This is a genomic window from Metabacillus litoralis (genome assembly GCF_020524045.1).
Lineage (GTDB): Bacteria > Bacillota > Bacilli > Bacillales > Bacillaceae > Metabacillus > Metabacillus litoralis_C.
The window spans coordinates 1-57,671 of record NZ_JAIVKL010000022.1 but is presented as its reverse complement, the minus strand read 5'-3'; the positions used below and the strand labels follow the sequence as shown (position 1 = coordinate 57,671).

The 57,671-nt window shown below is 35.2% G+C and carries 49 protein-coding genes and 1 riboswitch (1 of these 50 running past the window's edge); of the genes, 9 read left to right on the top strand and 40 right to left on the bottom strand.

All coding sequences use genetic code 11. The annotated features are described in order from the left end of the window. On the top strand, nt 1-358 hold the 3' portion of the coding sequence (gene tatC / locus LC076_RS21475) for a twin-arginine translocase subunit TatC (RefSeq protein ID WP_226671200.1). The gene continues 374 nt to the left of window position 1, outside the view; 358 of the gene's 732 nt are visible here — the last part of the coding sequence; its start codon lies off the left edge, out of view; it ends in the stop codon at nt 356-358. Between the two features lie 392 nt (nt 359-750). Here the strand turns inward: tatC and LC076_RS21470 are convergent, their stop codons facing one another. From LC076_RS21470 to LC076_RS21450, 5 genes are all read right to left on the bottom strand, one after another. Next, nucleotides 751-1,308: a general stress protein gene (locus tag LC076_RS21470; protein WP_226671199.1), complete on the bottom strand. Its 558-nt coding sequence runs from the start codon at nt 1,306-1,308 to the stop codon at nt 751-753. A gap of 69 nt (nt 1,309-1,377) precedes the next feature. Next, complete coding sequence (locus LC076_RS21465; RefSeq protein ID WP_226671198.1) at nt 1,378-1,680, bottom strand: hypothetical protein; 303 nt, start codon at nt 1,678-1,680, stop codon at nt 1,378-1,380. A 270-nt stretch (nt 1,681-1,950) separates the two neighbouring features. Continuing rightward, nucleotides 1,951-3,975 (bottom strand): EAL domain-containing protein, encoded by a 2,025-nt coding sequence (locus tag LC076_RS21460; protein ID WP_226671197.1) that lies wholly within the window; start codon nt 3,973-3,975, stop codon nt 1,951-1,953. A gap of 139 nt (nt 3,976-4,114) precedes the next feature. Further along, nucleotides 4,115-6,508: a GH36-type glycosyl hydrolase domain-containing protein gene (locus tag LC076_RS21455; protein ID WP_226671196.1), complete on the bottom strand. Its 2,394-nt coding sequence runs from the start codon at nt 6,506-6,508 to the stop codon at nt 4,115-4,117. Nucleotides 6,509-6,833: 325 nt separating this feature from the next. Beyond that, a complete protein-coding gene (locus tag LC076_RS21450; protein ID WP_226671202.1) occupies nt 6,834-7,712 on the bottom strand; it encodes a radical SAM/SPASM domain-containing protein in 879 nt (292 codons plus the stop codon). A gap of 238 nt (nt 7,713-7,950) precedes the next feature. On the opposite strand from LC076_RS21450, the gene LC076_RS21445 reads away from it, so the two are divergent. Together LC076_RS21445 and LC076_RS21440 are read left to right on the top strand one after the other, a co-directional pair. Next, nucleotides 7,951-8,835, top strand: coding sequence for a helix-turn-helix domain-containing protein (locus LC076_RS21445; protein WP_226671195.1), 885 nt, complete (start codon nt 7,951-7,953; stop codon nt 8,833-8,835). 148 nt (nt 8,836-8,983) lie between these two features. Continuing rightward, nucleotides 8,984-9,898: a nuclease-related domain-containing protein gene (locus LC076_RS21440; RefSeq protein WP_226671194.1), complete on the top strand. Its 915-nt coding sequence runs from the start codon at nt 8,984-8,986 to the stop codon at nt 9,896-9,898. Nucleotides 9,899-10,525: 627 nt separating this feature from the next. On the opposite strand, the gene LC076_RS21435 is transcribed toward LC076_RS21440, so the two are convergent. Next, nucleotides 10,526-11,689 carry an iron-containing alcohol dehydrogenase gene (locus LC076_RS21435; RefSeq protein ID WP_226671193.1) on the bottom strand — a complete coding sequence of 388 codons (1,164 nt, stop codon included), beginning with the start codon at nt 11,687-11,689 and terminating at the stop codon, nt 10,526-10,528. Between the two features lie 144 nt (nt 11,690-11,833). Continuing rightward, the gene (gene megL, locus LC076_RS21430; RefSeq protein ID WP_226671192.1) at nt 11,834-13,021 is read right to left on the bottom strand and encodes a methionine gamma-lyase; all 1,188 of its coding nucleotides are present in this window, start codon (nt 13,019-13,021) and stop codon (nt 11,834-11,836) included. A 200-nt stretch (nt 13,022-13,221) separates the two neighbouring features. On the opposite strand from megL, the gene LC076_RS21425 reads away from it, so the two are divergent. After that, nucleotides 13,222-13,686 (top strand): DinB family protein, encoded by a 465-nt coding sequence (locus tag LC076_RS21425; RefSeq protein WP_226671191.1) that lies wholly within the window; start codon nt 13,222-13,224, stop codon nt 13,684-13,686. Between the two features lie 163 nt (nt 13,687-13,849). On the opposite strand, the gene LC076_RS21420 is transcribed toward LC076_RS21425, so the two are convergent. Continuing rightward, nucleotides 13,850-15,919: a glycosyl hydrolase 115 family protein gene (locus LC076_RS21420; RefSeq protein ID WP_226671190.1), complete on the bottom strand. Its 2,070-nt coding sequence runs from the start codon at nt 15,917-15,919 to the stop codon at nt 13,850-13,852. 568 nt (nt 15,920-16,487) lie between these two features. Next, nucleotides 16,488-17,348, bottom strand: coding sequence for an SDR family oxidoreductase (locus tag LC076_RS21415; RefSeq protein ID WP_226671189.1), 861 nt, complete (start codon nt 17,346-17,348; stop codon nt 16,488-16,490). A gap of 213 nt (nt 17,349-17,561) precedes the next feature. On the opposite strand from LC076_RS21415, the gene LC076_RS21410 reads away from it, so the two are divergent. Together LC076_RS21410 and LC076_RS21405 are read left to right on the top strand one after the other, a co-directional pair. Further along, entirely contained in the window at nt 17,562-17,978 is a 417-nt protein-coding gene (locus LC076_RS21410) for an Rrf2 family transcriptional regulator (protein WP_226671188.1), read from the top strand. Between the two features lie 187 nt (nt 17,979-18,165). Then, entirely contained in the window at nt 18,166-19,065 is a 900-nt protein-coding gene (locus LC076_RS21405) for a 3-hydroxyacyl-CoA dehydrogenase (RefSeq protein ID WP_226671187.1), read from the top strand. A gap of 317 nt (nt 19,066-19,382) precedes the next feature. On the opposite strand, the gene LC076_RS21400 is transcribed toward LC076_RS21405, so the two are convergent. The 9 genes from LC076_RS21400 to LC076_RS21355 form a co-directional block, all read right to left on the bottom strand. Further along, entirely contained in the window at nt 19,383-20,411 is a 1,029-nt protein-coding gene (locus LC076_RS21400) for a threonine aldolase family protein (RefSeq protein WP_226671186.1), read from the bottom strand. 233 nt (nt 20,412-20,644) lie between these two features. After that, entirely contained in the window at nt 20,645-21,904 is a 1,260-nt protein-coding gene (gene ltrA, locus LC076_RS21395) for a group II intron reverse transcriptase/maturase (protein WP_226671185.1), read from the bottom strand. A gap of 693 nt (nt 21,905-22,597) precedes the next feature. Next, nucleotides 22,598-23,653, bottom strand: a complete 1,056-nt coding sequence (locus LC076_RS21390; protein WP_226671184.1) for a sugar ABC transporter substrate-binding protein — start codon at nt 23,651-23,653, stop codon at nt 22,598-22,600. 15 nt (nt 23,654-23,668) lie between these two features. Further along, nucleotides 23,669-25,375, bottom strand: a complete 1,707-nt coding sequence (locus LC076_RS21385) for a methyl-accepting chemotaxis protein (protein WP_226671183.1) — start codon at nt 25,373-25,375, stop codon at nt 23,669-23,671. A 397-nt stretch (nt 25,376-25,772) separates the two neighbouring features. After that, complete coding sequence (locus LC076_RS24550) at nt 25,773-26,597, bottom strand: methyl-accepting chemotaxis protein (RefSeq protein WP_413466018.1); 825 nt, start codon at nt 26,595-26,597, stop codon at nt 25,773-25,775. 99 nt (nt 26,598-26,696) lie between these two features. After that, nucleotides 26,697-27,401: a M48 family metallopeptidase gene (locus tag LC076_RS21370; RefSeq protein ID WP_226671182.1), complete on the bottom strand. Its 705-nt coding sequence runs from the start codon at nt 27,399-27,401 to the stop codon at nt 26,697-26,699. Between the two features lie 70 nt (nt 27,402-27,471). Next, nucleotides 27,472-28,563, bottom strand: coding sequence for an ABC transporter permease (locus tag LC076_RS21365; RefSeq protein ID WP_226671181.1), 1,092 nt, complete (start codon nt 28,561-28,563; stop codon nt 27,472-27,474). Next, the gene (locus tag LC076_RS21360; RefSeq protein WP_226671180.1) at nt 28,560-29,492 is read right to left on the bottom strand and encodes an ABC transporter ATP-binding protein; all 933 of its coding nucleotides are present in this window, start codon (nt 29,490-29,492) and stop codon (nt 28,560-28,562) included. Before LC076_RS21360 ends, LC076_RS21365 begins: the two co-directional genes overlap by 4 nt. Before the next feature lie 84 nt (nt 29,493-29,576). Continuing rightward, nucleotides 29,577-30,008 carry a DUF6526 family protein gene (locus LC076_RS21355; protein WP_226671179.1) on the bottom strand — a complete coding sequence of 144 codons (432 nt, stop codon included), beginning with the start codon at nt 30,006-30,008 and terminating at the stop codon, nt 29,577-29,579. A gap of 773 nt (nt 30,009-30,781) precedes the next feature. Here LC076_RS21355 and katG point away from each other — a divergent pair. Further along, a complete protein-coding gene (katG, locus tag LC076_RS21350) occupies nt 30,782-32,968 on the top strand; it encodes a catalase/peroxidase HPI (protein ID WP_226671178.1) in 2,187 nt (728 codons plus the stop codon). 155 nt (nt 32,969-33,123) lie between these two features. Here the strand turns inward: katG and LC076_RS21345 are convergent, their stop codons facing one another. The 16 genes from LC076_RS21345 to LC076_RS21270 form a co-directional block, all read right to left on the bottom strand. Continuing rightward, nucleotides 33,124-35,142, bottom strand: a complete 2,019-nt coding sequence (locus LC076_RS21345) for an alpha/beta fold hydrolase (protein ID WP_226671177.1) — start codon at nt 35,140-35,142, stop codon at nt 33,124-33,126. 520 nt (nt 35,143-35,662) lie between these two features. Then, nucleotides 35,663-35,827: a hypothetical protein gene (locus tag LC076_RS21340; RefSeq protein ID WP_226671176.1), complete on the bottom strand. Its 165-nt coding sequence runs from the start codon at nt 35,825-35,827 to the stop codon at nt 35,663-35,665. Nucleotides 35,828-35,845: 18 nt separating this feature from the next. Continuing rightward, nucleotides 35,846-36,424 (bottom strand): D-alanyl-D-alanine carboxypeptidase family protein, encoded by a 579-nt coding sequence (locus tag LC076_RS21335; protein WP_226671175.1) that lies wholly within the window; start codon nt 36,422-36,424, stop codon nt 35,846-35,848. A gap of 69 nt (nt 36,425-36,493) precedes the next feature. Beyond that, nucleotides 36,494-37,375, bottom strand: coding sequence for a sulfite exporter TauE/SafE family protein (locus LC076_RS21330; RefSeq protein WP_226671174.1), 882 nt, complete (start codon nt 37,373-37,375; stop codon nt 36,494-36,496). Between the two features lie 204 nt (nt 37,376-37,579). Further along, nucleotides 37,580-39,550 carry a methyl-accepting chemotaxis protein gene (locus tag LC076_RS21325; protein WP_226671173.1) on the bottom strand — a complete coding sequence of 657 codons (1,971 nt, stop codon included), beginning with the start codon at nt 39,548-39,550 and terminating at the stop codon, nt 37,580-37,582. A 113-nt stretch (nt 39,551-39,663) separates the two neighbouring features. Then, nucleotides 39,664-39,748, bottom strand: a riboswitch (cyclic di-GMP riboswitch). A gap of 206 nt (nt 39,749-39,954) precedes the next feature. After that, nucleotides 39,955-40,533, bottom strand: a complete 579-nt coding sequence (gene sipW / locus LC076_RS21320; RefSeq protein WP_226671172.1) for a signal peptidase I SipW — start codon at nt 40,531-40,533, stop codon at nt 39,955-39,957. An 8-nt stretch (nt 40,534-40,541) separates the two neighbouring features. After that, nucleotides 40,542-40,925: a hypothetical protein gene (locus LC076_RS21315; protein ID WP_226671171.1), complete on the bottom strand. Its 384-nt coding sequence runs from the start codon at nt 40,923-40,925 to the stop codon at nt 40,542-40,544. Nucleotides 40,926-41,066: 141 nt separating this feature from the next. Beyond that, nucleotides 41,067-41,633: a TasA family protein gene (locus LC076_RS21310; RefSeq protein ID WP_226671170.1), complete on the bottom strand. Its 567-nt coding sequence runs from the start codon at nt 41,631-41,633 to the stop codon at nt 41,067-41,069. Nucleotides 41,634-41,760: 127 nt separating this feature from the next. Next, entirely contained in the window at nt 41,761-42,339 is a 579-nt protein-coding gene (locus tag LC076_RS21305; RefSeq protein ID WP_226671169.1) for a TasA family protein, read from the bottom strand. Between the two features lie 1,051 nt (nt 42,340-43,390). Continuing rightward, nucleotides 43,391-44,152 carry an RQC-minor-1 family DNA-binding protein gene (locus LC076_RS21300; RefSeq protein WP_226671168.1) on the bottom strand — a complete coding sequence of 254 codons (762 nt, stop codon included), beginning with the start codon at nt 44,150-44,152 and terminating at the stop codon, nt 43,391-43,393. 52 nt (nt 44,153-44,204) lie between these two features. Then, nucleotides 44,205-44,414 carry a hypothetical protein gene (locus tag LC076_RS21295; RefSeq protein WP_226671167.1) on the bottom strand — a complete coding sequence of 70 codons (210 nt, stop codon included), beginning with the start codon at nt 44,412-44,414 and terminating at the stop codon, nt 44,205-44,207. A gap of 120 nt (nt 44,415-44,534) precedes the next feature. Further along, nucleotides 44,535-45,605, bottom strand: a complete 1,071-nt coding sequence (locus LC076_RS21290) for a DUF4179 domain-containing protein (RefSeq protein WP_226671166.1) — start codon at nt 45,603-45,605, stop codon at nt 44,535-44,537. Next, nucleotides 45,602-46,171 carry a sigma-70 family RNA polymerase sigma factor gene (locus tag LC076_RS21285; RefSeq protein WP_226671165.1) on the bottom strand — a complete coding sequence of 190 codons (570 nt, stop codon included), beginning with the start codon at nt 46,169-46,171 and terminating at the stop codon, nt 45,602-45,604. Before LC076_RS21285 ends, LC076_RS21290 begins: the two co-directional genes overlap by 4 nt. 337 nt (nt 46,172-46,508) lie before the next feature. Further along, entirely contained in the window at nt 46,509-46,976 is a 468-nt protein-coding gene (locus tag LC076_RS21280; protein ID WP_226671164.1) for a DUF4064 domain-containing protein, read from the bottom strand. Between the two features lie 429 nt (nt 46,977-47,405). Continuing rightward, nucleotides 47,406-48,557, bottom strand: a complete 1,152-nt coding sequence (locus tag LC076_RS21275) for a DUF2264 domain-containing protein (RefSeq protein ID WP_226671163.1) — start codon at nt 48,555-48,557, stop codon at nt 47,406-47,408. A 261-nt stretch (nt 48,558-48,818) separates the two neighbouring features. Next, nucleotides 48,819-49,925, bottom strand: coding sequence for a glycoside hydrolase family 88 protein (locus LC076_RS21270; RefSeq protein WP_226671162.1), 1,107 nt, complete (start codon nt 49,923-49,925; stop codon nt 48,819-48,821). 111 nt (nt 49,926-50,036) lie between these two features. Between LC076_RS21270 and LC076_RS21265 the strand changes: the two genes are divergently transcribed. Continuing rightward, a complete protein-coding gene (locus LC076_RS21265) occupies nt 50,037-50,906 on the top strand; it encodes a helix-turn-helix transcriptional regulator (RefSeq protein ID WP_226671161.1) in 870 nt (289 codons plus the stop codon). 196 nt (nt 50,907-51,102) lie between these two features. Here the strand turns inward: LC076_RS21265 and LC076_RS21260 are convergent, their stop codons facing one another. The 6 genes from LC076_RS21260 to LC076_RS21235 form a co-directional block, all read right to left on the bottom strand. Next, nucleotides 51,103-52,119 carry a hypothetical protein gene (locus LC076_RS21260; protein ID WP_226671160.1) on the bottom strand — a complete coding sequence of 339 codons (1,017 nt, stop codon included), beginning with the start codon at nt 52,117-52,119 and terminating at the stop codon, nt 51,103-51,105. 324 nt (nt 52,120-52,443) lie between these two features. Continuing rightward, nucleotides 52,444-53,598, bottom strand: coding sequence for a conjugal transfer protein TraF (locus LC076_RS21255; RefSeq protein ID WP_226671159.1), 1,155 nt, complete (start codon nt 53,596-53,598; stop codon nt 52,444-52,446). Nucleotides 53,599-53,604: 6 nt separating this feature from the next. Further along, the gene (locus tag LC076_RS21250) at nt 53,605-53,859 is read right to left on the bottom strand and encodes a DUF4179 domain-containing protein (RefSeq protein ID WP_226671158.1); all 255 of its coding nucleotides are present in this window, start codon (nt 53,857-53,859) and stop codon (nt 53,605-53,607) included. Beyond that, a complete protein-coding gene (locus LC076_RS21245; protein ID WP_226671157.1) occupies nt 53,852-54,391 on the bottom strand; it encodes a sigma-70 family RNA polymerase sigma factor in 540 nt (179 codons plus the stop codon). Before LC076_RS21245 ends, LC076_RS21250 begins: the two co-directional genes overlap by 8 nt. 501 nt (nt 54,392-54,892) lie before the next feature. Continuing rightward, nucleotides 54,893-55,426: a hypothetical protein gene (locus tag LC076_RS21240; protein WP_226671156.1), complete on the bottom strand. Its 534-nt coding sequence runs from the start codon at nt 55,424-55,426 to the stop codon at nt 54,893-54,895. Next, nucleotides 55,426-55,947 carry a hypothetical protein gene (locus LC076_RS21235; RefSeq protein WP_226671155.1) on the bottom strand — a complete coding sequence of 174 codons (522 nt, stop codon included), beginning with the start codon at nt 55,945-55,947 and terminating at the stop codon, nt 55,426-55,428. The genes LC076_RS21240 and LC076_RS21235 overlap by 1 nt, the downstream gene beginning before the upstream one ends. Before the next feature lie 516 nt (nt 55,948-56,463). On the opposite strand from LC076_RS21235, the gene LC076_RS21230 reads away from it, so the two are divergent. Continuing rightward, entirely contained in the window at nt 56,464-57,321 is an 858-nt protein-coding gene (locus LC076_RS21230; RefSeq protein WP_226671154.1) for a formate/nitrite transporter family protein, read from the top strand. Nucleotides 57,322-57,671: the final 350 nt, after the last annotated feature.

Genomic DNA, 57,671 nt, shown 5'->3' with positions numbered 1-57,671 from the left:
CGTTTTATCCTTTCTCCAAACACTTGCAGGTGATCAATTCGAAACATTTTTCACCGTGGATAAATACTTTAGATTCATGATTAATCTTACATTGCCCTTTGGCTTTTTATTTGAGATGCCTGCGATCATCATGTTTTTAACAAGGCTCGGGATCATTAATCCACAGAGGCTTGCAAAATCAAGAAAAATCTCTTATTTTTTCTTAATCGTGATATCTGTACTAATTACTCCTCCAGATTTTATATCTGATATTCTGGTTATCGTACCGTTAGTTTTGCTATATGAAATTAGTATTACATTATCAAAAGTAGTTTATCGGAAAAAACTCACTCTTGAATCCCGTCATGCCGTTCAGTAAGAATAGAGATACATATAAAAAAGTGCAAGCACTTGGTCACCACCACACAAATTGGTGTAGCATCGACTAAAGAAAACGATACAAGGTATAAGCTAACAAACCGATTTTTCTTAATCGTATGGAGATGATCTGAGGTTTGATAAGCTATAAGCATAAGACTTCTTTGTAAAAAGTCATACTGTTGGAGCTAGACACTAAAACTAAGTAAAACTTTTATGCTTTCTTACCTCATAAAAAAACAACCGAGAGATGTTATTCCTCTGTTCATAACATTTTAACAACTTTATTTTGTTTATCCTTTATATTATATAAAGTAAATTTAATAAAAAAATCACCCTTGGCAGCAACGTATCTGCCAAAGGTGATTTTATATTAACTATTTCAACTGCTTATTATTTATTTCTACGAACATTTTCAGGATACGTATGTGTATTTAATGAATTGTTATACGTAAATTTATCATATACAGTATCTTCACGCTCTTCTTCTGCTTCCACTAATACAACAATATGACCTTTGTTTAGATGATCTTCATATTCTTGTGCATGTTTTTCAGGAATACCTGCACCAGTTAGGGCACCAACTAAACCACCACCACCAGCACCAATGGCCATACCGCTTAATGTTGTTGCTAATGGTCCTGCAGCTGCAAGAACACCAATACCAGGAATAGCTAACAAGCCAATCTCAGCAATTAGACCTGCAATACCGCCAAGAACACCACCTGTTCCTGCACCAATACCGAAGCCTTTTCCTGCATTCTTGCCTCGTCCACTGCTTGTCTCTGAAACATCATTGTTTGTTTCATGTTGAATACTTTTCACATCATCTCGATCTTTAGCAAAAATCGAAATATCATTCTTTTCGTATCCCAAATCATGAAGGGCTTCAATTGCACGAACCGCTTCATCTTGGTTTCTAAATACTCCACCAATAATTGTCGTTTTCATCAAGATCCCTCCTATTATTTGTGTACACTTGGTTATTTCCCTATGTGAGTTTAGCTAAACATTTTTTTATTACTGTTCAGAAGGTTCTTCATCTAGATCTGGTTCTTCTTCATCCATTCCAGCATTTCCTTCCTCTTCAGGTGCTTCCTCATCTAAACTAGGTCCTTCTTCATCCATTCCAGCATTTCCTTCCTCTTCAGATGGCTCCTCATCTAAATCAGGTTCTTCCTCATCCATTCCAGCATTTCCTTCCTCATCCATCATCTCTTCATCCTCTAAGATTGTTTCATCCTCAGAAGTATCCTCAGCACAACCTGTTAATAGAATTCCTGCTGCTAATGGTAATACGGCAAATAGATTTTGTTTTTTCATTCTTACCACTCCTTCTTTTGTTTGATATTCTGCTTGTTCCCCACATGTATTTGTTATTAAACATTTTTTAGATGAATCAACATTGTGATTTCAGCTTTTCTACATGACGAAATTCAAAAAGACTTGGATAGCAATATCCAAGTCTAGTACTATAAAACTATTCTGTAAAATTTTTTCCTAAATCATAATTAAAGCATCCTGTGTTCCGTTTTCTTAACTCCATGATTAAGGTGATAAAGGATGAAAAATAACAAATTTTTCGAAAAAAAGTTACCTTTCGCGATACCAAGTGATCAGCTCTTTCTCTATTAGGGGTCGCGAGAAATAGTATCCTTGTATATGAAGTGCTTCAGAAACGGATGTGATGAAATTCATTTGTTCTTTTGTTTCTACTCCTTCTATGACAACTTTAAGATGTAGAGAGTGGCAAAGGGTGATGATCGCTCTTAACACATCTGAATCTTTTTCAGATAAAGGAACATCATCGACAAAAGATTTATCAATTTTAATCGTTGAAATTGGAATTCTTTTAAGATAAGACAAAGAAGATAAACCTGTACCAAAGTCATCCAAAGCAACAGATAACCCCATACCTCTTAACTTTTCAACTGCTGAAATGGCATTTTCAATATCATGAATCACACTTGTCTCTGTTATTTCTAACTCGATCATATGACTATTAACACTGTATTCAGATAACTTTTCGGAAATAACATGTAATAATCTAGGAGATGTAACATAAGCACCAGGGATATTAATGGAAACTTGATACATAGGTATTGATTGCTTATTCCATATGGATATCTGTTTAAATACTTCTTGAATAACCCAGTCTGTAACATCAAAGATTTTTCCATTATCCTCAAGCACTGGTATAAAAATTCCCGGTGAAATCATTCCTTGTTCTGGATGTTTCCAACGTAATAATGCCTCTAAGCCAGTAACATTCATTGACTTTGAACATACCTTCGGCTGATAAGCAATAAATAGTTCATGATTAGTCATCGCTCGATTAATATCTTGAAGTATTTGTCTTTCAAAACTATAAGTATGAATCGAAGGATCATATTCTATCACTTTATGCTGTCGTGCGATTGATGGATGTTGAAGAACGGCCATCGTATTAGTAAATAACTCTTTTACATCTTTTTCTCCACTTAAATAGTCAACTGAACAAACCACATGGACCGGGATTGAATTTTCTTCAACAATAATTGGCTTCTTTAGCAATGATAGTATATTTTCCAGTGCTTCTTTCACTTTTTCATTAGTAGATTCCTCAAGGGTAAGTAATGCAAAACGATTGGCTTCTATACGATATAAAGTTGCAGATGATGGTTTTTGACTATGAATAATATCTCTTATTGCCCTTATAATCTCATCTCCCACTGTATAGCCGTGAGCACTAATTAAATTTTCCAGATTATGAAGTTGAAAAATCGCTAAGCTACCACTTCTATTGGTGTTATTATTAATACTAGCCTCAAATTGCCTTTGATTAGGTAACAAAGTTAAAGCATCGAAGTGATGTAAGCGATAATCTACATATCGATCTAATAAGCTAGTTAAAGCAGAAATGAGCAATAAGATAAAAATTCCGATACTTACAACAGTGATGAGTAACGTCATGTCCATTTGGTGAAAGGTATGAGTATGGATATCAACAGATTTTTCTACATAAAAGTCAACAGCCATCATACCTGTATAGTGCATACTTGAAATTCCGAGTCCCATGATGATTGACGTAATAACCTTTATATATTGATTTCCCATGAATTTTTTTGAATTCGAAAAAATAAACAACGCTACATATGACACCACGATAGCGATGAAAATCGATAATAAAAACACCCATGGATTGTAGATGTATTCAGATTCCATCTTCATCGCAGCCATGCCAATATAGTGCATAGATGAAATACCAATCCCCATCGTTATTCCAGCTAGGAGATATGGCAAATGATTGCGATTTGCACGGTTGGCAATATAAAAAGCTAAAAACGAAGCAAGTATTGCAGGTAAAGCTGATATTGCTGTTAATATTGGGTCATATTCCATTGAAATTGGTAGAGCAAGCGCACTCATACCAACAAAATGCATCGACCATATGCCTAATCCCATCGCTATCGAGGAAAGGGCTAACCAAAAATAATTATGAAAAAAACTATTTTGTTGAATTCGTTGATTGAGAGAAAGTGCCGTATAAGAAGCACAGCAAGCAATGATAACCGAAAGCACGACAATGGAAGAGGAATATTCCCCACTTAGTAGGATTAAATCTTGTGTGTTTGACATAGTAGTAACAACCTCATAACGTAATAATATTTATAATACTTATATCGGCACAAATTCTCTTATCTCTAGTACACCATTTACTTTACACTAAAAAATACCTACCAAATCCGTTTTAAATCGGATTTGGTAGGTACTTTGCTCAACCTTTTAATGGAATTTTAACACGTACATGGTATTCTTCTTCAGAAGGTTTCAAATCTTTGAGTATACCATCTTCCACAAATTCATTATTCACATACACTTCTATTTTCCTAACATTTTCATCCCGTTTCATATCAATTTGTAGCTCTGCTCCTCTAAATGTTCGTTTTACAGAAGCTTCTTGCCAGTCAGAAGGTAGTTGTGGATTAATCTTAAGTCCTTCTTTTTGCCCCTTTATACCAAATAACCCATCTACCAAACAGCGATAAACCCATGAAACGGTGCCAGTATTAAACAAGTGACTTGAACGTCCAGCTGTGCGTGGGATTTGTTTATACGCACCTCGGTAATAATTTGGAATAAACACAGGCAATTGACCTCTTTGAAGAATGTCATCCAAATCTGGACCCGGAATCATTTTACGCAGCAAACGGTAGGCGTTTTCTGTTTCTCCTACTGAGTAAAGGGAGTAGATATAAAAAACTGCCGCATGATTATAAACTGAGCCATTTTCTGCAGATCCTGGATGTTTTTGTGTAACCCGTCCAACATCCTCTCTCATAGCTGTATAAGATGGCCCCAGCATTTCAACTCCATATGGTGACTCTAATTGTTCAGCAACGCTATCTAATAGTCTTTGTTTTTTTGTTTCATCTGCAGCTCCACTTAAAAGTGCCCACCCTTGAGAGTTAAGGAAAATGCGTCCTTCTTTATCTTTACTAATACCAAATACTACATTGTCATCTGTAATACCTCGTGCGTACCACTCGCCATCCCACAGATACTTATTAATCACTTCATTTGTTATATCTGCTTGCTGTCTAAATTCATCACTCATTGAGATCTGGCCATTTTTTTCACAAATATCAGCCCAAATTAGAAAAGCATATGCTGAAGCTGTTGTTAGCCAGCCGGATACACCCTTCCCTTTGTAGCCAACCATATTCATAGGATCACACCAATCTCCTTGATTGATATAATTTAGACCTCGTTCATCTCTATCATTAATCAACCAATACATCGCTCGGTTAATATGTTCAGAAACGGTTGCCGCTTCTTCTGCTTCATCAGCAAATGGAACAATTTCTTCAAGGATGGCATAATCACTTGTTTCATCTAAATATGTACTCAAGCAAATAGGCAACCAAACACAATGATCTGTATGTGGTACTTGATTGATATACTTTAACTCTGCATCTTTGTGTAAAATGATCCCATCCGGCATTTCTCCACTTGCTTTTTGCTGACTTAATGCCAAAAGAAAAGCATCTCTAGCAATCTGTGGTTTAATATAGCTCATGCCCATATTATCTTGAAGGTAGTTCCGCGTTTGTGGATCAGTTGATAAACGATTTGTACTACCATGATAATACATTTGACGAGGTAGCCAAGTATTTACAAAATTATCGAAATCAGCATCTGGAGTTTTAATTTGAATACAGCCTTTACCTTCTTCTATATACTTTGCATATTCTGATAGGGCTAAATCAAATCCAGTAAGGAAACCGGTTTCCGTTTTAATTAAAAAATAACGTTCTCGTATGTTCGCAATCTCTTCCTCTGTTTTAGCTGCTCCAAATAAAAATCTGTATTCCTTCTCTTCATCTTGATTCATTTCCAATTTGTATTGGAATACAGCAACAGGCATTTCATAACGAGAATCCCCTTTTTCTAATTCAGCCAGTTGTATTGCTGATGGTAAGGTAATTCCACCTTCACCTTCAAAAGCTTCTTGATTAACTTCCCATGAAAATGGTTCATGATCGCCTAATAAAAATGTTTTATCTTTTAAGTTTTTAATTTTTTCATAATCTTGATATTTTTGATAAGGTGTTATGGCAGAACAAACAATCCCTTGTAAATCCTTCTTATATTCACCTGATTGATTCATCCATGACATGTATCCAACTGTAAAATATGGGTATATACTCAGTTTTCTCTTTCTTTTCGAAGTATTCTTTACCTTCACTTTCCAAAGCTCAATTGCTTCATCTTTAGGTAAACTCAATGTCATTTCAATGACTATTCCTTGATGCTCAACCTTCCAGACAATATCATGTTTCCCTACAGAAAAAGTATAGTTATCAGGAAGAACACGAACAGGTTCATATGGCGCTGAAAACACTTCACCTGTTTCTTCATCCTTTACAAAAACAAAACGCCCTGGATGATGAGCATAATATGGCTGTTCAGGCTGCATAAATGTTTTCGCTTCCAAATTAGGTGCATACGAATATTTCGCAGGCTCTGGCTGCATAAACTGTGCAACTGCATAACCACGACAATTCACATGAATCATCATTTTGTCATTCCATAAAAACCCTGAAGCCTTTGGCATACTAGTAGGACTAGTTAGCTCATAATACTCGTTATTTTCTGACGCTCTTATCATCTTAATCCCCTCTTTCTTTAGCAATCTACGATAAAGATATACTTATGATTATATGCTTGAACAAGTTTAGTATATCAAAAACCAATCCATTAATTGATATATTTTAGAAATTTATAGAAAAAAATAAACCGGTTTCAATAGATAGAACTTCAACCATTGTTTTGTATAAATTGTCTAGAAATATTTATTACTTTGAGCTCTTCCTTAATTTTTCTAAAACAACGATCTCAGAGAAACCAGCTCTTTCCACAAAAAAATAGGACCTCACGAAGTTAGTAGAAGAACATTTATCTTCTTACATCATGCAGGTCCTATTCATTTCGTTTTATTTTCCAAACCTTTTTCGATATCCACATTTACGACAAAGCTCTTCTACTGCTACCCTTTGAGAAAATCCATCGACAAGGTTCTTCGCACGCTCTCCCTCAATTATATCTGAAAAAGAAGCATCATTAATATTTCCAAGGTTGATGACTCCTTCTCCATCTAAACAACAAGGAATAACCGTTCCATTTGCCAAAATACCCGCTTGATTTCGAAGACCATAACAAAATCCTTTTCCGTCATCTTCTTCTTCATGTAATGCAGGCCACTGAAACTCAATATCTTGGTTAATAAAGATACGTTCTGCAACCTTCACTCCACTACCAGGAACAACTTTTTCTTCAATTTTATAATCCAAATCAAATTCTTTCTCAATAATCTCAAGAACCTCACGATTTTGCTCTTTGACAACATTCTCACTATTATCTTCAGTTAGATTCCATAATCTTAGCGATACAATTAAATTTGATTGACTTGTTGCTTCTTTTATAAAAGAAAGCACACTTGTCACATACCCTAGCTTATCCTTCGAACCTGCATGTCCATCAAAACTATGCAATGAAAAATTCATTTGTCTAAGTGCAGGCTTATTTAATAACTTATGCTTATTTTTGTTTATTAACGTTCCATTTGTCGTAATGTTAACTTTGAATCCCTTTTCATGTGCTATATCTAATAACTTATCTATTTTAGGATGAAGCAACGGCTCACCTTTTACATGCAAATAAATAAAATCTGTATGGTGTTTTATTTGATCCAACCTCTTAGTAAAATCCTCAATCGAAATAAATTGTTTTACCCGCTCTGTCGGTGGACAAAAGCTACACGCAAGATTACAAATACTCGTAATCTCAACATAAAATTTCTTAAACTTTTTCAACTGCATTATCCTCACTTCTCTCACAACTTAGAACAAAACATCTAAATGCTCCCTCTCTATTGAAGCATAATTTCCCTAGAATGCAAACATCCTTATTTTAGTATGTCGCTTTATCTCTTTAAAGAACTTGGGAACAGTCCCGAAATTTAAATTTTTTTAAAATCACACGCTACTCTTACTCCTCATTCTCCCTATATAGAAATTAAGAGTTATTCATTTTTTTAATGGGGGAATTAACGTGGAAAAGTTTAATTATGAAAGTATTCGAAGCTATCAATCTTTTAATACAATTGAGGAAATGGATCAAGCTGTTCGTGGGTTTTTATATCAAAATAAAGCAGCACTTTCTGAAGGAACTCTGAGTGTTTTAAAATTCATCTGGAAACATTCTCTGAAAGTAGTTGGTGTTTCATTTGCAAAGCACGACACCATTGCAGAGGCAGTACAGCTTAGTAGAAGAACCGTTATCCGTGCGGTTAAAAAACTAGAGGACCTTGGAATAATAAAGAAAATTCCCACTGCAAGAATGAATGGTAAACAAGGTGTGAATATCCTAGTTCTTCAACCATTTGAAGAAATTGATCATCAATTAAATAAGATGTCACCCCAGGATGTCACTGTATCTGTCACACCTATTAAAGCAAGAAATAAACAAAGCTCACTCTGTGAGAAAAATAATAATAAACCTAATAACGTAAGAAACTCGGAAAATAGTACTTCTTCAACAACAAGAAAATCTGCTTCAACCCAACCACTACAACTTGATATAAGTATCGAAGCTAATACTGCTTGGAAAATGGATACAAGCTTTATCCCTGCTTCTGTGAACAAGGAATTCGTCCAAGCAACACAACCATACTTAAACGCAATCGAGATCTATAAACTATGGAACCGTGTTTTAATTGCCTATAACAAAGTGAACCTAAAATGCGAGCTACATGACGTGATGGAACTTGTTATTAACGCCTTTAAACAAACGATCTTTAGGAAAAAAATGAATATGATTACTTCAACATTTGAAGGCTACTTCTATCGTGTCGTTTATAAAATGCTAACTGAAGAAAAGCAAAAAGAAAGAACAATGCCTAGTTGGCTATATGACTTTATTGGGGATGGGGATTGATGGTTTGTGTGCGTGGAACTTCTTTGTGAAACAAGAAAAACCGGGTGGTGACAGGCACCCAAAATCGATTTTTCTATTATGCTTGTTCTTATTCTTTTTCCTATAATAGAATATAGTGGAAGTTACTAATAAAGAAAAGGTGTGGATTATGTTATATAAAACTCGTTCTGAATCTACTGAATTACTTACCTTACAGGTTTTAAATAACCGAATGAATTTATCTGAAAAAGACAAATCATACTTTCTTAATCTTAAAAAGGGTTATGAAGGAGAAATGACATTTGATTCTTTAACAGATAAACTCGAATTGGATTGTCTTATTCTAAATGATTTATTACTTAAACAAAATAACACATCATTTCAAATTGACTCACTTCTCATAACCCCGGACTCTATCTACTTATTCGAAGTAAAGAATTTTGAAGGTGATTTTTATTATGAACATGACAGATTATATAAGAAGCCTAAAACTGAAATTAATAATCCTTTAACCCAGTTAAGTAGATCTGATTCACTATTACGTCAATTACTCCAAAGTTATGGATATCATATCCCTATTAAAGCACACGTTATTTTTATTAACCCTAAATTCACCTTATATCAAGCACCACTTACTGACTCTTATATCCTCCCAACTCAGATTAATAAATATCTTACTAAATTAAATTCCTTACATTCTATGAAAATAAATCAAAAACAACTGAAGCTAGCCGAGAAAATAGGATCACTTCACATAGTTGATTCTCCTTTTAAAAACATACCTTCTTACGATTTCGCACAGCTTCAAAAAGGAATCACATGTATCAAGTGTCATTTCTTTTTAACCTCTGGCGGTGCCAGAATTCATAAATTTCATTGTTCTGAATGCGGAAGTCATGAAGCTATTAAAGATGCAGTCATTCGAAGTGTACATGAATTCAAACTGCTTTTTCCTAATCATAAAATTACTACAAATTCAATCCACGAGTGGTGTCAAGTTATTGAATCTAAAAAAAGGATTTCGAGAATTTTAAAGAGTTATTTTAAATCTAGAGGAGAAAAACAGTGGACTTTTTATGAATAAATCTTTTTGAGATTTAGAAATTTAGATTGTGGGAGAGTATAGTTTGTTGGTATTCATTCATTGATGATGAATGAATACCTTTTTTCTTGGTTTATGCTTGCTTATAGGCTTTATTCGGTCGATGACGAACTTTTCACTTTGTCTTGCACTTGCTTTTGTCCCTCATTCAGTCGATGACGGACTTTTCATTTAGTCTTGCACTTGCTTTTGTCCCTCATTCGGTCGATGACGGACTTTTCATTTGCACTTGCGCTTGCTTTTGTCCTTCATTCAGTCGATGACGGACTTTTCATTTGCACTTGCGCTTGCTTTTGTCCTTCATTCAGTCGATGACGGTCTTTTCACTTGGTCTTGTTCTTGCTTTTGTCCCTCATTCGGTCGATGACGGACTTTTCATTTGCACTTGCACTTGCTTTTGTCCTTCATTCAGTCGATGACGGACTTTTCATTTGCACTTGCGCTTGCTTTTGTCCTTCATTCAGTCGATGATAGACTTTCAATAACTCACACAGTCTACTTATGGTCTTCCTCGATCTAATATCTTAATATCCCCATACTTTCCTCCCGAAATAACCAAACAAAGAAGACCCATCACTAAGATAAGTCTCCTGCATACAAATTTCCCTATTATCTTGCTAACTGATAAATCCTCTCCACATCATCAGCATGTAGCTTCACAAAGTTACCTAATGGCCATCTTTCTGTTGCTTTTTTCGCCATTTCTGTGAAGTGTTCGTCATTGATGTCTACTTCTTTTAATGATACTGGCATACCAATGGAGCTGAAGAATTGTTCTAGCTTCTTAATTCCAGCTAACGCTGTTTTTTCAGGGTTATTTAGATCAATTTCTACATCCCAAACTCGGTTAGCAAATTGAACGAAACGGTTAATATCATGCTTGTACACATATTTCATCCAAGCTGGGAAAATAATGGCTAATCCTGCTCCATGAGCAATATCATATATGCCACTTATTTCATGCTCAATATCATGACTTGCCCAGTCACCAATTCGACCAGTGTCCAATAAATCATTGTGTGCGATCGTTCCTGCCCACATAATTTCTGCTCTTGCATCATAATTCGTTGGCTCTTCAATCACTGTGTGAGCATTATTGATAATTGTCTTTAACGTTGCTTCACATAAACGATCTGTTAACTCTACATTTTTTTCATTTGTGAAATATCTCTCTAAAATATGAGCCATCATATCTGTTACACCACAAGCAGTTTGATAAGAAGGCAAAGTATATGTAAGGACTGGATTTAGGATCGCAAACTGTGGTCTCATCAGTAAAGAACCAGTTGCTCTCTTATAATCCCCATCTTCATTCGTGATCACTGTTCCAGCACTTGATTCACTTCCAGCAGCAGGAATGGTTAATACAACACCGATTGGTAAGCATTCTGTGACCCCAGCCTTCCCTGTAAAGAAGTCCCATACATCACCATCATATTTCGCTCCAGCAGCAATCGCTTTCGCCGAATCAATCACACTTCCTCCACCTACAGCTAAAATGAAGTCGATGTTATTTTCCTTACAAAGAGTAACACCTTCCCTGACTAAACTAACTCTAGGGTTTGGCTTTACTCCACCTAACTCATATACCTCAACATTTTGCTTTTTTAGCGAATTCAATACCGTATCATACAATCCGCTTTCCTTAATACTTCCTCCACCATAATGTAAAAGAAGCTTTTTCCCATAAACAACAGACTCTTCTCCAACAACTTGCTCTTTATCCTTACCAAAAATAATTTTTGTTTTATTATCAAATGTGAAATTTTGCATAAATTTCTCCTCCTGTCTAAACTCTATATTAATATTTATTAGTGAATGAAAGCAATTACATTGCATTAGCCTTTGTATTTTTGCTGTGAAACATTCGTGAAACAAGAAAAACCGGGCGGTGCCTGTCACCACCCGGTTTTTCTTTCACAATTGATCCAATGCCTGCTCCAGATCTCCCCAAATATCCTCCCATGCTTCTAGACCAACAGATAGTCGAAGTAATTCATTTGTTATTCCCATCTGTTTGCGCGTTTCTTCTGGAACGACAGCATGTGTCATTGAAGCTGGGTGCTGGATAAGAGTTTCTGCATCTCCGAGACTAACGGCGATCTGAATTAACTCCAGGTGATCAGCAAATTTGACGGCATCTTCATATGAGCCAGTCACTTCAAAGGAAATAAGTCCACCACCTTTTTTCATTTGCTTTTTCGCTATTTGATAATCAGGATGTGTTATATCTCCAGGATAGTAAACTGATTTAACCTTTGCATGATTCCTCAGCTTTTCAACGATCTTTTCTGCATTTTCGCAATGTCGATCCATCCTAACTCCCAATGTTTTCAGCCCTCTAAGTAATAACCATGCATCAAACGGAGAAATCACTCCTCCGATATCCTTCTGTGTAGTTTTCTTTAAGTAACGAATCGTGTCTGCTTCACCAGCAACAATTCCTGCGATCACATCTCCATGACCTCCGATGTATTTTGTTGCACTATGGATGACAAGGTCACAGCCTATTATTAGAGGTTTTTGCAAATATGGTGTTAAAAAAGTATTATCAACAACAACCTTGATGCCCTTTTCTTTCGCAATTTTTGTAACTAGTTCTAAATCAATTATTTTCATAGTAGGATTAATGGGTGTTTCGATATAAATACATGACGTATTTTCTCGAATACCTGAAAGAATTTCATCAGATGTTGATAAATTTGAAAGGGAATGCTGTATCGAATATTTTTCTTGAAGCATTTGTAGCAAGCCAAATGTACATCCGTATAGCCCTTTTGAACACAAAATATGATCGTTAGCTTTGGTTAATCCAATTAACACAGCTGATACAGCAGCCATACCAGATCCAAACGCGAGCGCTGCTTCTCCCTCCTCGAGCTGAGCCATTCTTTCTTCTAAAATTGTTACAGTTGGATTTGAAAGTCTTGAATAAATATAGCCATCTTCTACACCTGCAAATCGATTTGCACCTTGTTGAATAGAGGAAAAAGTAAATGTGGAGGTTTGATAAATAGGTGGGGTTAAACTGTCATTATGATTTTTTGCATCATAGCCAGAATGTATTGACTTTGTTTCAAAGCGATAATTACTTTCCTTTTTCATGAAAATCCCCCTTATACAAGCTTGTATAATACTTGTTGTATAATATGATATTTTCTCTATAACTTATTCGTCACTTGGTACATGATATTTTTCTAAGTAACTCATAAATTGAGAGTCTTACTTTCTATAAAATATATTTTCCTATATAATGGTAATTAGTATTCTGAAATTCAGTTTTTCTATTTGAAGGGAGCCCAAACATGAGCCAGGCACTTTTTTCTGAATTAACAATTATTCGTAATGTCACGATTCGAATTGCAAATGAGTTATCACAGAATCAAATTGAAAAAACACCCGAAGGATTTCCACATAATATCCATTGGAATCTGGGTCATATTTATGTAATCAGTGAAAGGTTTTACTCTAGAATCACGAATACTTCTCCTCACTTCCCTGATAATATTGATACCTATTTCATTCCTGGAACCGCTCCAACAACATGGGATGCTGCTGTTCCAAGTGTAGAAGCAATTGTTCAATTATTAGAAAATCAGTTAAAACGTTATGTAGAGATTGACTCAAGTAATCTAGATGAAAAAGTGCAAGAACCTTATACAACTTCCACTGGTTTCACATTAAGTACTCCACACGAATTTATTCGATTTGGTTTCTATCATGAAGGAATGCATATTGGGATGATGAAATCGATTTTGAAGTTGGTTTAGAGGGAATAATTGTAGTTTAAGCATCAGTTTAATTTCTCAAATAAAGAAGCCTGTTCCATCTCATGAATTGTCATCTCGACACTAACATGAGAAGAAACAAGCTTTTTTTAGTTTCTGTGGAACAAGTTGTGAAACAAGAAAAACCGGGCGGTGACAGGCACCCCTACCATTTCTCCGCTAGCATTCTAGCTAATTCATCATCCGAATAAGGATTCCGATGGGTGTTTTCTAGGTAAATGTGTTTTTCTGTTTCTGGCATGAGGTATTCTTTGTACCATAGGAAGAAGTCGGGGCTATCTCCTTGCATCCTTAGGAATTTTCTTAGAGCTTCCAGCGAATAGATGGTGCTTTCAATGTTTGTTAACCAATCTGCTCGGTAGAAGTTTTTCCATTTACCATGCTCAGACTTCTTTAATGCAACCTGGCCTTCCTTGTAAGACCAAATAGATTGTGAAGCCTGAACAAAAGCACGGGGAGAGTCATTTTGGGTGAAGGTTAAATAAGATTCACATAATGAAATAAATCCTTTACAACCTGAAACATGGATTGTCACTTGTAGAATGAATTGATCTAAAAACCTTTGTTGATCTTCTTTTGATAGTTTAGCAGAAAGCTGTTGGCAATCTTCCAATAATTCCTCCCAGCCTGGTAAACTGCTTTCACATACATCCAAAAACCATTTCACTTGATCCATAAAAGGAATTTTACCTGTTGCCCAAAAAAGCTTCTCATTTGGAATATTGCTTTTACCTTGGAGCCAATGTCCAAGAATTTTCCGTGCGTTATGATGATAAAATTCTTCACCTGCTTTATCATCAATATTAGGTCCATACTGAATGGACTTTTCAAAAAAGCTATTGTACAGTTTCGTTATTTCATCATGATGTGTTTTATAAAGACGACTGATGAATTTTTGTTGGTGGTCACGAACATCAATACTGCCATTACGCCATAAGTAACTAATAAGATCTAATGGATATAGATGCGGTCGGATATTTCCACTGTTTAATAAAAGATATGATGCAGCATTAGCATGTAAAGCTTTTTCTACTTCTTCCTTTATCAGATCAGGAGGTGAAGGGAACATTGTCAAATGATTTGATGCTTGAAGATCATGAAAAGTAACATGATAGTAAATTCCGTTTTCACCAGTATCACCCTCTTTAGGTAGTGAAGGAATTCGATAGTTTTCATTTCCTTGTCTTCGCGAAACCATTTTGCCATATCCATTATCCGCCCAAATTTTAAGCACACCATCTGGCACTGTGATATGTCCATCTTCATATAACTCAGCTATTTCACCGTAAAGAGCCATGCAACAAACAGGTTGGTCAACGGAGCGCCAAACCATTTCATATTGCCGTGCAACAACCTTGGAAATCATTTCACCCCTTTTTTCAGCGGTATCGAATTCTGGATCATACTGCCAAAATGGTGCATCTCCTTGTCCTCTAAATGAAAGCACCCAAACAATTTTTTCATCTTTTTGTTTCTGAATCGCTTCTTCCCAAAGAGCTTCAAATAGCTCAGGATTTTCTTTGTAGCTTGGTTTTTTACCAGGATAAGCTCGTAAAAACATTTCCGCACCCAAAGGTTCCGCATGATGATGTGTGACCCACAATCCCATCTCTAATGCTAAATCAGCATGAATTCCGTGCTTAGGAAGATCTGTACCAGGTATGACCATATTTCCACCACATCTTAATAAAGCTTCAAATACTGGATACCACACGTCTTTTGCTGGTGGATATTCTTCTTTCCATCCAATTAAGCACACTTCGTCATTCACAAACCACCCACGGTATTTTACCTTTTGCTCAACAGAATCAAATTTCTCTGTATGGATCTGCATTTTTTTTGCTGTTTGAACAGGTAAATCAGCCCAATACCAGAATGGATCTATACCTAAAAATTGTCGGCTATATTCTAGCAATCCATAAATAATCCCCAAATCATCATATCCAATAATGTGCAGAGACCATTTATCGTTATTTTTCACGAAACGAAAACCATAGGCTTCTGGTCTAGTTGGACATTCATCACGATTGGCTACATTTCTTATTACAATTGTTGCTTCGTTCTCAGAATCTACTTTTATCTCAGGTTGTTTCCCAAATACTTTTTTATGATCTCTAACAACCATATCTAGCGCATGCTGCACAGCTTTTGAGATATTTTTTGGTCTAGAAATTATACAGGTATGATCAATAATTACTTGTGAAATCTCACTCATTTTTTTCCTCCTTGAAAAACCAGTTGATAGCGCTATCATTTTTATCCACAAAAATTTATGTACTTCTCCTTATTGTATTGAACTTTCACACAATAATTAATTCGAAAATCAGATAACTTACATTAAAAATCAGGTCTCTTCTCGCTCATACTAAGGTCTTTTTGTAGAACTCAGGGGGAATTTTACTGTTTAGAGGGCAGTGGCATCCATTTTTCTTGGAACAGTACCCTTTTTATCATCTACCTAGCTTGATTGGGATAATTCTCCATAAAAACCTTTCAAAAACTCATCAAACTCAGGTAAGATGGTGAAAAAGCAATTAAATTAACAAACTCAAAACACTTGTAAGCGTCAACAATTAAATGCAGATGTTAATTTTGTAAATTTGTCTTCGATTCTAGAAAATTATCTTCGATTTTCGGAATTTATCTTCGATTCTACGGATTTATCTTCGATTTTTAGATATTATCATCGATTAGACTATTTTCGACAAAATCTCCTCCAAAAATAGCCAAACAAAAAGACGCAATCTTATGAACGATTACGCCTAGTGTGTTATTTTTCATATTTAAATTCCTTTAACAATTTGAGCAATACCCTCTTCAACTGGTGTTACAGGACGTCCCAGTAATTTCTCAAAATCGTTACTTTCTACTTCAAGTGTGCCTTCTCTGATACCTTCTTGAATGTTGACAAGGAAAGGAATGAGGAATTCAGGTACACCAGCATCCTTCATAATGTTAGCATAAGTCACATCATCCACTTGTTGAAGTGCTACTTCTTTTCCTATTTCCTTCCCCAGAATTGATACGAGCTCCTCTTGAGTAAGGTTCTTTCCAGACAATTCGTAAACTGTATTTTCATGACCTTTACCAGAAAGCACTGCTGCTGCGGCTTCTGCGTAATCCTGCTGCAATGCCCAGCCTACTTTTCCATTACCAGCAGATGTTACCCAAGGAGCTCCTGCTAGTACACCTTGAATGCTTGAGCTTTCATTTTCTAAATACCAATTGTTTCGTAAAAATGAATAAGGAATACCTGTATTTACAATCGCTTCTTCGGTCGCTTTATGTGTTGGTGCTAGAACATTTTTACTTTCCATTGCATTTGCAATACTAGTATAAGCAATGAATTTAACTTCAGCACGCTTTGCAGCAGCTACTGCATTTTCATGCTGCTTGATTCTTGTTTCATTATCACCATCAGCTGAAATAATTAACAAGCGATCGATACCCGTAAACGCGGTATCCAATGTTTCTGGAGAATCAAAATCTCCTTGTCGAACTTCTACTCCGCGGTTATGTAGTTCCTCTGCTTTTTTCGGATCACGAACACTAACAGCAATCTGATTTGCTGGGACAGTTTTCAATAAAGCTTCTACAATTTTCGATCCTAGCTTACCTGTTGCTCCTGTTACTAACATTTTCATTGATTAAACCTCCAATTAATTTGTTTTATCTGAATTTCCAACACTAACTTGTATCTACATCCATCACATGTATTCATAATAGATACATGTTATCAAGAAGTCAACTAATAACCTTTTCATTTTCCACCTAATATAAGGTATAATACGTTGTAATCAATTCAAATACAGGATAAATCTCTTTTTTAGGAATTCAGTATAAGGTAGGAGAATTTTATGTCAATCAGTAGCCGATTTACAGTTGGTATTCATATATTAACCTTAATAGATTCAAATAAAGACGGGATAAACTCTTCCGAATTTTTAGCAGGAAGTGTGAATACTAACCCGACTTTGATTAGAAAAATTATGGGTATGTTAAAAAAAGCTGGATTAATAGAAGTAAAACCAGGTATCGCAGGAGCAAAGTTAGCCAAGAAACCTTCTGATATAACATTACTTGAGATCTATAAAGCAGTAGATGTGGTTCAGGAACAAGAATTATTCAGCATCCATCAAAACCCTCACCCTGAATGTCACGTAGGAAAAAACATCCAAAACACACTCACACCGATCCTCTCAGCTGCACAACTAGCCATGGAAAAAGTACTAGGAGCTGTCACAATTGAAGATATTGTTCGGGATATCAAGTAGTGGTGACTGTCACCACCCGATTTTTCTTGTTTCACAATTGTTCCACAAGATCATCCTCATTTCATTCCTCTCCGAATGAAAATGTAAGCACTTTCTTTCATCTTTTTAGAAAATGAGTCTATACTAAAGGTCGTATTGATAATAAACAATAAGCCGCAAGAAAAATGGTGGAAAAGGAGAATGATCAATGAATTATAAAAATGTGACGGTTGCTGGTGGTGGAGTGTTAGGTAGTCAAATTGCGTTCCAATCAGCTTTTTTTGGATTTAATGTCTCTCTTTATGATATTAATGATGAGGCAATTGAACGTGCGAAAGATAGAATCACGAAGTTAAAACCACGTTATCAAGAAGATCTACGAGCTACTGAAGATCAGCTAAATTCTGCAGTTAGTCGCATTTCCTACTACTCTGATTTAACAAAAGCTGTGGAAAATGCAGATCTTGTTATTGAGGCAGTTCCTGAAGTTGTTTCAATTAAGATTGATTTTTATAAAAAATTAGGGGAAGTTTCTCCTAAAAAAACGATTTTTGCAACAAATTCTTCAACACTATTACCAAGTCAGTTTGCTGAAGCGACTGGTCGACCAGAAAAATTCTTAGCTCTTCATTTTGCTAATGAAATTTGGAACAATAACACTGCAGAGGTTATGAAACATCCTGGAACAGATATGAAGATTTTTGACGAGGTACTTGAATTTGCAAAAGCCATTGGCATGGTTGCATTGCCACTACATAAAGAACAGCCAGGCTATATTTTAAATTCTCTCTTAGTTCCTTTATTAGAAGCTGCTCAGAAGTTATTAGTGAAAGAAATTTCTGATCCAGAAACGATTGATAAAACGTGGATGATTGCTACAGGATCTCCTAAAGGACCATTTGCCATCCTTGATATCGTCGGAATTACAACTGCTTATAATATCTCTAATGCTCGAGCACAAGCAACAGGCAGTGAAGAATATGCAAAATTAGCTTCACTGTTGAAAACGGAATATATTGATAAAGGCAAACTTGGTCGTGAAACAGGAGAAGGTTTCTATACATACCCTAACCCTAATTACGAAAAACCAGATTTCTTAAGAAGTTAACCCCTAAAAAAAGTAGGAGGCATTTCCATAAAAACATTTATGGTGTTGTCTCCTACTTTACTCTCTTAGGTGAATCATCAATTATAGTAAGGTTCGCCATCCCTTGTTGAGTTGATTTAAAGTGCTGCTTCTCATAACAAAAGGCTCTTTTCTGAAAGATTGTTGCTATGTAACCAAAATATGCAGTATAAACAGTGTATTCTCGCATATAAGGCCACTATTTTATGAAGAGAAGATGCCCCACTAGACTTAATACAATGCTGATTTCCTCAGGTAATTATAAGCAACAAAGTTTGCGAAAATAGCCTAACAATCAGTTATGAAGCTCTATTTTTTATTGCTTCAACAAATGCTACTACTTCTGATTCCTTTGTTGCCCATGAGGTAACAAGACGAATTGCAGAATGCTCCTTGTCGACTTTTTCCCAAACATGAAATGCAAATTTCGTTTGCAATTCTTCAATTAATGTATTTGAAAGAATAGGAAAAATTTGATTTGATGGAGAATTTGTTAAAAATGAAAAGCCTTCTTTTTTTAACTCGTTATTTAGCTTTTCAGCCATTTCATTTGCATGAGAAGCTAACTCAAAATAAAGATTATCTTTAAAAAGCTCCTGAAACTGAATGCCTAGTAGTCTACCTTTTGCAAGTAGTGCACCCTTTTGCTTCATATGATAACGAAAATCTTCTTTTAATGATTCAAGACATATTATTAATGCTTCACCAAGAAGTGCTCCGTTTTTTGTTCCTCCAATGTAAAAAGCATCAACCAATGATGAAATATCACTTAGCTCTAGGTTATTTACTGTTGAACATAAAGCAGATCCAAGTCTCGCTCCGTCCATAAACAAAAGAAGGTTGTTTTTCTTACAACATTCACTTAATTGCATCAATTCTTTTTTTAGATAAATTGTCCCAATCTCCGTTGAATTAGATATGTAGACAAGCTTTGGCTTTACCATATGTTCATCAGGATGTTCATTTAGCACCTTCTCTACGTGATCAGGTGTTAATTTTCCATCCGTTGTATCTACCGCAATGATTTTATGTCCTGTTGCTTCAATGGCACCTGTTTCATGAGTAAATATATGTCCAGTGCTTGCTGCAATCGCCGCTTCATGTGGTCTCAAAAATGCAGAAATCGCTATTAAATTTGTTTGTGTACCACCTGATAATAAATGTACATCCACATCACCATTTCCGATATGCTGTTTAATTAACTCAACTGCCCTTTGAGTAAACTGATCTCCACCATATCCCTCTTCTTGGATGAAATTTGTCTCCATAAGCGCCTGAAGAATTCTTGGATGAGCGCCTTCACTATAATCGTTTTTAAAGCTGTACATAATTTGAAGTCTCCTTTTTGGTGCCTGTCACCGCCCGGTTTTTCTTGTTTCACAAATTGTTCCACACGGTACTTTTTATCACTTATTATAACATCAATTAAATCAGCAAAGCATTAATAATGATAGTATTGATAGCCAAGTATACTGGTCTGAACTTAATCGAGTAGGAGGGGGTGATTAACCCCCGACCTCTCACACCACCGTACGTACCGATCGGTATACGGCGGTTCCATTTATGTCTGACGCAGTTGTGAATATCTTTCATATAGACTTTTCAACCCTTTCAAACTCCAGTAAGAGTTCGAAAGGGTTCTTTGTAGTATCGGACTCTTGGCTACTCTCCAATATTTCTTCCTGGAGTTCCCCCATTCATATGCCTTTTCTTTTGGTATACCGAACCCTACAAGTTTTCTCACTTTAGTTTTCGGTTTCTTCCATTCTTTCCACTGGCACATTCGGAGTCTTCTTCTAATCCATTGATCTAAATCTTTGAATATTGTTGGTGTATCTGCTAACGCAAAATATCCACACCATCCAGTCAAATATTGATTCAATCGTTCAATTCTTGTATTCATCGGGATAGGCTTTGACCTTGATGTTAATTCACGTATCCTTTTCTTGATACGTTGAATACTCTCTTTCGCCACTCGCACCTTCGGTTTCTTGTGAGAAGTAACACTAAAACCAAGAAACTTCCTTTTCCATGGTCTACCTAAATCTGTTTTCTCTCTATTTACTTTGAGTTTTAGAGTTGATTCAATGAAACAGGTAATTGACTCCATCACACGTTGTCCAGCTCTCCTAGACTTTACGTAGATATTACAGTCATCTGCATATCTAACAAACTTGTGTCCCCTCTTTTCCAATTCCTTATCTAGTTCATCCAGAACTATGTTTGATAAAAGTGGGCTTAACGGTCCACCTTGTGGTGTTCCTTCTTCAGATTGTGTCACAACACCTTGAATCATAATGCCAGATTGTAGGTATTTACGGATTAATGATAGAAGAGTTCGGTCTTGAATCCTATTTGACAGGATACGTATTAAACGATCATGATTGACTTTATCAAAGAATTTCTCTAAGTCTATATCGACTACCCAACGATAACCATCTTCGATATACCCTTTCGCTTCTTTCACTGCATCGTGACCTCGTTTATTTGGACGAAAGCCATAACTCTGTGTTGAGAAGGTTGGATCGAAGATCGGTGTTAATATTTGAGTAATCGCCTGTTGAATGAAACGATCTGTCACGGTTGGGATACCTAATAACCTTACTCCACCGTTCGGTTTTGGGATTTCAACCCGGCGGACAGGAGAAGGTTGATATGTACCCTCTGTTAGAGAAGCTCTCAGGTTTCCCCATGTTTCGAGTATATGTTTTCGTAGGTCTTTTACGGACATATTGTCTATTCCATGGCTTCCTTTGTTTCTTTCAACTCGCTTTAGCGCGTTCAAAAGATTTCCTCGTGACAACATTCGTTCCATTAACATGAAGATCTTCCTTCCTACGTGAACAATACGTTCTCTTTAAGTAAGTTCTTTACTAAGCCCTCCTGAAGTCCCCCATGGATTCACCATTTCTTCCATTCAGGTAGGTTCTTATAATGAATTTTCTGCTTTCGACATAAAGAACTGTTTATCAAGTAATTGTTCTTCTAAAATGGTTCAGTCCTTCCTTGATTCTCTCGAGTGAATCAAGTACTATGACCTCGGCTGACTTCTGATTATTCAGCTATCTATCGCTAGATAGGTTACCAAGTGTACTTGGCATGTTAATCAGATCTCCCCGGGTAAGAGTGCAGTCTTTCCCTCCACCTATCTGCTTCATTTACTCTGTATCACCTTCGGCAGAAAGGACTTTGTTTTGTATTGCAAACTCATCCAATGATACCTAGCCTCATATGAAGTTCGTGTTCCTCAGACCGGAAGTTTGCCGCTCGCTTCCTTCAGATTCCATGTCACCATGGACACCCTTGCGTTAAGCTAACTGTTACTTCTGCCTTCACAGTTCGGGACTTTCACCCTAGAGACTACACCCATGCCGGGCGCACAATAAAGAGAAGGTGTGCCACAAGTTTCTAGGCACACCTTCTACTATTTTTATAAGTAGTTTTCTCTATTTTGACGGTTCAGAGGAAAATAGAAACTAGAGGATAGCATCCTTATTTTAAGCTCCCACTCACTCTACTTAGTATAAATTTCCTCTTTTGTTAAATACCCTTCTTTAATAATCGTACCTTCAATATTTTCTTTTGTTACAGGGATAGGCTCTAACAAATTAGATGGTACCTTGATTTGATTGTTATCAACAGTTGTTGATGTTTCAATTTCTTCACCTTTTGCAACTTTAACGGCCATTTCTGCAGCTTGTTTTGCAATAAGGTTAATTGATTTGTAAACAGTCATCGTTTGTGTGCCTGCTACAATTCTTTTTACTCCGTTTAGTTCTGCATCTTGTCCTGATACAGGTACTTTACCAGCTAAACCAGCAGAAGTAAGCGCAGATATCACACCACCAGCAGTTCCATCATTTGCTGCAACAATGGCATTTATATTGTCACTAGAAGTTTTCAGTGCATCCTGCATATTACTTTGAGCAATATCAGGATTCCAATCATCAGTATATTTATCGTAAACCAATTTAATGTCACCTTTATCGATTAAAGGCTGAAGCACAGACATAGCTCCTTTTCGAAATAGTATTGCATTATTGTCTGTTTCAGCACCACCAATGTATGCAAAGTTTCCTTTAGAAACATTTTTGACTATTTCCTGTGCTTGTAGCTCCCCGACTTTCTCATTGTCAAAAGAAATATAATAATCTACATCTGCTTTTGTAATAAGACGGTCATAGGATATCACTTTTACATTGTGTTCGTGTGCTAGTTCTACTATTTTACTAGCTTCTTCTGCGTTTTGAGGCACAACTACTAGTACATCTACTCCTTCATCAATTAAAAGCTGAGCTTGCTTATACTGCACATCACTTAATCCATTTGCAGCAAGTGTCTTTACTTTGCCACCTAGTGATTTCACTTGTTCTTCAAATAAAGCTTTATCTTTATACCAACGCTCGTCTGCTAAAGTATCTAAAACAAACCCGATATACGGTATTTTTTCATCTTCGGTTAATTTGATTTTATCTTGTTTTGCAACTATTTCTGTAGAGGTGTTGCTGCATGCTGATGCAAATACTGTTACGACCAATAAAAGTAAAGCAACGATTGTATTTCTAGCCATATGATTCACTCTCCTTTATACCTTAAATCTACTAATCAATTGATTCATACGCTCAACCATTTCTGACAAGGTATTTGCGCTAGTGTTGATGTTATCGATCGATTGGCTTTGCTCATGGACTGCAGCAGATATTTCCTGTGATCCAGCAGCAGATTGCTCTGAAATTGATGCGATATTTTCTACAGAATTATTAATATCTTGACTTGATTTTTCGAACTGTGTAAATATGGTAGAAATATTTTTCACTCTGTGTGTCATGTCTGTGACTTTCTCTTTAATTTCTGAAAAATATTGGCCTGTTAATTGAATTTGTTCTGTCCCTTCATATACCTGTTTAAAGCCCGTATCTAAATCTTGTGAAATGATTGCTGTTTCTTGTTTGATGCTTGTTACAATAGTTGATATGTTTTCTACTGAAAATGAAACTTCATCTGCTAATTTTTTAACCTCTGAAGCGACTACCGCAAATCCTTTACCACTTTCTCCAGCTCTTGCTGCTTCGATTGAGGCATTTAAAGCTAATAGATTGGTTTGATCTGCTATAGATTTAATAACAGTAACAACCTCTGTAATCGACTGTGATTTTAATTCTAGATTCTTAATTTTTTCAACAGAGTTCTCAACAACAGATTGAATAACATTCATTTGCTGTAAAGACTGCTTCATTTGTGCATCACCATTTACCGACACTTGTAAAACATCCTCAGAGAATGTCACAAGTGTTTGTCCATCCTGATTTACCTCTACTAAACGCTCACTAAACCCTCGCATATTTTCCGAAATATCCGAAATATCATTTGCCTGTGATCCTACTCCTGTTGCAAGTTCTTCTATTGTGATGGCAACTTGAGAGCTTCCTTGCTGCAGCTCCATCGAGGTTTGAGCAAAAGTTGTGCTCTGATGATCAACATCAGAAGCTATATGTGATACTTCTAAAATCATTTCACGTAGACGATTACCCATATTATTAATTGAATGTGAAAGTTGACCAATTTCGTCATTACCTGAGATGTTGAGTGGTGTGAAATCCAAATGTCCTTTTGCAATTTCTTCACTCGTATCCACGACCTTCTTTAAACCAACTTCTATCTTTTTAGTTATGAAAATTAGTAGCACAAAAGAGATAAGCAATGAAATAATCCCTGAGCAAACCAATAAGATAATCGTTCTCTCAATGTTATTCTGCGCATTAGCTAAGGACTCTCTATTCGATTCTGTTGCCATACTCTTTAATTCATTTCCTAATTCATTTGTGTTCATTTTTAATGCATAAGCTTCTTTTTGAAGCTGATCAAATTCATTTGTATTAATTTGTTTTACATTAGGTACAATCGTGCTAAAAAAGTATTCATCAAGCTTATTATTATTTTCAATGATTTGGTTAAAAATTTCTAATTGTTCTTTAGATAGCTGTGGTTTTAATTCCTTCGCAATAGCTACAAACTTCAAGCTACCTTCTAAATATTTATTAAGATGTTCATCATCCGAAAGTAAAATATATTCTGGAATTTGGTTGTATTTTTCATAATAAAGTGAGACCAATTCAGAGCTTTGTAATGCAATTTCACTTTTTACTAGTGTATTTTTCATCGTGCCACTAGTTTGATTCAATAACCAATACGTTATGGCGATCGACAATAGGAATGTAACTGCCACAACTAAAAATACATACAAATACTTCCCACCTATTTTTGTGTTTTCCCATCTAAGCTGTTTAAACATAAAAATCCTCCCGATAATTGAACTCGAAACTTCAGCGCTTCTACCCATTAAAGCAACTTGAAAATCTCTTGTTTATATCGGTGAAATATGAGGATTATTAACTGTGAATTTTTGGTGCCTGTCACCACCCGAATTTTCTTGTTTCACAAATCGTTCCACAAAACCCAAATTAAACATAACAAAAACAGGAAGGTCGCCATCATGTTTATAGCAAACTTCCTGTTTTTATGAGATTTCCCTCATCCAATTAACAATCTATCCCGAGTAATTTTTAGGAATTCTTTATCTATGTCCTTATTTTCGCTTACCTCTTTACTAGCCAACTCATCGCACTTTATTCGATGTCAATATCCTTTAATTGTATGAAATGATAGAATAGCAAATGACAGCTCTCATTTTACTTAGTATAATTTTCAAATTCTTCAATCGTTCTATTAAAATCTGTTTCTGTCTCCGCTACGACTTTTTGTAGGTCATTTGTGATGCTATTTACTTTTTCTACTTCTTTAGTAATATTATCTACATTCGTATCCACATTTTCTATTGCATCATTAACATTACTAGCCAATCTTCGTACTTCATCAGCCACAACTTTGAACCCTCGTCCTTGTTCTCCAACACGCGCTGCTTCAATTGCTGCGTTTAAAGCGAGCATATTTGTTTGTGATGAGATATTACGTATCGTTTTAGATACCTCTTCGATTAACTGAGTTTGGTTTTTTAGCGACTCGATTGCTTGAATTTTTTCATTAGAATTTTCTACAACAATCTTTACTAATTCAGCAGGCATTGCCTTTAATTGAGAGATGATTTTAATTGAGTTATTTTCACGTTCTGTTATGTCTGTAGCAATTTTTAAGACTGCCTCAACCTTACCTTCATCATCCAGTACAGGAATATATGTAGCTTCAAGCCAAAGTAAATTTCCAGATTTCCCCACACGTTGAATCTTTTCTTGAAACTTCTGACCCTTTTCAAGGTTTCTCCATAACTCTTCATACTTTCTACTGCTTCTTAATTCCACTGTACAAAATTCTCGATGATGGATATTTATCATTTCATCCACTTCATATCCCATTGTCTTTGCAAAGTTCTCATTAACCCAAATTACTTTTCTATCAATATTAAATTCAATCATGGCTAGATTTGTTTCTAATGAGGATAATACAGATGTTGCATCTAAAACTTGAGTGCTTCTTTTACTTCTTGTCGTGGTAATCATAAAAACTCCCTATATTAAAATATTTTGATTCCAAGATATATTATAATAGGAATTTCGTCCTATTGTATAGTTTAGATGCTTTCCGCAAAATAAACGTAACTAAATCGTCATCTTCCAATTCGAGTAAGCTAACCAGTTTTCCTGTTCTTCATAATTCGGCATGATTTTTCCTACAAGTCGCCAAAAAGACCGATCATGATTAAGGTGGACCATGTGACACATTTCATGAACAACCACATAATCAATGACCTTCATAGGTGCCATCGCCAATCGCCAATTAAAGGTTAACTGCTGGTTTGAATCACATGTTCCCCATGTTGTTTTACTATCAGTGATTCGAATAGAACGTGGCTTTTGTTTAAAATAATGTTGATTAGAGACAATCCTTTTCTCTACTAACGCTTTGCATTGTTTATAATAAAATCGTTTTAGGGCTTGTCTTATTTTTTCATCTTCTAGTTGCTTCACATAAATATGTAAAACCTGACCGTCAAATGCTACATTGTCTTGATCTATTGATGAATCATGAGTGATTTTTATAGGATAGCTTTTCCCTAAATAAAGAAAGCTCTCACCATGTTCATAGACCTTATCCTTTGGTCCTTGCACTTGCTCATTTAGCTCACCTAGCTTATGTTGGATAACATCCCACTTTTCTTCTAAAACATGAATAACTTTTTCATCTGGTGTATGTCTAGGAGCCTGAACTTCAACCATTCCGTTTTTAAGATAAATACCTATCGATGTCCGATTTTTGTACTTTATTTCAAAATATAATGTGTTCCCTAAATAATGATGTCTCATGTTATCACCCGTTGTTTTATATTCTAAAAGTAGGCTTTACTTTTAGAAAGCAAAGCCTTCTTTAAATGAACTATTCCCACTTAAACACATAACTAGCCAATGCAAAACCTCCGACCAACCAAGCTCCTAGAATAAGCGTTTCTGTACCCAAGTCTAAGAAAGGTGTTCCAATATTCATCGTCTCTCTTAGTGCCGAGCTTAAATGAGCAATAGGCAAGACCTTCACAATAGGCTGGATAAAATCTGGCATGTTGCTTATTGGGAAAAAGACTCCTCCGAGAAATAGCATTGGAAACGTAACAAAGCCAGCAATCGGTCCCGCACTTTCTGGGTTTTTGGCAATTCCGGCTATGATAAATCCTAATGACATAAACGCAAGTGTGCCAAGCACGATGAAAAAGATTAAAGCAAGCCATGACCCTACAACATCAATTTTAAAAATAAGGTTCGCAATTAATACAACTAACAATGCTTGTGTACCGTTTAGAAATAATCGGGCTGTTATTTGTGCAGCGATAAAGGTTGAGGCTTTTAATCGTGTTCCCTGCATTCTTCGTAAAATCCCTCGTTCACGCCAAGCCGAAATCTGTCCTGCCACTCCGTTCATATTGTTACTCATAATCATCATCGCCACAATACCAGGTACAAGAAAATCTACATATCGTATGTTTAATGCTTCAATTCCAATCTTTTCAACGGCCACTAATGGCTGATAATCAACAAGATCTTTACTATATTGATCAATAATACCGTTCACAACGGTAAGACCAAGCTCTGAGGTTGTTAGGTTTTTTTCATTATAATAAACAGGAAGTGAAAATGGTTGATCGGCTTTCTGCAGGTTTTCTTCATAACCTTTAGGAATTTCAATCAAAAGCTGGATATCGCCATTTTCAATCGCTTCTTTACCAACACCTTGTTTTTCATAATCAATGATCTCAATTCCTTCATTTTCATAAAATAACTTCTCTAAATCCTTAGATGCATCGGTTTTGTCATCATTAACTAATCCTATTGTTAAATCTATTGAATTACCACCACCAATAAATGAACCAAGCGCAAGCATTAAGATGATTGGAAAAAGTAAAGTGAAAAATAACACTTGTTTATTACGAGCGAATATCCGTAACTGCGCTAACGTTAACTGCCAATATGCTCTCATGATTCTCTTATACTCCTTCCTGTCATCGTGATAAACACGTCCTCAAGTGTTGCTAGACGGGTTTGAAGATCTTCAATTTTCAAATGATGTTCTGTAGATAAATGAATAAGTGATGTTAATGCTTGTTGAAGGTTATCTGTGTAAAGCTGCACAAAGTTGTCTTTAATCGATACTTTTTCTACAGCCTCCATCTTCATAAACCACTCTTGTTCAGGAGGGTTGTTCAAATGAAATTCGATTGTACTTGTAGAATGTAGTTTTTTCACTAAATTTGTTGGAGTATCAAGAGCAATCAATTCACCTTGATCCATAATACCGATACGATCACATAAAACATGCGCTTCATCCATGTAATGAGTAGAAAGTAAAATAGTTTTGCCTTGTTCTTTTAATCGAAGCACAATATCCCACAACGTTCTTCTAGCTTGAGGATCAAGTCCTGTTGTTGGTTCATCAAGAAAAACAATCTCAGGATCATGGATAAGGGCTAAAGCAATGGCCAATCGTTGTTTTTGCCCACCTGAAAGCCCTTTGATTCGATCTTTGCGCTTTTCAGTTAAAAGCATATCTTCTATTAATCTATCTATGTTAATATTTCTTGGATAAAAGCTTGCATATAAATGGAGAATTTCTTCTACCTTTAATAATTCAAACAATGAAGTGGACTGAAGCTGAACACCTATAACTTCCTTCACTTTATTTACTTCTTTTTTATCATCAAAACCTGCAAGTATTGCTGTTCCTTCATCTGGTTTTCTAAGACCGACAAGCATTTCAATTGTAGTCGTTTTCCCAGCACCATTTGGTCCAAGTAAGCCAAAGATTTCTCCCTTTTTCACTTGAAATTGAACACCCTTAACTGCAGTAAAAGAGCCATAGTTTTTCACAAGTCCTTGTACATCGACCATTGTTTCATTTTGCATGAACATACCTCCCTTAAGGTGAATTTTTCTAAAAAAGTAACGATCAAAAAAGAAACAGCCCTGATAAAGAGCTGTTAGGTTTCAACTTTATTATACGCGATGGTGATCTGCACGCCAATTTTGAACGGCCTTTTTAATATCATCTGGAGCTAGATTCTCAGAGATTGTTCGCTCAACTAAATTCGGATACTCATGATCATCTGCAAATCGAAGCGCAATGAGTTGCTTTAAAGAAAGCTGAGTATCTAAAAACTTCCCTGTTAAACGATAATACCTAAAGTTCTCTTCATTACGAATCACTCGATCTTGTAACAAAAGAGCATACCCTCTAAGTTTCACACTCATCAAAACGATAATAATAGCCATTAGTAAAACAATCGTACTTAAAAACCCTTGATTAGAAACATGTTGAAAGAAATAAGTGATTGCTAATATTAAGATAACAAGAGAAAAAAGTGCAATACCAACATGGAAAACCGGATCTATCTTTCTATGATTTTGATAATTCTGCTGTTTGATCATCGTAGCCTCCTACTATTTAATCTGTACCCAAATGTACTTTATTCTTAAGTTTACATGATTATGAGTGATTATGTACCATATGAATTTATTAAATGTTTGTTAAGGAGACATTACGGTAGTGATAACCTTTAAAAGGTGAAAATCTATCATTTATAATCATCATTTCACTTAGCCGTACAGAACTACAGAAAATGAATAATGAACTTTTTAAGGTAATTAATCTAATGAAATAGCGCTGCTTCCACTTTAAATATTCAATTCTCATCCAATATCCATAAATATAAAACAATTTTGTTTTAGCTTTTCTCTCATCGTAAAGCCTCTAAATGATAAAAGAGTGTTTAACTATCACCTCAACCCTTACAGAAAAATCACCAAAAAAGTATCTCTTATACTTATCACAACCTTCCTAGTAAAAACTCTTTCTCCAAAATCCCAATACTCATTTACTTACCTTACTATATTTAAAATAACTAAAAATTAAACTTCTATTATGAAATTAAATGCATATATATAATTAGCCGTTTCCTATTAAACACTTTATTTTCATAATCTACAACCTCTCTTAAAATGTGATTTCATCAACAAATACTAGAGGTCTAATTTAATAGTTTGAATTCATAAATGACTCTTTAACTAAAAAAATATTACCAAATGAATATTAAAGCTTTCAATTTCTCTAATAGTTTAATATAATAACTACATAATAATAATTATCGTTTTATAAACGTAATTATCTAATACTTAATTTACAAAAAGGGGAGATAATAAATATGGAATCGTTTAACACTTCGAATACAGGCGGCACATGCCCATTTAACCACGGCAGCACAACTAGCCCTAAAGTAAGTGGTACAACTAATAAAGACTGGTGGCCAAACCAATTAAACTTAAATATTCTTCATCAGCATGACAAAAAATCTAATCCTATGGGAGAAGAATTTAATTATGCTGAAGAATTTAAAAAACTAGATTACGATGCTCTTAAGAAAGATCTTCATGCTTTAATGACAGATAGCCAAGAATGGTGGCCTGCTGATTATGGTCATTATGGTGGTTTCTTTATCCGTATGGCATGGCACTCAGCTGGAACGTATCGTACAGGTGATGGACGCGGAGGCGGCGGTACTGGAAGTCAGCGTTTTGCTCCATTAAACAGCTGGGCTGATAATGCGAACATCGATAAAGCGCGTCGTCTTCTATGGCCTATTAAACAAAAATACGGTAACAAAATTTCTTGGGCAGATTTAATTCTTTTAACAGGAAATGTTGCCATTGAATCAATGGGTGGAAAAACATTTGGTTTTGGTGGAGGACGCGCAGACATTTGGCATCCAGAAGAAGATATCTACTGGGGTTCTGAAACTGAAATGCTAGGTGATAACCGTTACACAGGTGATCGTGAGCTTGAAAATCCGTTAGCTGCCGTTCAAATGGGACTTATCTACGTTAACCCAGAAGGACCAAACGGTAACCCAGATCCAGTTGCAAGTGGCCGCGATATTCGCGATACTTTTGGCCGTATGGGAATGAATGACGAAGAAACAGTTGCATTAATCGCAGGTGGACATACTTTCGGTAAAGCACACGGTGCTGGTGATGCTGCTCTTGTTGGAAGAGAACCAGAAGCTGCTCCTATTGAAGCACAAGGCTTAGGCTGGATAAGCGAACATGGTAGTGGTAAAGGTCGCGACACAATTACTAGTGGTGTTGAAGGTGCTTGGACTGCTAATCCAACACAATGGGATAATGGGTTCTTTGATTTATTATTTGGATATGAGTGGGAGCTTACAAAAAGTCCTGCAGGTGCACACCAATGGGCTGCAATAAATCCTGACGAAAAACACCTTGCACCAGATGCAGAAGATTCATCAGTTCGTGTTCCAACAATGATGACTACTGCAGATATGGCTCTACGTATGGATCCAGCATACGAAAAAATTTCTCGTCGTTTCTATGAAAATCCTGAAGAATTTGCAGATGCATTTGCTCGTGCGTGGTTCAAACTTCTTCACCGTGACATGGGACCTGTTTCAAGATATTTAGGACCAGAAGTTCCAACTGAAGAACTAATTTGGCAAGATCCTGTTCCAACTGTTGATTATGAATTGACAGAAGAAGAAGTAGCTAAAATTAAAGTATTAATTTTAGATTCAGGTCTTACAATTAGTGAGCTAGTAACAACTGCTTGGGCTTCAGCAAGTACTTTCCGTGGATCAGATAATCGCGGAGGAGCTAATGGTGGTCGTATCCGTCTTGCTCCACAAAAAGATTGGGAAGCAAACCAGCCTGAACAACTTGAAAAAGTGCTTACTGCTTTAGAAGAAATCCAAAGTCACCTTGAGAAAAAAGTAAGCTTAGCCGACTTGATTGTACTTGGTGGTACTGCTGCAGTAGAAAAAGCTGCACAAGATGCTGGCTTTGATGTGACAGTTCCTTTCGCTCCAGGTCGTGGAGATGCAACACAAGAACAAACAGATGTAGAAAACTTTGAATTCCTGGAGCCTATCGCTGATGGTTTCCGTAATTACCAAAAGAAACAATACAGTGTTAGCCCTGAAGAGCTTCTTGTAGATAAAGCACAACTTCTAAACCTTACTGCACCAGAAATGACTGCACTTATTGGTGGTATGCGTGTTCTAGGAACTAACCATAACGGTACTGATCACGGAGTATTCACTGATCGTGTAGGTACACTTACTAACGACTTCTTCGTTAAATTACTTGACATGAATGTAGAGTGGAAGCCAGTAGACGGTGCTGTCTACGAAGGACGTGATCGCAAAACAGGTGAAGTCGTTCGTACTGCAACTAGAGTTGACCTAGTATTTGGTTCAAACTCAGTACTACGCGCAATTTCAGAAGTTTACGCACAAGACGATAACAAAGAAAAATTTGTACGTGACTTCGTTAATGCATGGGTTAAAGTAATGAACGCTGATCGTTTTGATCTGAAATAAGGTTTTTACTATAAAGATAGTTTGAATAAATATGAAGCACGCAAAATCCCAGTTAGGGAGTTTGCGTGCTTTTTAGTATAAAAAGTGCCTGTCACCACCCGAATTTTGTCGAGATGAACTCGACAAAACCCGGGGAGTGACAGGCACCTAATCCTTTAAAATATTGTATATAGCGTAGTATTTGCTAGGGTAATCATTGTCATTAACAAGGTGTTAAGAAAGGCTGCTACGTAGATATTGCCTGTTTTTTTGTAGAAGTAGCGATTAAATATGGCTGCTATTAACAGGGCTGGTACTAGACCAATTACTATAATAGAAGAAAGTGATTCTCCTGGATAACCTGCTGTGCCTGTCATAAACAATAGCCCATAGTGGTATCCAAGATAAAGAACTAGACCACCTATAAAATGGAATATTGAAACTACGTAACCTTTGATTCCATCATACTTAGTACTAGCCGTATTCATATTGACGGATAGACCAACAATAAAGTAGTAAATTAAGAATAGTGGAGCATATTTTAGTAAAGCAAACACATGCTGTCCTTCAAATGTTTTTACTGCAAATGTCCAAAGACGAAAATCAGTCTTGAATAGAGCATCTACAAGATAGAGAACAGCATAACCAATAACAACGGCTACTACAGCTGTTAAAAGTGAAGCAATAATCGTCTTAATGCTTGCTGCTACGCCATAGCTCTTAATCGTAGCACCTTCAGGCTTTTTAGAAACAAAGTGGTAGCAAACCATAATCATTAACGTTACAATCGCTACATTAATTGCCCAGAAAACAATCGGATTGACAGTTGGTGCTCCGAAAAATTCTGTTGTAGCAATGAGTTTACTTTGGAATTTTAAATAGATATATTGAATTACACTTAAACCAAGCATAATAACCGAACAAGATTTAATGCTTCGCTCTGATTTTTTCACCAATGAATATATCAGAACAATTGCCGATAAAACAATGAAGATCATACTAATTTGTTTTAACAGTCTCATTCCATAAAGATCTGCGCTATATAATGCAGAGAAAAACAATGCAGGATAAAGGCCACCAAAAACAACTAATAACAAGCCTGCTAGTTTTCCACCATTTGTTTTTGGTGCAGGAAGTGCTTCTGGTTTTTTGGTATAAATATTGTTAAGGAAAGGTACTTTCGATAACAGCGTAATGAGCGGAATAAACATCATAAAAAATCCGATAAGTGCTACAAATGAAAACCATTCTTTAAACATCCACGTTTGACCATCTTCACCAACTGTTACAAGGTTACTGTAATCAGCAAATGCCATATCGTAAAAATCAATAGCATACTCTGTTGATGTTTTTGAAAAATGGTTCCAAGGATGTGTTTCGTTCGGCTGATAGATGACCCTTTTTCCACCATTAACTTCATACACCTCACCGGCTGTTGGATTTTCTGGATTTCCTAAAAATCCTTGACCTTCTTCTGTACCAACATAATTTTTCTTCACAACAGATGCTCCACCCCCTGCTGCGGCTGCATCAAAGAAAAACTCATCATACTGACCAGCAAGCTTCCCTGAAAATCTTGGTCCATATGAATTGTTAATTTCTTCATCACTAAACCCTAGTGTTTTCACCCATTGATAATCAGAACCCATCGTTAAGGAACTATAGATTTTTCGAATGCCACTTTCCTTAAAGTCGACTTCATCTAACATCACCGCATGAGTTGAAGAAAACCCACCCATCGAGTGACCTGTAACAGCAATCATTCCATTACCACTCTCATCTTTTAACACATAATCTTGATCATACATATATTGAACCGCATCATAGATGGCATGTGGCCAAAACGAGAAAAACGGTACTGGTTTTTCCATAGTTCCTGTCGAATGTCCATGATCATATTGATCTAATGCTAAAACAACATATCCCCTTTTTGACATTTCGATAGCCTGCGCATCCTGCATTTCACCAGAATTAAGATATCCATGTGTTGCTACAATTGTTGGCTTTGGCTGTTGATCAACTCCATCCGGTTTATACAAAAGTCCCGAAAGTTCGCCTCTAGGTGTATCAAAATAAATACGTGAAACATCAACATCTCCAGTAGAACTGTTAAATTGTGAAGCAGAAAAACTTCCAACCAAAATTAACAATAACGAAATCACTAACAATACCACGGGCTTCTTTAATCTCTTCATAATATCCCCCTTTTAGTGCATTAAATTTTATCAAAATAACAATCACTTGAAACAAGCACTGTTGCACACTTGAATTCAATAAAAATTTACAGCTTCACCTCCATCTTCTTCTTGGTATTTAGAGAATAAAAAAAGACACATTAAATACCCTTGATTAAAAATAATCGAAGAAATTTAATGTGTCTCTTAATCTCGTCACAATTTATTAACTTAATTATCACTATACATCCAGTTGAAAGCGTTGTCAATTGATTAAATTATATTTACCCAGTTTATATTATGATCGTAATTTACCAACCCTAGCTTGTTTTCCATTTTCAAAATCATTATTTTTGAGACATTTGAAATAAGTAACAGTCTTACTTCATAAGAAATTGACCAATATATCTCCCTCATCAAAATAATATTAGTATAACAATATCACAATAAACAACTAGCTTACTTTTTTTCTGAATTGTTCAAAGTTTTTAGATATGTATCATATTCAATCACGCTTGATATTCTCCTCAAATTTGAAAACCTAATTTTTGTTGTCTCGATTTTTTATATAGTTATGAGGAAAGATCGCTCCACCAATTAAGCCTATCGTGACATATTTCATCCAACCATCAAAAAAGTAATCAATAATCGCAAAGGAAAACATAAAAACAGCAACGAAGAAAACTCTCCAAATAATTAATTTCATGTGACCCCTCATTCTTTTCTATAAATTTAATCCTCTTTCAATCACCTTTTCAACTTTGTATAAAGAGGATTCCATTAAATAATCAAAAGTGTAACTTGTATTACCAAACCCGTAAGATAACAATTTTCTAATCTCCTTAAATCGTTGGTCTTTGGTTGCTGTTCCCATCACAACAGAGATCAGTCTCTTCTTCCCTTGTTTTGCCGTACCTGCGAAACAATAACCTGCTTCACTTGTGTATCCGGTTTTTAATCCATCAAGTCCATTGAAGTGCATGTCTGGATTTTTAGAATAAAGCATGGCATTTGTATTACTAATAGAGATATTATTGTATGTTAATTGATAACTTGGAAGGTTCGTTATTTCCAATAGCTCAGGATAGCCATCCAATAATTGAGAAGATAAATTAGCCAGATCTAGGGCTGTCATTGTTGTTTCTTGATTATTTTTATTTGGCAATCCTGTTGCATTAAGAAAGACTGTATCATCTGATAATCCTAACCTTTTAGCTTCTTCATTCATTAAATTTGTGAACTCTACCTCACTTCCTGAAATATGTTCCGCAAGAAGAACTGCTGCGTTATTTGCAGAAGCCAAGGTGCCTGTCACCACCCGAATTTTGTCGAGATGAACTCGACAAAACCCGGGGCGTGACAGGCACCAATTTTAATTCAGAACTTCTGCTACTTTGGTGTTTCTAATTCTAACGACTATAAAAGCAATGGCCGCTATCCATAGTGCTAAAATTCCGGCATAGATAAACGGATAAGCTGCTGTTTGATCAACCCATGTATTAACAAGTGTTCTTGAATTAACTAAGATAATAAATCCACCTACTAGAACACCCATTAGTTGTGCATTAATTTTCTGTACTAGCCAAGCAGCGATTGGGGCAGCAATTAATCCACCTATCATTAAAGCTCCTACCCATAGCCAGTTCACTTCCGCCCAGCCAAGTGATATTAAAAATCCAACAGTAGCAGAAACAGCTATGGCAAATTCACTGGTATCCACTGTCCCAACAACTTTACGTGCACTAATCCCTTTTTGAGATAACAATACAGGAGTGGCAATTGGTCCCCATCCTCCACCACCAGTTGCATCGGCAAAACCTGCAACCAACCCTAGAGGAATGGATTTCCTTTTTGTAAGGTCAATACTTTCTTTTTGCTCTCCTACTTTAAACATAAATAAGAATCTTGCTAAAACATACACTCCAAGAGCTAATAAAAAGATAGATATATATGGCTTAGCAAGATCTCCTGGTATATTACTTAAGAATGTGGCACCCAAAAAGGCTCCAATAGAACCCGGAATGACAAGCCTTTTGACAGTTGTCTTATCCACATTCCCAAACTTGATGTGTGATGCTCCAGATGCGGCAGTTGTGACGATTTCTGCTAAATGAACAGATGCTGATGCAACAGCTGGTGCAATTCCAAATCCAAGTAATAAAGATGATGATGTTACACCATACGCCATTCCCAATGCACCGTCTATAAGCTGTGCTAACAAACCAATAAAAATAAAAACAATTAATTTATTCACTTCTATCCCTCCTATTTCTTGGAAACTTAACTTTGTTTAATCTAAATCATTAAATTTTCTTAATTTTCGTTAATTTACTATATAACATATTATCCCCATTTGTAAACTAGGAATTAAAAATTTTAAAAAGGTGCCTGTCACCACCCGAATTTTGTCGAGATGGACTCGACAAAACCCAGGGCGTGACAGGCACCCTTAAGTTTTCTATATTCTAAATCGTTTCAACAACCCACTCAATTCTCCAGCTAATATTGTTGTTTTCTCGATTAAAGTTGTTATGTCTTGTATTGATGATAATTGTTCTTCAGAGGAAGAGGCAACTTCACGAATGTACTTTGTTGATTCGGTTGATTTTTGTGAGTTATCTCTTATAACTGTTTCTACATCTTCTACCTTGGAAAGAAGTTGATCTATTTCGATAAAGATCTTATCTACTTCATCTGTGGATTCTTTAGAAGATTGATATACACCTTGTAAACTACCATTAACAACCTCTAACTTTTCCATACCAGTTCCAAATTGAGTTGTGACAGATTCAATTTCTACAACAGCACTTGAAGTGTCTTCTTGGATTTCTTTAACAAGTTCGGAAATTTGTTTCGCTGATTGTGCAGATTCTTCCGCTAACTTTCTAACTTCATTTGCAACAACCGCAAATCCTTTTCCATGCTCTCCTGCTCTAGCTGCCTCAATCGAAGCATTTAATGAAAGTAAATTGGTTTGTTCAGTAATACTTCGAATCATATTAACAATATTGCCAATTTCAGAAGAGCGACTTCCTAGTTTTCTTACAATCTCGCTTGAATTTCGAACAGAATGCTGTATCTCAGACATTTGCTCTAACAGCGATAATACTTCTTCATTCGCTAACCCAACTTCTTTGTACGCTGTTTTTGTTTTCTCTGATACCATTAAAGAATGATCTTTAATTTCAGATACACCATGAGTGATTCCATTTATTGAGTCTAAATTCTTATTATTTCCTTTTTCTTGCTCAGTCGATAATTCTGCAGCATTGTGTACATTTGTTGTCACAACACCAGATAATTGAACCATTTCCTCTGCATGCTCTGATAATACGGCTGTGTTTTCTGTCACAACTTCTCCTTTGTGAAGAATACCACCGATTAAATCTTGTAAACTATCTAAAAGTGTATTAAAACTTTTTGATAATTTCCCAACTTCATCATTACTTTTAATTGTTAATCTTTGCGTTAAATCTCCTTCGCTTGTTGCTAGTTTTTCTATTTTATCTGTTACTTCTTTAATAGGATTTAACGATCTTTTATTAATACCATAATTTATAAGTGCACCTAATATAATAAAAATAATTGTTATAATAGAAAAGTAGCTTAATAATGAATTTGCATCTGAAAAGGCTTCACTAGTAGGAACAGAGATCATGATTCCCCAATCCATTTCTTCTGCTTTGCTGTAATAAATTAAACTGTTATCACCGTTAAAATCTGTTTCAACTACACCGGTTTTACCACCCATACAATTCTCGACTATTTTATCTAAATCACTGTTCTTATAGTCGGCGATACTTTTAATATCTTCTTTATTTTTACCCGCTACAATCGTTCCATCACTTGTAAAAACAGTTACAAAACCACTTTCTCCTAATGTTACTTTAGAGATAATATGAATTAAACTTTCAATCTGGTGACCACCTGATGCTACACCAACAATTTCTCCGCTGGCATTATATATTGGTGAAGAAGACAACACAATCGGAGCTCCTTCTAAGCTTGGAGATTGTGAGGGCACAGGATTATATGTTTCGGTTTGTCCCTCCATTCCACCTTTATAGTGTTCATACTCGTTAACAGGAATTTTAGCACCATTCAAATATAAGAAGCCTTCTGCATCCATAAAGGCGAAAGCATCTGGGTTATCCATAGCTTTTGCAATTCTACTACCAAGAGCATCTGCCTTTTCTCCATTGCTTTCTTTTAATACATCACTCTCAGCCATATACTTCATTGTTTCTTGCTTACCTTGTATCCAAATGTCGATATTTGCTTTAACAGAATTAAGCTGATCATAAGCTTGAGCCTGAAATCGGTCATAAAGAATTTCCTTTGCCTTCATATATCCGAATGCCGATATACTGATCATGGATATTGTAATTAATAAGCTGATCACTATGGTGTTTTTTACAACGATCCTCACTTTTGTCACTCTCCATTGTCTCTGTCCTTCTTTTAATAACATTCACTCATTTAAAAATACACCATTAAAAAAGCCCACCCAAAAAGGTGGACTTATCATAAAAAGCCATCTTATTCGGTAACCCAGCTACCATAACATTTCTGTATTAGGTCTGTGGCTTTGCGTCCCTAACTTTCGATAGGTTTGCCATTTTCAAATATGGAATATTTATTTATCATTAGGAATTTTTTTGAATATTCATAGTTCTTTTATCACAAGAAAACTATCTATATATACTTATTATAAGAGTTTTGACCTAAAAGTCCACTTTGAACTCTTTTTACTTTACCTTCATCTTCAAAGAGTTCTACCTTTTATCTATCAGAATTTCCAACACATCAAATCAGTGAAAAAACCTCACATAATTAGCGAGGTAATGTATTATTTTTATATTTATCTTCTAACTGTCTTAACGTTTTCCAAATAGAAAGTATAGAGTATCCTAGTATCAAGATCCCAGGTACGATCATAAAGAAAATACTTCCATTAGGAGATTGTGTAAAATTAATAAAATAACCCAGATTTGGGATAGTAAATCCTTTATACACTGCTTGAACATTTTCTGCTAAAACTGGGTTTGAATCTAACGCATCATTATTATCCCCCTTTGTTACATAAAGAACACTGCTACTTGTTTTTTTCACCTCTGAAATTCTGTGGGTAACTAATTTATTATCTTCCTTGAAAGTAATAACATCACCCTGCTTAAGGCTAACTCGTTCTTCCTCATCAACAGTTTTCACAGCAATAACCGAACCTGTTGCAATCCCTGGTTCCATCGATCCAGATAAAACTGTCTTCAATTGATAACCAAACAACTCTGGTTGACCATTAGTAAGTTTTGTTGAAATGACGATTCCAGCTACACTCACTAATAAAACAACAAGTATACTTGTGACCATTGTATTCAAAAACTTTAAGAGACTACGTTTTTTCAACTTCATTCCCCTCCCTATTTATTTATTGTTTGATTGGTGTTCTCTGTTTGTATTTTTGGTTCTGTTTCTTTTTCCTCAAATAGTCTAGTTTCTTTCATGGATTCATTTGCTTGTAAAGGTTTTACTTTCTGCTCAGACTTAATTTCTTCATTATCATTGACAATTTCTTTATTTAATTCTGTCGTTTCATTATCTGTTCCTTGCCGTTCACTTTCTTCATTACTCCAAGTGCCAATAGTCATACTTCCGTTCATTGACTTGTCATCACTATAATACGCATCAGTATTCGAAGTTAAGAACCCTGTAGTTATGATCAACACATAGCAAATGAACAAACTTTTTATGAGTAAAAAGTAAATAGTTGATGATTTATATTTATTCATGTGATTATTCTTCAAAACGATCTCCACCCTTTCTTCATTTCAACATTTATCTATTCATAAATTCATAATATCCTTTATGTGTTTATGAATAGATAAATAGAGTTGGAAGGAGAAGACCATCTCCTTCGTTTAATGCTTTACTATTGGCTTTCAACATTATTGAAGATCTTGATCTCCATCTCTTTGAACAGCTTCAAATTTCCAGTTAAGTTTTAATTCATCGGTTTGGAAGTGATTTTGATCATCATCATTATCAATAAATTTGAATTCAACGGCAAATTTCCCCTCTTTACTTCCTGCTGGGAACTTCTCCATTATTTGTTGAGGGTTATCTCTTAACTCAGATAACGATTTCTTAAAGACAACTCTTTCCCTATCATATACGTTATATATATACTCCAGAATTATATGATCGCCTAAGTCATCACCATGATTGGACTCGCCATTATCAACTACTTCATATGAAGAATGTAGAATAATTTCTTTCATATCAACTGTTCCATCATTAGTAAGCACAAAGTTACCATGCATTGTATCACCTGGCACTAGGTTTTCAATGTTCAAAATGACATCTTTATTAATCCCGAGCTCTAATACCCCTGTTGTAAATGTATTAGTTGCCGACTCTGTATCATTAAAATACGCGACTGTACCTCCAGCTATTAAACTCAAGCCCAATGCCGCTGTTGCAAAACTCATGACTAGATTTCTCTTCATGCTCATTTTATTTCCTCCATACATAAGATTTTCACCAGTTTAATCTTATGATGAAAAACTAGTTTTCTAGAATTTCCTCCATAAAATACTAGAAGAGAGAAGCACTTTTCTCTCTTCATCATTGGAAAAATAGTTATCTAGCTTCAAACGACCAATTAAGTTTTAACTTGTCACCTTGAAATTGGTTTTGGTCTTCTCCGTTATCAACAAATTCAAATTCGACATACATAGTATCTTTTGTACCTGCTGGTAATCCACTAATCTCATTTTCATATCCAATAACATTTTTCTCAACAGCATCTGGTGTGATCTGTTTTAATTCATGTAATGTTGTTGAGTAAATGATATCATTAGGTTCACTTTCACTCTTATCATTGTTTTCAAGAAAGTTCACTCGAATATGTTTTCCAAAATCATCTGTATTGTCTCCCATTGCATCCTCTACTTGATAGCTTGTTGACAAAAGGACTTTAGTGATGTCAAACGATCCATTGTTTTCTAAATCAAAAGCACGAATCATCCAGCTTCCTGGACTTAAGTCGTCAACATCAATAATAACTTCTGGATTTACTGCAAGATCTAACGTCCCTGCAGCAAAAGTGCTACTAGCTTCTGCTGTATCACTAAAATAGGCAAACGTTCCTCCACCAATTAAACCAATCCCTAACACAGCTGTTGCTACTCCTAAACCTAATTGTTTCTTAATACTCATTTTCTTTTCCTCCTCATAATCTTTTTGTGAATACTTTTTCTAAGGACTCGATCAGCTCTAATTAATTCCATATGTATGTCTTTAGTTTATCTAGAAACAGTGAGTGATTTCTCACTTTCTCTAGAAAACTATTGATGATAAAATATTCTTTCGAAAGAATTAAACGTTCCTAATAATGAACAATACAACTGAATTATAGAAATTTCTATATCACATGGAAAACCTTAAAAATTGACAATTATTCATCCAGGAGGACCGTTTTCTCTAATTTCCTTCTATTTTCTTCAAATAACTTAGGATGATCCATTTTGTGTTAATTTTAAGTAAACAATATTTACTTGTAATTTACTTTCAAACTAGCATTACTTAAGCTAATTTCTTGGTAAATACTATTAAAATATACTGGACGTAAGCGTTACTAGCACTGCATTCTACCAATCATTCTTTTATTTCTTTTATTAAAAATGAATAGTTTTCAAACTTATGTAACTCACTAGTAATTAAAACAAAATAGCATTCTATCATATACACAAAGCCGTTTCTCTCATTGAAAATGTACTTTTCCTATATTTGATTCTTTATTGACTCTATTCACATTATCTTCACAATTTTAAAAAAATCTTAATAATTAATATAGTTCATTTTGTCGTTCCTAAACAAAATCCTTAGGACCATCTTCCTCTCTTACTGTTTACTAGATTTCGTTTTTAGCTAGTAAACATACCTTAAATGCAACTAAATCCCTAATTAAAATAGGATGCCTTATCCTTGATCCTTCGCTTTAGGACCATTTTCCATAGAATGAAAGAAATTACATTACATTAACATTATCTTTATAATTTTTTGTTAACTTTTCCTAAATATTACATTTACTCTATTCTTTATAGCAGCTTTTATTTTCGTACGTGGTTGTTGTTTCGATTTTAATTACCCCTCCCAATTTTACTCCAACTTAAAAAGTAGAAACCGAATCTGGCTCCTACTTCATATAACATATACTAGGCAATAGCCCATACTAAGCATGATATTAAACAAACATTTTCCAAGTTAATCACATGATATATTCTTCATACCGTTGTTCTCGGCAACTAGTACATCTTTTGGGTAACTCAAACCTTCTTTGTTTATAAAACTGTTGCTCTCCTATACTAAAAGTAAAACGATCTCCACATTCCCAGCATTTTAACAAAAGATCTTCAGGCGGAGCACCTTTTAAAGCTTCATCAATAGATCTCATTCTTTCTTCAATGATTTGCTCATCCAGTAATTCTTCCAGTTCCAATGAAGTGATTGTTTGGTTGATAGCCACTTTTAATTTTTTGTATTCAATATCTTTCCACAACTTTAAATAAGGAATGAAATTTCTATCTCTCGTTTCTTTCACTTTTTCAATAAATAGTAGAATCATTGATCTATTTCTATCTTTTAAATAACTCATATCCGGGCTTGTTTTATCTTGTTTCAGCCACTCTCGCCATTCCATTAATAATTCGTCTGTACGTTGATCAGACTCGATTTCCCAACCTCTATCTGTAAAAACGATCATCGGTAGTTTTCCACTGTAATGAATATCTAAGAAATCATAATCGATCATCCAATCAATTTTCTTCATGATGTTTTCTAATGTTTCCGATTTGAAATACCCGTAACTTGGATTTGTATCTAATTTCAACTGTAAAACCTTTTTCTCTCGTGAGCCTTTTAAAATTTTAGCAAGAAGTGTACGTCCTCCTTCAGCTATGATTTCATCAGCTGCTCTTAAAATAGCTTTTATTTCTTCTGTAGATAAACGGTCTTTTTCTTTGGTTTTCATTAATAAACACCTCACATAACATTACTAATTCGGAGCAATTATTTCGAACTCCTCACTTTTTAACACTCCCAAATTTCTCTTCATATAAATCGTGAACCCAATCCTTAACAGGTGCTTTCCATTGCTGTTTAGGTGAAGGAATGTTTTTGAGCAAGCTTTCAGGTGACATACCAAGTTCCTTTGCCATTTGAATATCATTCTGATTTAACCGACACCGCTTCTTTGCTTCTGCCCAAGCAGCATCATTTTTTCTAGTTGCCATCATCATACCCCTTTTTTATACAAATTATATCAAGACATTATGTATCTCGTGAAATTTTCCATAAAAAATAAAACTCAGTTTCGATAGAAATGAGTTTTATTCGTTCAATATTTATCCCCGTTATTTCTTCATATCAACAATAATGTCTTCCATTAAGAATGTTTCTTCACCAACAAACGTGCCATCTTTAGTCACATCTTTAGATAATCTTAAGTGAGGAGTAATGATAAGCTTTGTTGCCTTCGCATCTAATTTTTCAAACGTCTTGCTATATCCCTGAACATTCTTTTCATCATCTGACCATCCACCATAAATTTCTCCGTAATAAGAATTCCCTAGATTATCTTTTATTTCAAGATCAACTTCGACATTCGGATACTTTTGTTTAATACTATCAAAAATAATTCGGCTGTTGTAATAGACGATGAACGACATCGGAGTAACTGTGATTTTGCTAACCTCTACATTCACTCCATCTTGTTTTGAATTTTGCTCAACCTGTTGTACATTGTTTTTCGTTGCCTTCAAATCAAGATTGAAATTCCAATTACCATTAAGTACTTCATTTTTATCTTTAATCTTTATACTAGGCATAAGCAACTCTACGTTAATTTCTTTTTTTTCTTCAAATTGATTAGTCGTAGCAGAGGTAATACCAACATAATGATGTTTATCTACTTTTAATAGTTTGGAAGAACCTGTCCATCCTTGTTCTCCTTTAATGATCAAAAACGGCTCAACAAACGGTTCTTTATCTAAATCTTGAGCATCTCCTAAATTCTGTTCACTTTCAAATTCATAAGTAATTGAAACAGTTTTCCCATCAAAGATTGCATCATTTAAAGTAACTTTTATCCCTTGACCTTCTTTAGACATACCTACATTAGTTGCATTTTCTTTATATTCATCAAAAACCCCTGTTTTACCACCATCTATAAATCTAAAAATATCTCCTACTATCGGAATATTAGCAGCATATGCCGGAAATGCTAGACCAACAGTAACGAAAGACAAACCTATGATGGCAGCGGCTACAGCACTTCTTTTCCAACCCATCGCTTTTTTCTTTTGTGGTAGTGATTTTTTTAATCTATTTTTCAATTTTGCTTTTTCAAATTCACTTACTTCCATTTCTGCAAAATCATCTGCTTCTATTTCAACATCATTTAATAACTCATAAATATCCTTCATACAAGACTCCCCCCTATATTAAGATTTAGGGCCTTTTTATATAGCTTTTTCTTTCCACGATAAATCCGATTATCAATCGATGAACTTGTTAATTGAAGCTTGGCAGCTATTTCTTCCGTTTTTAAGCCGAGAAAATACTTCATGATAAAAATAGAACGATCAATAGGTTCTAGCAGATTAATTAATTGTATTAATTCTTCTTTATCCTCCATCAATACAAGTTCATCTTCTGCAGAATACTCTAGTTTCGCTTCCAAGAATTCGGTCGTATACTCTACCTTTTTACTAGCTTTTCTGTAATAATCAATCGCTTTATATTTTGCAATCGCACAAATCCATTTCTTAAAATCATCACTAGAGTTTCCTTGAAACTTTTTCGAATGATTCCATATCGCAAGAAAAACATCATTTACACACTCGTCGATCAGCCCCTCATTTCCAAGCGGTGAAAGAACCTTATATGTAACTCCTTTTATCACTGGTAAATAAGCATCAACGATAAATTCTAAAGCATCTTCTTTTTGACGCTGCAGCCGTTTAATAAAATTTCGATCAGTAGACTTCATGTACAACTCCCCTTGCTTCATTTCAAAAACGTGTATATCTTATATAACGAAAATAATCTGAATTTCTCTCATCTTTTTTATTTTTTGTTGAGGTTTTCTTTTAATATTTTCAGGTGCAATTTTTTTCACCAGACTACTTGAGAATTTTTCCGTATTTAATTGTACCTTATTCCTTCTTATTGATTTATGAGAAAAAGCAAAAGAGACTTACTCCTTTATGAAGTAAATCTCGTAAAATTCTTTTTTGATTGATCGCATTCAAAAATCATCGATAACAACAAAAATAGGCAACCCACTCTAAAAGGTCGGTTGCCTTGCGAACACATCATAATGAACACTACGACTTTACAAATCTTGAATCTGTAATACCTTTGGGCTTTCTAGAAAAGCACATTATTCCTGCAATGATATAGAAGACTCCTGCAATAAGAAATATTCCATAAGTAATCACACCACTTACAACAGCACTAATTAACAACAAAACACCCGCAAAAACAGGATGATTATTACCTTTTAACGCTATAACAGCAATAACTCCTAATACTGCTTGAATAAATGCCATAATCCCTAATGATAGAAAAATCATTTTAAATGTAAGGTTAATAGGAAAAAATACGTTTGTAACATCTTCATCTGTGTAACCGCCTTGATCCATACTTAATATCATAACAATAAATTCTTTAACAGGACTTAAGAAATCATCTGCTATGTATACCAACCATGTTCCCACTACTCCTAATAAGCTTATTAGGATAAATGAAGCAATCCCTATCAACCCTAATATAACTTCAGGTGTTCTATTCATTTCCCCACTCCTAGAATAGTTATTTCTATGAGGTTGGTAAAAGTATATTAACAAAATAGAAACCGAACAATGGTTGTAGATGTAGTTACGTCGCTCCTGAAATATACTCCACTTTCCGCGGGAAGCTGGAAAGCGCCTCCTCGCGCTACGCACTGTGGGGTCTAGTCGGTGCTTTACATCCAGCAGAGTCTACATATATTTCGTCCGCTAAGCTGCTAAGCTATTACTTCGTTCGGAATTTTTGTTATTCACTAAGTTATCTCCCAGCCTCATAGAAAACAAAGTGCTTATTCAAAATGATAAATGGAAATTCCATATTTTCAAGAAAATGACACTTATGAATGAACAAAGAAATAACGTAACAGATTACTGTCTTATTTCCGATCTTTTTTCTTAATGGCGAAGGTACCTGCCCCTATCTTTTATCCGTTAATACGCAAAATCTATAGGGAACTCCTTCCCTGACCAAGCTCTCTTTGATGTCCATTCCATTGGTGGATCACTCCAAAATGGATCTGAACTAGGTAATCCTAATGGTAAAAATCCTGTTGTACATAAATAAAGACTCCCTGTGGAAATATACCCTTCACCTATTCCTGGTTGATGTCCACAAAAGCCAATTGTGAGCCAACCGGATTCCGTAAACGTGCCGGGCGCCTGGAGAGTTCTTTTTATCACTTCTGTTAAAGCACTTCTCACTTGGGCAGGAGGAAGTTCGTTTGGCAAATCCTTTCGAAGTGCATGTTGAGCCAAAGATTGAAATACGCCAAATCGATAAGCGAGAGATCTGCCGACTGGTGGAAAAGTTCCCTCAGGTGAAATCGTACGCTCCTGAATCACAGTATATCTCTGAGATCGTTTGATAATCGTATCCTTAAGAACTGCCCACTCTCGATATTCATCTCCGACTGTTTCAATTAAATCCACTAACATAGGGTGTATCACAAAGCTGTTGTAATAATCATGGTGATATTCTGGTCCATCACTATAGATTCCGTCTCCTAAGTACCATTGATCAAACTGATTGATTGCATAATCTATTCTCATCTGGTCCCAGCTTTTTTCCCCCACTTTGTAAAAAAACGCTTCGATAATGGCAGAAAACAATAACCAATTAGAAAAAACAGGCTTTCTTGTACGTGTAGCTTTTATCGCTTGTAACACGTTTTGTTGAACCCTAACATCAAGCTTTTCCCATAATTCGTTTGGCGCTCTTAAGATTGCATGAGCAAGAAAAGCCGTATCAACAATAGGTTGAAAATCATCTGCAAAGTTCATGTAATCCGGTGAATTCGGATCTGTTCCCGCATCAATCGCTTCTCTAGCAAGTTCAACATACTTTAAACGTAGCTTTTCTTCACCTTCATCTTCACTTTCTCTTTCTAACCAGGGAGCCATTCCGACTAATAAACGAGAAAATGCCTCAAGATGTGAAAATTTCTCACGGGACGTTCCTTCTTTCATTTCTACTGGCATGTCTTGTTTTAATGTTCTATTTTTCAAGGCAAGAAGAACTGGATCTGCTATTTTTAACATATTATCCAGCCAGAACTTTCGGTCGTTCGTTTGTAACGAAACCATCTTATCCCCCCAAGTTATTATATGGATTTCTATGAAACTCTTTTTTAAAAATTGGCTCTGTTAAACTTTGTTGTTGATTTCCGTTACAGGCATTCGCTTTCCCGGGAAAAAAGTACCTTTTTTCCTAGGTCCGGGAGCCTCCTCGGCGCAAGCACCTGTGGGGTCTCCCTTTGACACGCTTCTCCCGCAGGAGTCTCATGCCTTTCACTCCAATCAACAAAGTGCTAAAAATCAACATTAAGCTTTAACATAGCCTAAAAATTAAAAAATCCGTCGTTTCCAACCATTTAGCTTAGCGATCGCTTCAACATAGTAATAATCGCCATATATGAGCGACACATTTATATTCTCATCAACTGGCTTATTTCCTGTACCTCCAACCAAGATTCCTTGATGCTCTGGTTGATCCCACGTTCCATAATTTTCAGTTAAAGAGGTTAATATCTTTGTTGCAGCATTTGCATATAATTGCTTTTCATTACTAGGTACCATATCTGCAATTTCTAGCAGCCCTGAAGCAGCGATCGAAGCAGCAGAACTATCTCTTGGTTCATTTTCTATTGAATTTAACCGGAAATCCCAGTATGGAACATAATCATATGGAAGACCAGCAATAAAATGATGTGCAACTCTTTTGGCTGCTTGTAAATAACGAGAATCTCCTGTATGACGGTACGTATTAGCAAACCCATAAATCGCCCATGCATTTCCTCTACTCCACGCAGAATCAGATGCATAACCTTGACCACCAATAGATTCAATAAACTCACCAGAATTAGGATCAAATGATAAAATATGACAAACTGATCCATCTTCTCGAATTCCATGCTGTAATATTGTATCTGCATGAAGAGTCGCAATTTGTTTATATCGTGGATCTCCAGTTACACGGCTTGCCCAGAATAATAAAGATAGATTCATCATACAATCAATAATCGCCCAACCTATTTTATCCCCGTTCCAAGCACGAATAAATTTCCCAACAGGGTTAAAACGACCTGCTAAATAGTTTGATGCTTCCAATCCAATGCCAAATCCACTCTCGCTTTTCAGAATCTCATGTTTTAACACAGCAGTTAGTAAGAACTGAAAGCCAACATCATGATCCATTTTATGCTCAGAAATGCTCTTTTGCAATTTCTCATCCCAATCCATCGCAGCACTCTTGAATTTTTCATTGTCTGTCATATCATAAAGAACCCACAACATACCTGGCCAAAATCCTGATGTCCACCAAGCATGAGGCATATCGTCATACACTCCGTCCGCTCTCGCTACATGTGGTGATTTATCTCCGATTTGATCGACCATACGCTCAACTTTTGCTTCAAGCTTTTTTAATAGTTCTTGTTGATTTAAGTTATACATGATTTCCCTCCTAGTTTGCGTTTCTATTTATAAGTATAACTTCGCTCATATGTGAAAAGTTGTTGTATAATAACTAATAATGTTGTTCTGTTGTTCTTTAGGAGGGGTAGGATGAATCGTTTATTTGAAGCAATTTTGTTTGATGATATCAAGCCATTTCATTGGATTTATCGTGTAATATCAGATCACAACTTTAGAGGATTCTACCACTGGCATCAAGGCTGTGAATTTTTATTTGTTCATCGTGGACAAGGACGTGTTATTGTTAATCAACAAACCTACGATATCAAACCAGGGATGCTTTTCTTTTTCCAGCCCTTTCAATTACATAAAGTACATGTTGAAGTATCACATCAAACTCCATATGAACGTAGCATCCTTCATTTTGATCCAATTTCTCAAGGGAAAAATCTACACTCATTTCCAGGGCTCCATACCTTATTTCATCGATTACAAAATGGTGTAGATGAAAAACAAGCTTTTGATTTATCAGATCGTTTTGAGTATGTTGCTGAGATGTTTAAAGCCTTTGATTCATCCATTACAACGAATAACTGGGAGGAGGATGGTCAGCTTTTTCTTATGCAAATCCTCTCTTGCATTCGTGTCAACACTCAAGCACTAGAACCCTCCCATCAGCATACTAAATTACGTCCACTTCGATATTCAGAAACAATCATGAGCTGGATCGAAAATCACTACATGGAAACCTTTGATCTAGAGAAGCTATCAGCTGAGCTTCATTTATCAAAGGCCTATGTTTCTCGGATATTCAAGCGCGAAACCGGCAGTAACTTAACAGAATACTTAACTGTTCGTAGAATTAAGCAAGCATGTCACCTACTACAAATGACAAATGCTTCTGTTGAACTAATCGGCGAACAAGTAGGGATTGGAAATGTATCTTATTTTATCCACATATTTAAAAAAACAATTGGAACAACACCACATCAGTATAGACTTTCGCATCAAGTGATCTAACCCAATTTTCAGTAAAAAGAATGACAGAAATCAATATTTTAGTTCCAACCAAATGATCAACTTTTCACGTTAAAAAAACTCTGAATCCTTAGTACAGGTCAGAGTTTCTTTGGTTTTATTAAGGAGAATAACAACTCACCGTTAAATGACTTATTCAACACCTATCCATAAAAAGTATTTGATAAAAAAGAGTAAGCTACTTTATCCTCTTTAAGAATCCCTCAGCTTCTGCAGGATTCATCCTCGTTGCTTTCCAACTGTATCCATCTTCATTACCTTCAAGATGATTGTTATCAATTAAATCAATAAACATGACACTATCATTTTCACCAGTGGTATATTGAACAGTAACCTTAAATTGGTTGTTAACCTTCTCTATAGTATAAGTTCCTTCAGATACAAAACCTGCTTTTTCTTCAATATAACTATAGGTGAAATCGTCCCTTAAAATCATGTAGAAATCTTCTCCATCATTCCATTGCCAAGCTCCTAGTAAATCAGTAACTGCAAATTCAAGTTCTTCGTTAGCTGCATTAATGGATTTCTCTTCTTCAGGTTGACTAGATTCCTCTGGAAACGGCAATTCCTCACTATTACTAAAATATTTCTCATCTTCCTCTACTAGTGGTTTCTCTGTGACTTCGAGGTCGATTAACACTCCCATATGCTTGCCAATATACCATTTGTCGTCGTCCTTCATTTGATAGAGTTCAAGCTCATAGCCAACGTTTCCTGTGATATCATCTTCAGATGTAGCTTTTACATTACCTGAAACCCATACGATTCTCTTATCTCCTACTGGCTTATCATAATCAGCAATGTTATTGACAATCTGATCAGATGTCACTTTATTCTCAGTAATTTCCCAGCTCTTTAATCCAACTTGTTTTGCCATCTCTTGTTTGACCAAGTTTCTAGCAATCTTCTGTGGCTCAATTTCATCATTAACTACTTCTGCTTCTTTTTCGTTTGAATTTTCCATCGTTGTATTTACTGGCTCTTCCTTAGACACTGCACTTGGTATATTATTCTGCAAATGAGGTACCATTAACCCAATACCAACAATGATAAAAATAAACCCAGTTAACAGTAGAGTTACTATACCCTTAGAAATTTTTAAATTTTTCTTAACGATCCTTGATAATAATAGAATTAAAGACAAAAGTAATAAAACAAATCCTACACCTATAAAAATAATAGTTAAATTATCCAATTCTGTGACTCCCTTTTCTTATGATGTAATGAACTAAATTGATTATAGATTACTTCAACCTTGATTGATTATATTTACTATTCTACTTTAATACATATACGGAGATTGGGATATAGCTGTTTCAATACTAGAAAATACTATTTAATTATTACTCCATTACTACATATCTTCTTGAGATGTCTAAAAAGCTCTGTTCAAAAAATCATTTCTTTATAAACAAAGAGCCTAATCTTTTTTTTGATTAGGCTTTTTTAAGGGTTATATACTTTATACCATGTACTCCCCTTCCACAGTGTGGGTATCTTCACAAAAGAGCTACTGAGATTATTTATTATCCACTGGAAGTTCAACAGTAAATGGTTGTAATTCCTTAGCTGGGAAGAAGCTCGAGAAATTGAATTGTAGAATTGTATTTTCAAGATTAAAGTCCATGATTTTTTCTTCTCCATCTAAATTGAATGTAGATTGAAAGTGAGCTGTCTTTTTATCGATCGTTTTCACTTTATTTAGACTGATGCTATGATTTTTAGGTGGTACTGGATTTTCAGGATTAATTTTATCTATATATCTCTTATCTACTAACAACAATTCATATTGTAAGTTATTTTCAAACAAATCAAGCTCATGTTCACTCAATTTCTTTGAGAGACCTGTAAATTGATAATCTATGACAAGTTCATTTTCCTTTTTCTTTATCTCATTTACTTGTAAGCCTAAATTGAATCGTTCACTATTTAATGTGAATGTTTTTTCATTCAATAATTGTTGCACATTTGGATCTGCAACAGAAAGCATTGGATAAAAAGTTAGTGAAGATACGTTTTTATTTAGTTTAGTCATCTCACTTCTCACAGTACTACGATATCTTTCTTCTTGTACCATTTCCTCAATCATTGTTCCATTTCCAAACCTATATACCTTTCCTTGATCATCAACTGCTTTTTGTATGTAAATATCATCGTTCTTGTATTTCTGAACAGTCTCATAAATAAGTGAAGATGACGCTTTTGCGGTATCAATTTCTTTTATTCTAATTTGAACATCATCCTCTAGATATTCTTTCTCCTTCATAATAGATGTTGTCCTAGTTTTTTCCTGTTGAATTGGAATATTAAACTTCCATTCACCTTTTATACCGTTTATATAATGAATAGTTATAGGAAGAGTAAATTCATCCTCCTTTAACGTTTTATATGGATAATTCATTTTCCATTGAAAGTTATATCCTTGCTCTACTTTCTTAACGTCTATTGACTTGCCATTAAGCCACGGATCGTTATCCCCTTTATGATGTTCGAAGTTTACATCAAAGCTAACTTCACCTTTTTCGTTATCTCCTTTTTCAACGCTTTTATCTACAAAACCGGTTATTGAAACAACATTTCCATCAAAGTAAGTGCTTGTTAGTTTTACAGTCACTCCATTTTTCGTTAAAGACTGATTTAAATTTGTCACTGCATCCTGATTCGCCAGTTCCATTCCTATTTAATCATCAAACTCTTGAAAGATCCCACCAATTAAAGGAGCTTTTGCTAATACTTTGTTCATGGTAGGATTAAAAAAGCCAGAAGCGACAGTTATCCCAAGAAGAGCAGCGACAGCAACAGAACTAACAAGAACCTTCTTTTTCGTATTTCTAGTTTGCTCAGACTTTTGTAAGCCTTTATCAATGGCGTTAAATACCTTCTCTTTCGGCACTGTTATTTGATCAATTGCACCTTTTATTTCCTTGTTATCCATGGCATTTGTCCTCCTCTTCTTTATACGATTTTCTTAAACTAGCTTTTCCCCTACTCAAATAAGTTTTGACCGTTCCTTCGGGAATCTCCATCAATTCACTAATCGTTTTAATAGAATAGTCATAGTAATAAAACAAAATAATGGCGGTACGGTAATTTTCTTTCAGGTCTCCAATTGCATTTAAAAGATGTATCGCATCATCATGATCTGATTGATCTGTTACGGTTAACTTAGATAACGTTTCTTCTGTTAGTGGCACAACATTTTTTCTTTTCTTTAGGATTTGACCAGCACAACGAATGACGATTCTGGTAAACCAAGTCATGAAATATTCCGGTTGCTTTAACGAACGAATACTAATATAAGCTTGATATGTCGCATCTTGAACTACATCCAAGGCATCCTCTTCATTTTGCACATAAAGATATGCAGTTCGATAAATTCGATCATAGTGAAGCTTAATCAGCTGTTCAAAGGCTTTTTTATTACCCTTTATTGCTTTTTTAACGAGCTTATCATTTTTTAACTCCATCTTTTCTTCAACTCCCTTCAACTGTTAGTGGTAGATATCCTTAGAAAAAGTTTCAAAAATTAAAAAGGCTCTTTTCTGAACGATTGTTACTATGAAAAAAAATTTGGAGTAAGAACAGTGTTTTTTCACTATAAGGGTACTATTTTATGAAGAAAAGATGCCACTAGACTTAATACAGTGCTGATTGCTTCGGGTATTGAAAAGCAACAAAGCTTGCGAAAACAGCCATTAAAAATAAATGAAAGGAAGTTTGTATGAGTAGATTATCACTGACTTACAATAGAAAAATGTAAAGACATTATGTAACTTTAACTAAATCGCCAGTAGTATTGGGGTTTATTTACAGAAACCTCATTCATTCATGTCAATTGATCAGCGTTATTCTTAAAGATATTAGACATTGGCAAAACCCGGTTGAAGAACATTCTGAAGAAAAACAGAAGTTTTCTGGTGATCATTTACATTTAGATCAAATAATAATGGTATACAGTCTTAGAAAAATCATTTTTTGTTACAAACTGGACAGCTGCTATTATACTGCCTTCTATCTTGTGCAAAAGCCATACGATACAAAAATAAATGTAGACTCATCAAGAAAAGATAAATGGGGAAAGAATAAATCAATTTGTAACCGTGTTTGTAATGGTATACACCTATCTGTGCACCCAGCCATTCTAACCCAACAGCTATTATAGCCCAAATAAGAATATAGCCAATCATCTTTATTCTGAACATCCGCATCTGTTCATACCCATAAATAAACCAATAACCAAAGGGCGCATACATCATATAAGAAAAAATATCCATCAATTGATATTTTGATTGATCTCCCAAATCGTAAAGTTCAAGTGGAGGTATCTTTAACGTATGATCAAAAACTAGACCGAATGCAATGCCTATGAGTATGTTAAAAGTTGTTTGTAAAGGAGAATATCGCTTTGGAAATAAACAAATCGATGCAAAACCAATGACACCTACAGCGATAACGAACCACTCATTCCCATTGAATTGATTATCATAAACGATGTTTTCCATCAGCGAATCCATCCTTCCTTAGATGCCATTCGTTGAAAAAGTCTTCCTAAAAGAATTGTATAAGTCATAACAATCACGATCATCATTGACTCCATAAAGAAATTCCAACCCTTATCAGTAAGTACGTGATTCCATCGAAGCATCACTCCGATGAACATTTGGAACAAAAACGTATAGATTGATATTCCCCAGCGGATACTGGATTTAGAGGTCGTTAGAAAGACGTTAGCAAAGGTAAGCAAAACAAAAGTAACAGTGAAATCGTTGTGTAGAATCATAGACAGGAAGTGGGGAATACTATTTGTGTTAATTTTGAATAGATTAAGGTTGAACGCGGAAATCGTCAGTTTGTTTGTTAAGATAGCATCAATGGCCATAAACAAAAGGAAGTTAACAGACAATGGTAGCTTCTTTGAGAGACTCACTTGAACCATAATACAGAACCATGCTAAAAAGAGAAATATCACGACTACCACTTTAAAATGTCCTTTCCATCGTATATTTTTATATGTTTTTATCATGCCCCTACTACTTCAGCGTATGCGTAATCAGTGGAAGGTCTGTACGCGTGACGCTTCAAAAATCAGCATATTCATACATAAATTGTAAGTGGTTCTGGTTGCAATTGAAACCAACCAAACATTCCCCAAACCAATTAACTGGATGACCATACCATATTGTTTAAGTTATGGCCAATCCCATAAAATCAGGGAAATTACTTTCTACAATTGAACCACTTTCACTAGTATTTACCACATTTTTAGAATTATCCAAAAGTACTCTCGGTGTACAAAAAATCGTTAATTCCTAATATCATAAAAACGTCTAAAGTCCTAACTATCAAGAGCTTTAGACGTTTTTATATTCTAGTATAATTGAATGAATAGATATTTAAGTACTTCAATACGACCCATCTGAGCTCTCAACAGTCTTATATGTCTTATATGTCTTATCTTCATTTCAAATAAAGTAATCAAGTTAAGACAAACGCACTATAGGGTATAGAAGATTAAAAGACTAACAAAGGGAGTCATACTATGAATGAAAATAAATCAAAAAAACTAGAAAATGAAGCAATCCATGAACCATCTCGACAATATTTTATCCCAGCTCAAATTGTACATAATTTTAGTCAAAAGGGTCGGGACCATCTTAATCGTAAAACGAATTCACAATTTATTTTATCTCTACAGGCTGGGGCATTCATGGCCTTTGGTGCTGCTTTTTCAGTCTTACTTTCCATGGGGATTGATATAAAGGGTCTTTCTCATTTGATGGCAGGTTTGGGGTTTGCAACAGGATATGCCATGGTTTTTCTATCAGGAGCAATTCTCTTTACTGAGGTCAACGTTTTACTACCAAGCTATGTATTTCAAAAGCCCTCCATTATGAGCACGAAAATTCTAAAATTTTGGTTAGCCACTTACTGTGGAAATATCTTAGGAGCTTTATTCGTTGGAACTCTTATTATACTATCGAAATCACTTTCCCCGGAGTTTTACCAGGAATTAAACACCTATATCAACCAAAATAAAATGTCTTTTTTAGCAGACGGAACATGGGGATTTTTCCAGATAGTTATTTCAGGTATTCTTGCCAACTGGCTCATAGGTATGGCTGCATTTCTTACAACCGCTGCCCGTGATATCACAGGTAAAATTATCGGTACATTACTCCCTGTCACTTTATTCGTTGCAGGAAATTTTCAACATAGTGCAGCAAACATGGGGTACTTTAGTATTGGGATATTCACCAATGACACCTATAGCTGGTATCAATTTCTATTATATAACCTGATTCCTGCTAGTATTGGTAATATTATTGGTGGAGCTATTATGGTTTCATTGTTGTTCTCTTTTGCTTATAAAGATGATATTGAAAATGATATTAAATAAAGCTTACTTTTCTAGCCCAAATGTTGAATTACTTAATCAATAAAAGAGGCTGGAAATAAGTATTTAAACTCATGATAAACCAGAATTATAAGGCGATATTTCAATTAATCATTCGCCTTATAACTCTGGATTTTATTATCTGTCTTTAATAGATTTTTAGATTTTGGAAACTATTTTAAAGAACTTAGTGGAATGGAGCGGAAGACACTCGACTCCTGCGGGTGCAGAGGAGAGGCCACTGAAAAAGTCTCCAATTATAATTTTGTGAAGGTATTCGATGAATTTCTCATTGAATACCTTTTTCTTGTTATATAATTAATGTATTAATTATAGGTGGTGTGGTATACATG

Bases quoted from the DNA above. Each gene is read 5' to 3' on its own strand.
- LC076_RS21275 (WP_226671163.1), bottom strand. From the start codon at position 48,557: ATGGTTTCGTTACAAACGAACGACCGAAAGTTCTGGCTGGATAATATG.
- LC076_RS21265 (WP_226671161.1), top strand. From the start codon at position 50,037: ATGAATCGTTTATTTGAAGCAATTTTGTTTGATGATATCAAGCCATTT.
- LC076_RS21425 (WP_226671191.1), top strand. From the start codon at position 13,222: ATGAGCCAGGCACTTTTTTCTGAATTAACAATTATTCGTAATGTCACG.
- LC076_RS21420 (WP_226671190.1), bottom strand. From the start codon at position 15,919: ATGAGTGAGATTTCACAAGTAATTATTGATCATACCTGTATAATTTCT.
- LC076_RS21305 (WP_226671169.1), bottom strand. From the start codon at position 42,339: ATGAGTATTAAGAAACAATTAGGTTTAGGAGTAGCAACAGCTGTGTTA.
- katG (WP_226671178.1), top strand. From the start codon at position 30,782: ATGGAATCGTTTAACACTTCGAATACAGGCGGCACATGCCCATTTAAC.
- LC076_RS21360 (WP_226671180.1), bottom strand. From the start codon at position 29,492: ATGTTCATGCAAAATGAAACAATGGTCGATGTACAAGGACTTGTGAAA.
- LC076_RS21245 (WP_226671157.1), bottom strand. From the start codon at position 54,391: ATGGAGTTAAAAAATGATAAGCTCGTTAAAAAAGCAATAAAGGGTAAT.
- LC076_RS21250 (WP_226671158.1), bottom strand. From the start codon at position 53,859: ATGGATAACAAGGAAATAAAAGGTGCAATTGATCAAATAACAGTGCCG.
- LC076_RS21230 (WP_226671154.1), top strand. From the start codon at position 56,464: ATGAATGAAAATAAATCAAAAAAACTAGAAAATGAAGCAATCCATGAA.
- sipW (WP_226671172.1), bottom strand. From the start codon at position 40,533: ATGAAGTTGAAAAAACGTAGTCTCTTAAAGTTTTTGAATACAATGGTC.
- LC076_RS21470 (WP_226671199.1), bottom strand. From the start codon at position 1,308: ATGAAAACGACAATTATTGGTGGAGTATTTAGAAACCAAGATGAAGCG.
- LC076_RS21340 (WP_226671176.1), bottom strand. From the start codon at position 35,827: ATGAAATTAATTATTTGGAGAGTTTTCTTCGTTGCTGTTTTTATGTTT.
- LC076_RS21235 (WP_226671155.1), bottom strand. From the start codon at position 55,947: ATGATAAAAACATATAAAAATATACGATGGAAAGGACATTTTAAAGTG.
- LC076_RS21295 (WP_226671167.1), bottom strand. From the start codon at position 44,414: ATGGCAACTAGAAAAAATGATGCTGCTTGGGCAGAAGCAAAGAAGCGG.
- LC076_RS21440 (WP_226671194.1), top strand. From the start codon at position 8,984: ATGTTATATAAAACTCGTTCTGAATCTACTGAATTACTTACCTTACAG.
- LC076_RS21405 (WP_226671187.1), top strand. From the start codon at position 18,166: ATGAATTATAAAAATGTGACGGTTGCTGGTGGTGGAGTGTTAGGTAGT.
- LC076_RS21410 (WP_226671188.1), top strand. From the start codon at position 17,562: ATGTCAATCAGTAGCCGATTTACAGTTGGTATTCATATATTAACCTTA.
- LC076_RS24550 (WP_413466018.1), bottom strand. From the start codon at position 26,597: ATGATTACCACGACAAGAAGTAAAAGAAGCACTCAAGTTTTAGATGCA.
- ltrA (WP_226671185.1), bottom strand. From the start codon at position 21,904: ATGTTAATGGAACGAATGTTGTCACGAGGAAATCTTTTGAACGCGCTA.
- LC076_RS21455 (WP_226671196.1), bottom strand. From the start codon at position 6,508: ATGATAAGAGCGTCAGAAAATAACGAGTATTATGAGCTAACTAGTCCT.
- LC076_RS21460 (WP_226671197.1), bottom strand. From the start codon at position 3,975: ATGTCAAACACACAAGATTTAATCCTACTAAGTGGGGAATATTCCTCT.
- LC076_RS21415 (WP_226671189.1), bottom strand. From the start codon at position 17,348: ATGAAAATGTTAGTAACAGGAGCAACAGGTAAGCTAGGATCGAAAATT.
- LC076_RS21370 (WP_226671182.1), bottom strand. From the start codon at position 27,401: ATGAGACATCATTATTTAGGGAACACATTATATTTTGAAATAAAGTAC.
- LC076_RS21280 (WP_226671164.1), bottom strand. From the start codon at position 46,976: ATGAATAGAACACCTGAAGTTATATTAGGGTTGATAGGGATTGCTTCA.
- LC076_RS21345 (WP_226671177.1), bottom strand. From the start codon at position 35,142: ATGAAGAGATTAAAGAAGCCCGTGGTATTGTTAGTGATTTCGTTATTG.
- LC076_RS21300 (WP_226671168.1), bottom strand. From the start codon at position 44,152: ATGAAAACCAAAGAAAAAGACCGTTTATCTACAGAAGAAATAAAAGCT.
- LC076_RS21465 (WP_226671198.1), bottom strand. From the start codon at position 1,680: ATGAAAAAACAAAATCTATTTGCCGTATTACCATTAGCAGCAGGAATT.
- LC076_RS21435 (WP_226671193.1), bottom strand. From the start codon at position 11,689: ATGCAAAATTTCACATTTGATAATAAAACAAAAATTATTTTTGGTAAG.
- LC076_RS21365 (WP_226671181.1), bottom strand. From the start codon at position 28,563: ATGAGAGCATATTGGCAGTTAACGTTAGCGCAGTTACGGATATTCGCT.
- LC076_RS21355 (WP_226671179.1), bottom strand. From the start codon at position 30,008: ATGATCAAACAGCAGAATTATCAAAATCATAGAAAGATAGATCCGGTT.
- LC076_RS21270 (WP_226671162.1), bottom strand. From the start codon at position 49,925: ATGTATAACTTAAATCAACAAGAACTATTAAAAAAGCTTGAAGCAAAA.
- LC076_RS21255 (WP_226671159.1), bottom strand. From the start codon at position 53,598: ATGGAACTGGCGAATCAGGATGCAGTGACAAATTTAAATCAGTCTTTA.
- LC076_RS21285 (WP_226671165.1), bottom strand. From the start codon at position 46,171: ATGAAGTCTACTGATCGAAATTTTATTAAACGGCTGCAGCGTCAAAAA.
- megL (WP_226671192.1), bottom strand. From the start codon at position 13,021: ATGAAAAAGGAAAGTAATTATCGCTTTGAAACAAAGTCAATACATTCT.
- LC076_RS21400 (WP_226671186.1), bottom strand. From the start codon at position 20,411: ATGTACAGCTTTAAAAACGATTATAGTGAAGGCGCTCATCCAAGAATT.
- LC076_RS21390 (WP_226671184.1), bottom strand. From the start codon at position 23,653: ATGGCTAGAAATACAATCGTTGCTTTACTTTTATTGGTCGTAACAGTA.
- LC076_RS21240 (WP_226671156.1), bottom strand. From the start codon at position 55,426: ATGGAAAACATCGTTTATGATAATCAATTCAATGGGAATGAGTGGTTC.
- LC076_RS21385 (WP_226671183.1), bottom strand. From the start codon at position 25,375: ATGTTTAAACAGCTTAGATGGGAAAACACAAAAATAGGTGGGAAGTAT.
- LC076_RS21310 (WP_226671170.1), bottom strand. From the start codon at position 41,633: ATGAGCATGAAGAGAAATCTAGTCATGAGTTTTGCAACAGCGGCATTG.
- LC076_RS21290 (WP_226671166.1), bottom strand. From the start codon at position 45,605: ATGAAGGATATTTATGAGTTATTAAATGATGTTGAAATAGAAGCAGAT.